The following is a 40,769-nucleotide window of genomic DNA, read 5'->3' on the forward strand; positions in this document are numbered from 1 at the left end:
AGGAAGCAAACCTCTTTTATGAGGAAATGCAACAAAAAGTGACGGATCCCGATTTGAAAAACATCCAACGGCAGGCCTATGCCGGAATGATGTGGAACAAACAGTTTTATTATTACAATGTGGATCAATGGATTAAAGGGGACCCCGTGCAGCCCAAAATGCCCAAATCCAGAAAACACGGGCGAAATAGCCGTTGGCGGCATTTGGTCAACCACAACATCATCAGCATGCCTGACAAATGGGAGTATCCCTGGTATGCCGCCTGGGACTTGGCTTTTCACTGTGTCACCTTAGCCAAAATAGATCCCGAATTTGCCAAAAGACAGCTTCTGTTGCTTTTGCGCGAATACTATATGCATCCCAATGGGCAAATTCCGGCTTATGAGTGGAGTTTTAGCGATGTAAACCCTCCCGTACATGCCTGGGGCGCCTGGAAAGTGTATACCATTGACAAGGCGATGAACGATGGGGTGGGAGATACGGACTTTTTGGCCAAAGTCTTTGTCAAGTTACTGATGAACTTTACTTGGTGGGTCAATCAAAAAGACAGTGATGAAAATAACTTGTTTGAAGGGGGCTTTCTTGGCTTGGATAACATCGGGGTATTTGACCGGAATACTCCGGTAATTCTGGGGGCTTCCATTGAACAAGCCGATGCCACGGGATGGATGGCAATGTATTCTTTGAATATGTTGAGAATTTCTGCGGAATTGTCAAAAGACAAGGGCTATTACCAGGAAACGGCTTCCAAGTTTTTTGAACACTTCCTGATGATTGCACAGGCCTTGACCTCTGTGGACGAGAAGGGTGATTCGCTATGGGATGAAGAAGATGAATTTTATTACGATAAAGTACACCTCCCACACCAGGCAGGGAAGCTATTGAAAGTCCGTTCTTTGGTAGGGTTGCTGCCTCTGTTTGCCGTAGAAGTATTCTCCCATGGACTATTGCAGAAGAATCCGGAGTTTACCCGGAGACTGGAGTTTGCCTTGAAAAACCGTCCGGATTTAGCCAACCTGATTTCACGATGGATCGAACATGGAAAAGACGAATCACGTATGTTGGCATTGGTCCGGAAGCACCGGATGAAATGCCTCTTGCAAAAGATGCTGGATGAAAAGGAATTTTTATCGGATTTTGGCGTACGGGCATTGTCCAAATTTCACGAAGAAAATCCTTACGAATTCGTACTCAAAGACCAAGTCTATTCCATTAATTATATTCCGGGTGAGTCGGACTCCAGTATGTTCGGAGGCAATTCGAATTGGCGGGGGCCTATTTGGTTTCCGGTCAATTTTATGTTGCTAGAGTCCCTGTATAAATTTTATGAATTTTACGGAGATGCCTTGAAATTTGAATACCCTACCGGATCGGGACAGATGAAAAACTTAAAGGAAATCGCCCGGGCATTGACAGAGCGTTTGGTGAATATTTTCCGGAAAGGAAAGGATGGGAAAAGGGTAGTGTTTGGCGACAATGAAAAATTTCAAAAAGATCCTCATTTTAAAGATTATATTCTCTTTTACGAATATTTTCATGGGGATTCGGGACAAGGCCTGGGAGCTTCCCATCAAACGGGTTGGACAGGCCTGGTGGCCAATTTGATTGATGACCTATATGAAAAATAATTCGGCAACCGTCCAGGCTTTTACAACCTGGACGGTTGCTACTTTGCGTTCTAAGCTTCTTTAAAAGCCACTCTGAAGGTGGCCCCTTCTCCTTCTTTACTATGGCAAGTTACTTCACCCTGCATGGCTTTTACATATTTTTTTACAATCGAAAGACCCAAGCCAATAGATTGCTCTCCTCCGGTAGGTTGGGCCGATAATTTTTGAAATTTCTTGAATAAGTACTTCTGCTCTTCCGGCTTGATCCCTGGGCCTTCGTCTTTGATTTCAACAATGATTTTAGATGATTGATGGAAAATACGGAGGTAAATATTTTTACCATAAGGTGAAAATTTAATGGCATTAGAGAGTAAATTTTCAAAGACCTGATAGGTGTATTGATTGTCTAACCGGGCTATAAACCGGCCGGGTTCCAGGTTTGCAGTCTGCCATTGCAACTGTTTTTGTCGAACGTTGGACGTTAAGTTGTGAATACATTCCTGTAATATCCTTGCCAAGTCCACTTCGGTCCGTTGCAGGTTGGGTTGTTGCGATTCAATGGCTTCCAAGTCCAGAATTTTGGAAATCATCGAATCAATATAATTCACGGCATTTGTAATGATCCCGAAATCTTTTTTTCCCTCCTCATAGTCTTTTTGGAGTACAGCCGTAATCATTTTGATCTGGTGCAAGGGGTTGCGCATGTCGTGAGCCAAAATGCCAATCAAATGGTTTTTTTCTTGGTTGAGGGCCAGGAGTTTTGCATTTTGTTCTGTAATGCTCTCCTTTTGAGTTTCGATCTCCTTCTTTTGTTCCAGTACTTTGGAGGTACGTTCTTTCACCAGAGATTCCAACTTAATTTTTTCCTTTAAATGCTTGCGGATTCTCCATTGAATAATCGCCCAGAGGCAGAAAGCGGATAAGAGAAAATACAGAAGCATAGCCAGTTTGGTCAGGTACCAGGGGGGAAGTATGGAAAACGAAAAGCTGGCGGTCTTACCAATGGTACCTACACTGTTTTTGGCTTGTACATGAAATGTATATTTCCCGGGGGATAGATTGACAAATTCCCGCTCGGTTTGTTGAGTCCAATTCGACCAGCCTTGGTCCAAGCCATCCAAACGGTATTGATAAAGTATATCTTTGGGCTTTTCATACCAAGTAGCTGCTACTTCCAAATGCAAGCGGTTTTGTGAATAGGGCAAGCGCAGTTTTTTAGTACCGGGGGGATGCCCGGTGAGTTTTCCCTCGGGAGAAAGCGTGGTGCCGGCAAAAAGGACCGAGTCATTGTCTGCCAAACGGATTTTCCGGATAAAGGTATTAAAGGCCGGTTTGACATATAAATTTTGGGTTTCACCCACCATCGGATCATAATGAATCAAGCCTTTGGCCGAAGCAAAAAATACATTCCGGTTATCTATCGGGTAAATGGAAAAAAGCTCTATTCCTTGTATTTTATTAAAGATCTGACTCTTCACTTGATAGGTCCCGTCCTCTTGCAAATATGCCGTTTTGATTTCATTGCCATTCTGAAACCAATAATTGCCATAGGGGTCTTTGGCTAAGTGCTTTACGGGTTGTGTAAAATCAACAAAACCGGAAAAACCCGAATGAGGCTCAAAACCATTCAAGTCGGCATTATATTGATAAATGCCTTTGTTGGTACCAAAGACAACTTCATTGCCCAAGTCAAATACATAATTCCCCAAGTGGGAGGGGAGGCCATATGTCGTATCGTAAAAATCAACCGTCCGGGCTTGGCTGAGACTGCTATCGAGTTGTACTTTGTAAATTCCTTTAAAAGGGTGTGTAACCCATATTTGATTCTGAGTGTCTATGGCAACGTATTTCCCACACACATTCAGGCTTTCGATCATTTGGGTAAGTTGCCATTCTCCGTTTTCCAGGCTCAATACCCCTATTCCATGGTGATGTGTGCAAGCTAGTAGTTTGGTAGAATCATTTTTAAAGGGAATAATATTGCGCACCTCTTCGGAGGTGATTTTCCGGATTTTACCATTTCTGAGAGCATATAACCCTTCAGTATGTGCAAATAGCATATGCCGGTTAAATTCCCCGGTAAACCAACATTGTTCCTTGGAAGAAGGCAGTAATTGAAATTGCGAATGAAGTTTGACCGGGTTTTGATAATGTTGCCAAGGAATGGAGTAAATTCCTTGAGTCGTGCCTGTATACAGGGTGTCGTTGGAATGAGAGATACTCAAGGGAAGACCTACCGTTTGGAAAACCGAAAAGGGCGAGCTGATGGTGGCAATGACTATGCCGTTGTCCAGTCCCAACCATAAGTTCCCTGTTTCGTCCATCTCCATTGCCAGCACCTGATTGGTAGGCAAGCCTTTGGAGTGATTGATATGCTGAATGGGCTTACCGGTACGGTCTACAATCAAGAGGCCCTTGCGTTGGGTACCGATGGCGTAAAATGTATTGTTGAAAAAAGGAGAGGTAATCTTTTTTGCACAGGTGATCCGGGTGTTTTTCAATAAGTTGTCCACCCCGGTGATAAAAACTTGCCTCTGCCCGGTTTGCGTGTCGAGCAAATAAAAACCCTCTTCTTTTATATATATCAGGATTTGTGTGTGTCCTTCAAAGGGTAAAAGCGCTTCTACATGTTTGTCGGCAAAGAATTCGCCTCCGGGTACTTTGCATATTTTGCCCGTTTGATATTTCATCAGGCCCTTCCCCCTTTCTATAAGGTAATAAACCCCTTCAATCAAAGCACTTTGGGTATATTCGGTCTTGCTGTTGAAAATAGTAAAAGTGGCATTTTGATACACAAATAGTTGTCGTCTGCTCAGAAAAAACACCTGATCTTTTAAGGTATTCGTAGCCACAATACTCTCAAAGCCCTGTTGTTCGATAGGAAGTTTGTCGATCAATGAATGGAAGAGGAGTTGGCCGGATGAGTCCGGAGCTAAAAAGCCTAATTCAGCCTGGGCCCCTACATATATATAACCGGAAGAGTCGATGCCCAAAGAGCTCACTGGTGCTTTGTTAGCGATTTCAATCAGTTGCCATTGGTTGCCATCAAACTCCAAAACCCCTTCACCGTTGGCAAAATACATAAGCCCCCTGTGGTCTTGAAGGATGTCTCTGTTTTGAGCACTGGCCGCATATTCCTGACTGGTATATACCTCTAATAAGGGAATACCTTTGTTTTTAATTTGACCGGTTACGGAAAGATAACTTAAGAGGAAGAGTAGAAAAATCCAAGCTTTTAAGTTCACGTTATTCGCCCCTTTTGATTGATTAATTGTTTGGTTTAGTTTACTTTAAATCATCCGGCATCAATACTTAAGGTTGCCTGATTTTAGATTGATTACACAAATTTAAGGAATTGAACGCTAGAATGCTATGGGTAAGGAACCGCCATTTGAGATTATCTTTTGAGAGAAGCTGGCGGAACCCGCTATTCCGCTAAAAACCCATAGGCCAGACAAGGCAAGAGACAGGGCTTGGACCGGGGAAAAGTAAAAGAACAACTCTAGCGAAAATCCGCTCGGAAATGCAGCTGAAAAAGGATCTTTTTCAAAGGAAAAAAGCCACAAAAGAATAAAGGGAAAAACATTAAAAATGCCTGATAATTCCCTATATTTGACCGAAATTATTTTACAAATAAACGAAAAATTCCACATGAGTTTTATTCAAAACATTCACGCCAGACAAATACTGGATTCCAGAGGGAACCCCACTGTAGAAGTGGAAGTACTCACTGACAACGGAATAATTGGAAGAGCTGCTGTTCCTTCAGGAGCTTCTACCGGAGCACATGAAGCGGTGGAGTTGAGAGACAAAGATGCCTCTGTTTTTATGGGGAAAGGAGTGTTGAAAGCCGTAGAAAATGTGAATGTAGCTATTGCTGAAGAGTTGATCGGATTTTCTGTTTTTGAGCAAAACCTGATCGACCGTACCATGATTGAATTGGATGGTACGCCTAACAAAGGAAAATTAGGCGCTAATGCTATATTAGGCGTTTCGCTGGCCGTAGCTAAAGCTGCCGCAGTGGAAGCCGGTTTGCCTTTATATCGATATGTGGGGGGTGTAAATGCAAACACGTTGCCGGTACCTATGATGAACATCATCAACGGTGGTAGCCATGCAGATAACTCTATCGACTTCCAGGAGTTTATGATTATGCCTACCAATGCGGAGTCTTTCTCCCAATCATTGAAAATGGGAGTGGAGATCTTCCATCATTTGAAAAAAGTATTGGGGGACAAAGGAATGTCAACCAACGTTGGAGACGAAGGTGGTTTTGCTCCTAACTTGGGTAGCAATGACGAGGCGATTGAGGTGATCTTACAAGCGATTGAAAAAGCAGGGTACCGTCCGGCTGAGGATGTACAAATTGCTTTGGATGTAGCAAGTTCTGAGTTCTATTTGAAAGATGAAAATGTTTACCATTTCCATAAATCCAGCGGTGAAAAACTGACTCCTTCCGAAATGGCAAACTACCTGAAAGATATGGCGGAAAAATATCCGATCCGTTCTATCGAAGACGGTATGTACGAAGATGATTGGGACGGTTGGTTGGAATTAACCAATTTGGTTGGAAATAAAGTACAATTGGTAGGGGATGACTTGTTTGTGACCAATGTGGATCGCTTGAAGAAAGGGATTGACATGGGAGCTGCTAACTCTATCTTGATCAAAGTAAACCAAATCGGTACTTTGACCGAAACTATCAATGCGATCAACCTGGCAAAACGCAATAAGTACACCAATGTAATGTCTCATCGCTCTGGTGAAACGGAAGATGCTACTATTGCGGACTTGGCGGTAGCCTTGAACACCGGACAAATCAAAACCGGTTCGGCTTCCAGAACCGACCGTATGGCAAAATACAATCAGTTACTTCGCATCGAGGAAGAATTAGGCGAAATCGCTTACTTCCCCGGAGCTAATTTCTAGTTTTTCTGATATACTTCTTACAAAATCCGGCAATAGTATTAAATATTGCCGGATTTTTTTATGGATAATTTTTTGAAGATGAGATCTTTGTATTGCTAATTTGCTGAGGCTGTGAGCCAAGGATGTTGGTAAAATTTGTTTTGTGAAATACTCAAATTAACTTTTTGAAAAAAAATTACGTGATCAATCCTGCCTTTATTGTTTCTTGTATATGTTTGTTCTCGATAGCCCTGTGGGGTTGCCAAAAAGAACAACAAGCCAATGATGTGAAAGTTACCGAAACCGAGACGGTAACAACCTCCAAGGCTGAAAAAGAAAGCCAAAAAGCCAGTCCCCCGGCGGAATTAACGGGAGAAGTAGGAGGGGTGCCTATCCACTTAACCTATAGTCAACCTGCCGTACGGAATAGGGAAATATGGGGGCAGTTGGTGCCCTATGGCGAAGTATGGAGAACCGGAGCCAACGAAGCCAATATCATCCGTTTTGAAAAAGATGTATGGATTGAAGGCCAAAAACTGGGAGCCGGCACCTATACCTTGTTCACCCTTCCTGATGAAAAACAGTGGACCGTGATTTTCAACAAGGAAACTGAAGACCAGTGGGGGGCTTACAACTATCAACCGGAAAGTGATGCCTTACGGGTGACTGTTACCCCTCAAAGACAAGACAAAATCACGGAACGCCTTACCTTTTCCATAGACACGACAAACAAACTTATATTTCAGTGGGAAAAGCTGCGCTTTGACCTTACCCTCGAAGAGGCCCGGTAGGGAAGAAGTATGTAAGCCGGATCTGTTTCCCCTTGTTACGTTTATTTTATTATACGTTGTACACTATATTCTTAAATTATTCAATAATGAACAGGTTTTTTAGACTTTTAATGATTCCGGTTTTCGCGGGAGCATTGATGTCGCAAATGAGCTGCGAGCAACAATGTGCCACTACAGGAAATCAGGAAAATGTTTACCATGTCATTCCGGCTCCGGCGAATATGAAGCCCTTACAAGGGCGCTTCCCTATTTGTGAGCAAACGCAAATTTTGTATCAGGAAGGCGATGAACAATTGGCATTGGTTGCCGATTACCTGGCGGGGATGTTTACCGTACCGGCAGGGTTTACGCCTAAAGTACAAACAGGTACCGCCACGGGAAAAAATAATGTCCTGATCCAACTTGATGATAACATCAGCGAAAAAGAAGGCTATCACTTGCAAATAAGCCCGGAGCAAATAACCATCACGGCCAAAAATCCGGTAGGGGCTTTTTATGCGGTACAAACGATTCGGCAATTGTTACCGAGTGCAATTGAAAGCGGTGCACAGATGGCCGTAGCCGAATGGTCATTACCCTGTGTGGAAATTGAAGACGCCCCCCGTTTTGTATACCGTGGCTTGCACCTGGATGTAGGGCGGCATTTCTTCCCGGTAGAGTTCATCAAAAAATACATCGATATGTTGGCGATGTATAAAATGAATACCTTTCACTGGCATTTAACCGAAGACCAAGGTTGGAGAATCGAAATCAAAAAATATCCAAAACTCACCGAAATAGGAGGGTTTAGAAAAGAAACCTTAGTAGGACACGGGGGAGAAACTCCTTTTGAATATGATGGTAAACGCTATGGTGGTTTCTATACCCAGGAAGAAATTAAAGAAGTTGTAAACTATGCACAAGAAAAATTTGTGACCATCATTCCTGAGATAGAATTACCAGGACATGCCCAAGCTGCATTAACAGCTTATCCGCAATTTTCTTGTACCGGAGGGCCCATCGAAGTGGTGACCCGTTGGGGAGTGTTTCAAGAGGTGTTTTGCCCGAAAGAAGAGACCTTTCAATTTTTAGAGGATGTCTTAAGCGAAGTGATTGAATTGTTCCCAAGTAAATATATCCATATAGGGGGAGATGAATGTCCTAAAGACCGTTGGAAAACCTGCGATCACTGCCAGGCTTTGATCAAGCAAGAAGGTTTGAAAGACGAGCATGAATTACAAAGTTATTTTATCCGGAGAATTGAAAAATTCCTCAATTCCAAAGACCGTAACCTGATTGGTTGGGATGAGATTCTGGAAGGAGGGCTGGCTCCGAATGCTACGGTTATGTCATGGAGAGGTGAAGCTGGCGGGATTGAAGCCGCTAAGCAGGGACACGATGTGATCATGTCGCCCAACGGTCCTTTGTATTTGGATCATTATCAATCCAAAGCGGACGATGAACCGTTGGCTATCGGTGGCTTTACCGATATCAAAGAAGTGTATGAGTACGATCCTATGCCGGAGGAGCTTCAGGGAGAAGCGGCCAAGCATATCCTGGGAGCTCAAGGAAATGTATGGACAGAGTATATGCAAACCAGTGAACATGTGGAGTACATGGTGTATCCGAGAATGATCGCCTTGGCTGAAGTAAACTGGTCGCCTAAAGCCAAACGCAATTGGGAAGAGTTTACGGGCCGCTTAGGAACGCAGTTTGACCGTCTGAAACATCTGGAAATCAATTATGCACCGCATTTCTTTGATGTGACCTATGAAGCTTCGGTGGCCGATGGCAAGTTGACGCTGGAAATGCACTCATTGGCCAAAAAGGCCGAAATCTATTATACCTTGGATGGTAGTGAACCCAATGCCAATGCTGCAAAATACGAAAGCAGTATCGTATTGGAAGCCGGAAAAGTAATTGAAGTGAAAGCGGCTACTTTTAAAGAAGGTGCAGCGCTGGGGAAAGTTACTTCCAAAACGTTGTACACTCACCTGGGAGTAGGGAAAGAAATCAACCTGGATGGATACGAACGTGAGAAGCCCGCACCGGCAATATTGATGGATGGGCAGAGAGGTGCTTATAACCACCGCTGGGAAGGTAGTTGGATTGGCTTTAGAAAGGACCTGACCGCTACGGTTGACTTGCAGGAAGAAAAGTCTTTAAGCAAAGTAGTAGTAGCTACTCAAAGCCGGGTCAAAAGCGGTATTTACCCTCCTTCTCAGGTGGAAGTATTGGTATCGGCAGATGGAAAAAGCTTTAGCCCGGCAGGACAAACAACTGTAGATATTCAAGAAACCGGCAAATGCCAAATAGAAGTTTCTTTGGAAGCTGTAAAAGCCAAAGTCGTGAAAGTGATTTTGAGAAATCCGGGAATCATTGAAGAAGGCAAGGCCGGAGCCGGAAAACCTGCTCTTGTCATGTTAGATGAAATCGTGATTTTATAAATAGAAAATACTTCAAACACAAAGTCCCATCGAGCTTCATTGTAGTTACTCGATGGGACTTTTTATCTACAGCGTTTGGCTAAGACCTTAGCTTTTCATCTCCATCGGTTGCCCGGTAGCTTCCAGTACGTTCCACCAAAGTTCTCCTTGCAAATCAATTTTCATCCGCTCTTTTACCGCTACCGGAATCGGTAAGTGGATAAACTGATTGTTCCACCTGCCTACGACAAAGCCCGTTTTTCCGGCCATGGCTCCGTGCACTGCATTCAAGGCCAGTTTTCCACAGAATACACTGTCACTGGCATTTGCCGGAGCACTGCGGATAATATAACTGGGGTCGATGTATTTGACAGTGGCAGGCATATTTTGCTTTTTAAAATGCTCCACAATTTTATCTTTCAAGAAGATCCCGATATCATGATATTTGATATTTCCCGAAGCATCCGTGCCCAACTCATTGTTAAACAAAAACTGCCCGGCTCCTTCGGCTACCACTACCAAGGCGTGTTTGGTTTTGGCAAGCCTTCGTTGGATGGCCGCCAATAGTCCGTTTTCCCCTTCCAGTTCAAAGTCCATTTCCGGAATGATGACAAAATTGACATCGGGCATGGAGAGGGCCGCATTTACCGCGATGAACCCCGAATCCCTTCCCATCAATTTTACGATGGCGATACCGTTGTAAGCGCCTTTGGCTTCATTATGCGCATCCCGGATGATAGGGTTCGCAGTCGTAAAGGCCGTTTCAAACCCGAAAGACTTTTCGATAAAGTTGATATCGTTATCAATGGTTTTGGGAATCCCGGCCACGGCAATTTTCAAGCCTCTCCGTTCAATCTCCTCCACAATGGCTTGAACACCCCGTAAGGTTCCGTCTCCCCCAATGGCAAACAAGATATTGATATTATGGCGGTCCAGTGTATCTACTACTTCCGATACATTTTGTTTCCCCCGGGACGAGCCCAGGATGGTTCCTCCTGACTTATGAATATCTGCAACATTGCGTGGCGTAAGCTCTACAAAAGGGTGACCGAAAGAAGGAATAAAGCCTTCATAGCCATATTTAATCCCAATGGTATTGTTGACTCCATAGCGGTAATACAAACCCATTACCAAACCCCGGATGACATTGTTGATCCCCGGGCACAAACCTCCGCAAGTCACAATGGCGGCTTTGGTTTTGGAAGGGTCAAAGTAGATTTTTTCGCGAGGGCCGGCTTTTTCAAAGGCCAAAGGGGCTTCTCCTTTGGCCAGGCAAGCTTCAAAGTTCTTTAAAGAAGTATCATATAAAATCTTTTGGGTATCATCACTATAGTTGAATGTAGAAATTCCTTTCTGTTTGGAAAGCTTCAAGGGAGAATCCACATGACAGGGTCCTAAGGAAGGAATAGTTAGATCAAGTTTCATTTTTGTAAGATGTTCTGATTTACGTTGCATAACCCAAAAATACAGAATAGACGACTCTTATCCGTTCCGGAAGCGATTAATTATTAGTTCAATTCCCATCAACTTTTTGTGCAGTAATACGAAGCTTCTCTGACGGGGTACAAATCCCTTGTCAATACACTGGAATAAGTGAGAAATCATCTTTTTTGTTTTGAGGCTTTCATCTATGTCTTTTTACCTTTGGCAAGGTGAAAAAGTACAGGAAACATTTTGAGTATACTTTCATTGTCAGAAAATTTCAACAATGTAAAAATGCTCTGAATAGTACAATGAAAATAAGTTGTGTCGGTCTGAAAAAAGAATTGTCTGAAGGCGCTTATGAAGTGTCATTTGATCACAAACCTTTGCCCATTCGTACCAATTATGCATTCTATGTTTTTTTTTGACAAAAGTCCGTGTTGCTTTGCATTCTCTTGGAAAAGGACAATTTGGTATTTCTGTAAAGAAATACATTTACCCCCGAACGGGGGGTGAAATTTCCTTTGCTATGGCGAATGGTCAACACTTGAAATATACGTTGATATTTGGAGCGTAAAACGTTTATCCGCTTCAACTGCCACTAAAATACTTTAATGTTGAATTCATCAAATTCTTTAAACAAGGAGTTATCCATACGCGTAATAACCGTAGGTTTAACCACATACACATTCACACATCAATCAGCTTTTTTAAATTTTTTTAATTTTTAACCATTCATGATACCCAGTATTCGAGTTATTACAAGTCTGTTAATCTTAGGACTGTTTATTCAAATCCCTGTGCATGCCCAGGAAAAAGTTACTCTCAGCGGTTACGTTCGCGATAAAGATACCGGAGAAGAATTGATAGGGGCCAGTGTGCTTATCAAGGAACTTTCCACCGGTAACATCACCAATGTATATGGCTTTTATTCGGTTTCCATTCCCGCCGGTTCCTATACCGTACAGTACAGTTATGTAGGCTATTTGCCAGTTGTTCAAAATATGGATCTAACCACTGACAAACAGTTGAATATCGAGTTGGCTGCGGTACAAGAAGAACTGGAAGAAGTGGTGGTAATGGGCGAAAAAGAAGACGCTAATATCAGTAGTGTGGAGATGAGCGCCAACAAACTGGAAATGAAAACGATCCAGAAAATGCCGCCTTTGTTGGGAGAAGTAGATTTGATCAGAAGTATTCAATTATTACCAGGAGTCACTACCGTAGGTGAAGGAGCCAGTGGCTTTAATGTACGAGGCGGTGGTGTAGGCGAAAACCTGGTATTGCTGGACGAAGCTCCGGTATATAATTCCTCACATATGTTTGGCTTCTTTTCCGTGTTTAACCCGGATGCTGTCAAAGATATGAAATTATTAAAAGGAGGTATTCCTGCTCAATTTGGCGGTAGAACCTCATCTATCCTGGATGTGCGCATGAAGGAAGGTAACAGTAAGCAATTTACCGGTTCCGGAGGAGTGGGTTTGATTTTCAGTCGCTTGACCTTGGAAGCGCCTATCGTTAAAGACAAAGGGTCCTTTATCATTTCCGGAAGAAGGTCTTATGCCGATATTTTAGCCAAGCCTTTTTTGAACGAGGACTTGGAAAATAGTATCTTTTATTTCTATGACCTTACGGTAAAAGCCAATTACCGTTTTGGTCAGAAAGACCGTTTGTTCCTTTCAGGGTACTTTGGCAAAGACAAGTTTGATGCGGACGATATCTTTAAGTCCAACTGGGGGAACAAAACGGGTACCTTACGTTGGAACCACCTGTTTAACGATCAACTCTTTTTTAACCTCTCTTTGTTTTATAGCGACTACGATTACAACTTGAATTTTGGAAAGCAAGAAGATTCCTTTGAATGGGCGTCACGAATTGTGAACTATAATGTCAAACCGGAATTTATCTTTTATCCTAACACCAAAAATGAAATTACTTTTGGTGGCCAGTTGACATTTTATGACTTCAAACCGGGAGAGGCCACGGGAACCAGTGCCGGAGATGAGATAGATATCAGTCTGGATAATAAATATGCCATGGAAGGGGCCGTTTATGCCGGTAATGAGCAAACCTTGAGTGACCGGTTGACTTTGCAATATGGACTCCGCTATTCTTTCTTTAATTACCTGGGGAAAGGAACCTCCTATGAGTACGATCAGAATGGAGAAAAAGGAGAACAAAAAGAAGTGATTGGCTCCAAAGAATGGGGCAAAGGGGAAGTAATCGAAACCTATCATAACCTGGAACCCCGTTTGGCGTTGAAATATGAGCTGAATCCATCCAGTTCTTTAAAAGCCAGCTACAACCGCATGGTACAATACATCCATTTGGTATCCAATACCACGGCTTCTACTCCATTGGATGTGTGGACCCCGAGTACGAATAACATCAAACCGATGAAGGTAGACCAAGTGGCTTTGGGGTATTTCAAAAACTTCAAAGATAATGTGTATGAAACCTCGGTAGAAGTGTATTACAAAGACTTTCACGATGTGGTGGAATACATTGACGGGGCCGACCTATTGTTAAATGAATACCTGGAAGGAGAACTGTTAGCCGGAGTTGGCCGGGCTTACGGAGTGGAATTATACGCCAAAAAGAATAAGGGCAAACTGAACGGTTGGGTGAGTTATACCCTTTCCAGAAGTGAACGAAAAGTGGAAGGAGTCAATAAGGATAAGTGGTTTCCGAACCGCTTTGATCAAACCCACAATTTGAGTGTAGTGGCTTTTTACGAATTGAATAAACGCTGGAGCGTTTCCGGAAATTTTAGCATGATTTCAGGAACGCCAACTACTTTCCCGACGAATCGTTTGGAGTACCAGGGGTACATCATCCCTCATAACTACAACGATACCCGCAATAATTACCGGATTCCCTTGTATCACCGTCTGGATTTATCGGCAACTTTACACGGGAAGAAAAAAGAAGGACGTAAATGGGAAAGCTTCTGGGTATTTTCCTTGTACAATGTTTATAACCAGAAAAATCCGTTTTCTATCGCCTTCCGTCAACAAACTGACCGGATAGCTGCCGGTAATAATATTCCAACCGAGGCGGTGAAGTTGTCGGTATTCGGAAGTATCATTCCTTCGGTTTCATACAATTTTAAATTCTAAATCATCCCTGATACAGAGAATTAATAGCGTGAAGTATTTATCAATTCACTTAAAAGCATTAATCGGAATAAAAATGAAACATATCAATCCTATCTATAAAGTTCTTTGTTTGCTGTGGGCCGTTGTCGGGCTGACAGCTTGTGAAGATGTCATTGATGTCGATTTGGATAAAGGAGAACCTCAACTAGTGGTCGATGCCTGGGTGACCAACCAACCGGGTGCGCAAACCATCAGGCTGACCTGGAGCGCTCCTTATTTTGACAGTGCCCCGGCCAAAGGCGTTGAGGATGCGGAAGTAAGTATCAAAGATAGTGAGGGCAATGTGTATACGTTTGAAAACCAAAACAACGGGGATTACACTTGGGCACCGGCAAACCCTGATGAACCTTTAGGAAAAATTGGCAATAAGTATACCCTGACAATCCGGCAAGGAGGCGAAACCTTTCAAGCGACTTCAAGCCTCAATGATGTTCCGGCCATCGACTCGATCGCGATTGAGTACAAAGAAAAATCATTGGAAGGGCCGGAAGGGCATTATGCACAGTTTTATGCCCGCGACTTGGAAGGCCTGGGCGATTGCTATTGGATCAAAGCCTACAAAAACGGAGTGTTTTTAAACAAACCTTCCGAAATTAATTTGGCTTACGATGCCGGTTTTAATAAAGGAAGCAAAGTAGATAACCTGGTGTTTTTAGAACCTATCCGGGAAGGGATTAATCCGTTTCCGGATGAACAAGAAGAAGACGATGAAGTGCCGCCTTATGCGATAGGGGATTCTATTTATGTGGAAATTTTTTCTTTAACGGAAGAAACCTTTGATTTTATGGTTTTTATCAGAGAGCAAATGCAGAACGGGGGCTTTTTTGCCACACCTCCTGCCAACTCTCCTACCAATATTGTTAACTTGGATGATAAATCCACCGTACAGGCCCTTGGTTTTTTCAATACCAGTGCGGTGTCAAGTTTAGGTACCAAAGTGACAGATAAGGAGTAATACCCTGGGGGTAATAATCCGAAGTGTAAAAAGAGGGAACGTATCTCCATGGATACGTTCCCTCTTTTACGATGAACGGTCCTCAAGGAGAGCTCAAAGGCCCTTGAGCCTTTAAGGCGTGTGTACAACTTTCAACAATTCTTTTTACCTTTGGCTTAGAAAATTTTTCCTCAAATGTATTTTATGTCTGAGATTGTGTAAAGCCCCTTTCGGAAAGAAAGGGTGGTATCAAGTCCTCAACCACTGAGGCAATGTTTTACTTTCCTGCAAAGGTCAAAGCACCTGAAGGGGAGAGGTATATCTTATTTACTAATCAGACATAACAATGCCCATTTATCAATTAAAAGATTTAGGCTGGAATACCTTTTTTGAATCATATTTCGAACATTTTTCTCAACGAGGATTTCAAGCCGGAAGAATAGCCGTAGAGCATAAAAATCAATATTTGTTATTTTCGGAACAGGGAGAATTAAAAGGAGAAGTGGCCGGTAAGTTGCTTTATACTGCCAATGCCGAGGATTTGCCTAAGGTAGGTGATTGGGTGGTGCTTACTGTATTTGAAGAGGAGCAAAAAGCTATTATCCACGAAGTACTGCCACGACAAACCAAAATCTCCCGGAAGGTAGCCGGTGAAAAGACCCGTGAACAGGTGATTGCATCCAATATCGACCGGGTGTTTATCGTGCAAAGCCTGGATCAAAATTTTAACTTGAATCGCTTGGAGCGCTATCTGGTGATGGTCTATGAAAGCGGAGCCCAACCTGTTATCATTTTAAACAAAGCCGACTTATGTAATGACCTGGCCGGGAAAGAGGCTGAAGTGGCGCAAGTAGCCATAGAAGTGCCTATTTTAATAATCAGTGTAACGGGTAACCGAGGGTTGGATCAAATCCGGAAGTTCCTCTCTCCGGGAGAGACCATTGCAGTCGTAGGTTCTTCGGGGGTAGGGAAATCCAGCTTGATCAACGCTCTTTTAAGTGAGGAGAAACAGGAGGTAAAGTCAATCAGTACGGCCAACACCAAAGGCAGGCATACCACCGTTCACCGAGAATTAATATTCTTGAAAGAAGGAGGAGTATTGGTAGACACTCCGGGTATGCGTGAGCTGCAACTTTGGGAGTCGGAAGCAGGAAGTCAAGAGATGTTTTCCGGGATCGAAGCCTTGGCCGGAAATTGTCATTATTCCAACTGCTCGCACACACAAGAACCGGGCTGTGCAGTACTGGAAGCATTACAGCAAGGAAAGATCAGTTCCCAGCACTACCGGAACTATTTGAAATTGGAAAAGGAACAGGCATATCTGAAAAGCAGGGAAGGAGAGCAGCACAAATACCAATACCGGAATAAAGAGAAAAAGCTCCATCAAGAGTACCAACGCATCCAAAAGTACAACCGGAGATTGAAAGACAAATAGGGAAGTTTACGTGATGTGTGCTTCCTACAAAGCCTGGGCAATATTGCCCAGGCTTTGTTAATTGTAGAAAAGTTTATAAATTCTAAGTTTAAAAGTAAAATTCATACATCCTTAATACTTCTTAGTTTTTTATCCATGGTGCTTTGGCTAATTTTCCACTTCATTAACAATTCGTGGATTTCGATAGATTTCGGATGTATTACCCCCGTAAGGGTTTGATTAAAGAATGAATACGTTTTATGCTTACAACTGAACAAGAAATTCAATTAGCCAACGACTTGAAAAAAGGGAATCAGGAAGCTTTGGGATGCCTGTTTGAGTTATTGCATAAAGAGGTGTTCACCTTTGTATTACCCTATACCCGTAACGCTACGGTGGCTGAAGAAATCGTACAGGAGGTGTTTATCAAACTGTGGGACAAACGCCATCAACTGAAACCGGAGCATTCCCTGAAAAACTTCCTGTTTAAAATGGCCCGTAACCACACGCTGGATCATTTGCGGAAAACGAAATTCGAAGTGGAATATAAAAATGAATTGAAACACACCAAAGCCACTGCTCACTCCCAAACGGAAAACGAATTAATTTATAGAGACCTTCAGGCTTTTGCCGAAAAAGCCATTAGCCAACTTCCTCCCAAACGCAAGCAAATTTTTGAACTCAGCAGGAAACAACATATGTCCTATACGGAGATTTCGGAATACTTAGGCATCTCCAAAAATGTAGTGGAAAATCAAATGGTCAAAGCCTTGAAAACACTCCGAGAATCATTGGGAAAATCGTTCTCCGTTTAAACATGCTCTTACCGGATATTTGTGATCCAAGCTTCTGGATGAATACGGTCAAGGGCAGAAGTGATAACTGTTAAATAGAGTTATTTGCCGCATTATAACGGGATGGCTGTCGAACCGTATTCGCCAATATATTAAACACTGACTTTGTTCTCAAGTTGACCGTATTGGGCATTCCACTGCTCCGGTTATCAAAATGTCCGGTGGTACGGTCTTTTGTCCAACTCAATCCTATGTTTTTTTATAGATACTTGAACAATTGCTTTGCTAAAAAAAGGTGAGTATCTACCGGTTTCCGGCTTATTCCTTCCAAACATCTAAAACCTCCTTCAAACCCCTGTTCTCTCCTTTATTATTACGGCAGAAGTTAACCCAATTCTTTGAATCGATAACTATTTTGCCATGTATACCTTTCATTACACTTCCCCGGATAAAAGAAGAGAAACAAGCCACAGAGCTTTGAAACTTCTCATAGGTTTGTTGTTGAGTTTTTTTTCTTACTTTTCCGTGGTTGCTCAATCCACTATTTGGGTAGAAGACTTTTCCGGACTTGCGGATGGGACAACACAGGACAATGGTGCTACCGCATGGTCATCCTTGAACTTAAATGCTTCCAGTAGTAAATATTGGGAAGTACGTAATAACCGCTTTGAAGGAGTCGATTTAGATATTGAAGCTAGCTGGAGCTCTGAACTTGTAGATATTTCTAATTATCAGGACGTATCGTTTTCAATTGACTTATCAGAAAATGGAAGTTTGGAAAGTTCGGATTATATCCGTGTAGCCTACAAGTTAGATGGAGGATCAGAGGTACAAGTTGCCGAATATACGAATGATTTTGGAAGTGCCACGGTAAACGCTACAGGGTTAAATGGTAATACCCTACAAATAATTATCCGGGCCAAGTGTAGTTCCAGTAGTGAAAAATACCGTTTTGACAATGTGTTGTTGGAAGGTACTTTGAATGTAGATATGAGTTATGTGTCAAGCACCGCTACCCAAAATACCAATCAGATACTGCCGGGAAGTACAGAGGAGCATATCATCGGCATACAGGTGGAGACCAACGGCACGAATAATCCTCTTGCAGTGACTTCTTTTTCCCTCAGTACCGATGGTAGTACAAATCCCGCTTCAGATATTAATAAGGCAACGCTATATTATACCAGTACCAATAGTTCGTATGCCACCGGTAGCCAGTTTGGAAGTACGGTGGATACACCCAATGGCACTTTCACCTTTAACGGAAGTCAAACACTGGCTCAAGGAATCAATTATTTTTGGTTGGCCTATGATATTGCTGGCGGAGCCAACTTGAACAATGTGGTGGATGCAATCCTCAACAATATGACCATAGATGGAATGGTATATGTCCCATCCGATACTAATCCGACAGGCAACCGGAAAATCAGTAATATTGATTGTGGGGCATATCCTGTAGTAAGTGAATATCCTTATACCGAAAGTTTTGAGAGCGGTTTGGGGAGCTGGACACAAGGAACAGGGGATGATTTCGATTGGACTCACAAATCCGGCAGTACGTCTACGGACAATACAGGGCCTTCTTCAGCTGCCAATGAGAGCTATTACCTGTATACGGAAGCCAGTAATCCCAATAACCCGTCTAAGACGGCGAATTTAGTAAGCCCTTGTTTTAACCTTACAGGTATGCATGATCCCAAATTGTATTTTAGCTATCATCTTTACGGTTCGGAAATGGGAACCTTGTACATTGAGGTGCAAGACAAGCCCGGAGTAGGCAGTTGGGTGGCCTTGGATTCTATTTCGGGCAACCAAGGCAACCAATGGGACTATTATACAGTGGACCTTGCTGCCTATATTGACCAAACGGTAAAAGTCCGCTTCCGGGGACTTACCGGGAATGGTACTCGGAGTGATATGGCCATTGACGAAGTCGTTTTGGCAGATAAACTGCTGACTATTACACAAGGTGTTACAGAAGCCGAATTTACCCAAAGCATTACCGGAACGGGAGTCTCGATCCAAAACCTGACCTTTTCCTCTGCCCATGTCAATTCTTATGGTTTATTTGATTTAAAAGAAGGAACCCAAATCGGAGAAGCCCAAGGGATTGTAATGTCTACGGGAGATATCAGGGATATTGATCAACCTAACCGCAGTAATAAATTGACTACGGAGTTCGGTACTTCCGGCAATAGCGACCTGAATGCGGTCTCCGGTAAAACCACCTACGATGCCAGTTTTATTGAGTTTGATGTGGTCCCCTCCGGAGATACCCTGAGTTTCAATTATACTTTTCTTTCCGAAGAATACACCGAGTATGAAAACTCCAATTATAATGATGCCTTTGCCTTTTTGATCAGTGGGCCGGGTATCAGTGGAGAACAAAATATTGCCTTGATTCCGGGCACGAGTACACCTGTATCCATCAATACGGTAAATTCCTCAAGTAATTTGGAGTACTTTGTAAACAATGATATTCACAATGATAATAGTATGGAAGATGTGGCAGGGTTTTATTCCATAGAATTTGACGGATATACGGTGAATTTGGTGGCAAAAGTTGCCGTGCAAAGTTGTGAAACTTATCATATCAAATGGATTATCGGAGACGGAACGGACCGCAAATGGGATTCCGGAGTATTTGTGGAAGGACTGTCCAGCAACGATATCGGAGGTACTGCATCCGTTACGGAGGTCTATAGCGAATGCGTGGAGGACCCGGTGACAGTCACCTTTGAAAGGACCGGAAATTCATCCAAAATGTTAACACTGAATGTGAATTACGGTGGTTCGATGATCAAAAATATAGACTACGTGACAGACAACCTTCTGAACCAAGTGACCTTCCTGCCTGGAGAAACGACAAAAACGATTACCTTAACCCCAACAGTGACTTATGAAATTCCCAATCAGACAGATAGTGTCACTGTAAGTTTGTCCTCTTGTTCGGGAAGTGAATTTGCCAACGTAGTGGTGTACTATAAACCAAAACCGGATGTAAGCGAATATGACATCGTTGAAATTTGTCAGGATGGGCAAGCGCTTGTTGACGGAGGAACCTACTTGAGTTACCAATGGAAAAATAACCTGGGACAGGTAGTTTCTACCGAACAGGTTTTAGAAACCAGTATGGCAGGCAATTATACCCTGACAGTGACCAACGAAGCTGGTTGCTCGGCAACTTCTGATACAATTACCATTGTCAAACTGGCGGCTTTGGAAGTGTTTGCCTCAGCGGATTGCCAACCGGTAAGTACTAACCAGACACAAGTGTACTTGAATGCCAGTGGTGGTGGCGGAGAGTATCAGTATAAGTTGAGCAGCGAAGGAGAGGGAAGCTATACCAATAACCCTGTGTTTTTGGTGGACAACGGTACAACGGTTTCATTTGATATAAAAACAGCAAAGGGTTGTTTTAAAAGTGTGACGGTGACCACCCCTAATGGAAATGCCACTGCCATTTCCAATGCTGAGAAAACGGGACAGTGTATATTGAGTGGCTTTAATAGTTTTTATGATATTCTGGATGATGAAGGTAACCTGATTGCCAGTATCAGTGACCTGGGGAATGATTTGGGAGTGATTACGGCATCAGTCTATATTGATGGGAGTGTACAGAGTTATAATGGAGAACCTTATTTACAACGTCATTATAAAATTACCCCACAGTTTAACGGGCAGAGTGCCCGGGTCAGGTTGTACTTTACTGAAGCCGAATTTCAAGCCCTTGCTACGGCCAATCCTGAAATCCCTTTGCCCTTGATCAATGGCACCGACCTACTGGGGGTTAGTAAGTACGATGGGGATGTGCCCGGTTCCGGAAATGAGATGTACATCGGAGGAGAAGTAGTGGTGGATGGTTTTGCTTCCGAACGGCATTACATTGAGTTTACGGTTCCTAGCTTCTCTTCGATCTATATTCACAGTGCCATGGGCTCCATGCCCTTACCGGTACGATTGCTGTCCTTTACTGCCGAAACACACAGTAATCATGAAGTAGCTCTGAATTGGGAAACCGTCAATGAATCAAATAATAAAGGATTTGAAATTGAACGCAGTGAGGACGGGAAAGCGTTTACCACAGTGGGGTTTGTCGAAGGTAAAAATAACAACGAGGAATCAGAATACATTTTTGTTGACCGGGAGGTACAAGGCACGGTATACTACCGCTTGAAACAAATTGATTACAACGGTGATAGTGAATACAGTGATGTGGAAAGCGTATCCTTGGAAACCGTCTCCCGCTTTGCCGTACAGGCTTATCCCAATCCTTTTACACAGTCTATGAAATTGCAAATTACCAATCCGGAACAAGTACCTGTACAAGTTCAAGCTTTTGATAGTTCCGGAAGGCCAGTGTTTCAATTGTACTTGTCAGAAGATTTTTATCAATCTCAGGATATTGGAGCATATTTTCAACAACTGAGTAGAGGAATTTACTTACTGAAAGTCACTACTACCCATCAAACAGTAACGTTGAAAGTTCAGAAACAATAAATCGCTACTTTGGCCCTTCAGGTTTTCTTTACCTGAGGGGTTTTTCTTGTGTAAGGCTTTGAGTTGTGCCTGGAATAAGTTGTTCGGTTTTGATCCTTTGCAAATGCTTTTTGAACCAGGCCTTTGGCGCTGAGGTTTGAAAAGTATTTTTTTTGGGGGTAAACTATTGAGAAGAGTATGTTTAAAATTCTTTGCGGGAGGTTCTACTTTGGGAGGCTGCCCCTTTAGTGGTGAATTTGAATTTCAGTTTAGGGTTCTCAAAATGTTGCGATGAAGTTCCTTAAGTGGGAGTTTTTGACCCAAAGGATGAAATTTAAACATGAAGTGGTTTACACGTATCGTTTTGACCGAACATGAAATCAAAATCGGCTCATCAAGGCATATTTTGAAGAGAATAGCCAAAGCTATTGTTGAAAAAAGTAACACGGAGGAGGCGTTTTTGAAACATTTTTTAGGAAAAAGAAAAAGGTTAATTCACTTCCATATTCCAAATGCCTGTTGTGTCATTCAAAAGCTTTTTTTAGAAATTTTTTTGAAGAAGGGGGTGGTGGCCCCCTGTTTCATTCGTAGTAAGAGTGAGTTTAAAAAAATAACAATGCAATTACATTGAACAATAATCTGTCTGATAATACAGAAAGGAGAAAGAACCTTCAATGCAATGAGAAACGAAGGCTGATTCAAGTGTATGAGTTGCAAACCGTATTGGTGAAAAATAACTCCCAAGGGAGTTTTGGTGCTTAACTATGGAAGAGAGAATATCAGATCAACAGTGGGCGAAGTTCTTTAATAATAATTGTACTGAAGAAGAACACCGTGCAATTATGGAATGGATGAGTACTGCCTCTGATCAGGAGGTAGAACGCATCATGGAGCAGCATAGCGAATTGGTGATGCATCAACAAGTTCCATCTGTTGACCTTGAATCTCTGGATTTTTCCAAAGTACAAAAAGCTCTACATCCAAAATCCGTAAAATCTTATTCCCTGAAGAGAAAGCCACTCTGGAAAGGAATTGCGGCTGCGGTGACCGTTATTTTGATTTCGGTGTATGGATTTTGGCAATTTAAACGGACAGAGGTACCGGAACCGGTGGCTTGGGAAGAGGTTGTAACGCAATCCGGACAAAAGAAAGTAGTAAAATTACCGGACGGAACAAAGATTACATTGAATGCGGAAAGTCAGCTTTCTTATCCGAATGTATTTAGCGATACGCTCCGGGAAGTTCGTTTGGTGGGAGAGGCTTATTTTGAGGTACAAAAGGATACCGGGAAGCCTTTTATTGTCCATACGGGGGATTTGGATACCAAGGTACTGGGGACTTCTTTTAATGTACGGGCCTTTCCGGCCGATCAGGAAGTGGAAGTGGCCTTGGAAGAAGGAAAAGTGCAAGTATCGGCGACCACGGGGGTGGCATTTACACCGGTAATTTTGGAGCCCAATCAGCAATTAATATTTGAAAAGCAGCGACATACGGGACGTGTAGAGGGCTTTGACCCACTACAGACTACGGGATGGAGACAAAACGCTTTTGTGTTTGAAAATGCGCCCTTGAAGGAGGTCTTGAAAATATTAGAACGGCAATATGGAGTGTCTTTTATTGTAGATGTTGCTCTGATCCGGGCCTGTCAGGTGAATGCCCGGTTTGAAGAAGACTCTTTTATCACCATACTGCAAGTGTTGACTACCGCAGCAGAATTAAATTATCAAATAAAAGGAAAAACAATACAGCTTACCGGGAAAGGATGTTGAGGGATTGACAATTATTTTTTCAACCGTAAAATGCCTATGATTTAACCATTCGAACAAAAAAAGAGCGCCTGCTCGCGCCCTTTTTTGAAGAATCTTTGAGGGCTAATGACCGATCGGGGGATGGTCATAGTCCCTGGAATCCTATTGTCTTAACAAAAAATCATTTTCGCTAAAACATTTCAAATCTATGAAAATTCACTTACTAAACCTAATCGTGAATATGTGTAGGTATACCCTTTGCGTATGGGCGGTTCAGACCATTTGTGCAACAGTATTATTCGCAAGCCATCCGGTGGAAGGGCAAAAGCTCAAAGATATCCGGGTGCAAGTGGCACAGTCCACAATGAGCCTGGCACAAGCGCTGAAAACGATCGAATCTCAGACCCAATTTAAGTTTACGTACCTTTCCGGTGAGTTAGCCATGCAGAAACGCATTTCACTGGTTTCTCAATCTCAAAGTTTGGAATTGATACTACAAAGCTTGTCGGATCAGGCACAGGTGAATTTTACCCGGATCAACGATCAGATTGTGGTGAAGAAGTATCACAAAGGGAAGGGCCAAAACGCAGCCGTGCAGGAAAAGCGGCAAGTTTCGGGAACCGTATCCGATGCCGATACGGGGGAACCGGTCACCGGAGCAAGTGTATATGTTTCAGGAACTACTCTGGGAACCATCACGGACGTGGATGGAAAGTACAAAATTACCCTTCCGGAAGAAGCGGAAGCATTGGTGTTTTCCTTTGTGGGCTACCAAAAGAAGGTAGTGACCATAGGCGAACAGACAATAATCAACGTGGCCTTGGAACAGGATGCTACGGAGTTGGAAGAGTTGATTGTGGTAGGATATGGTACCCAGAAAAAAGTCCATTTGACAGGAGCCGTGAGTCAGATAGATGCCAAAGCCATTGAAAATAGGCCCATCAGTAACTTGACACAAGCCTTGCAAGGGGCTGTGCCTAACTTGAACATCACCTTTGCGGACGGACGACCGGGAAGCACCGGAAATTTGAACGTGCGGGGAAACAATTCCATTACCGGTGGCAGCCCTTTGGTGTTAATTGATGGGGTTCCCGGTTCGTTGGACATGATTAACCCCCGGGACATTGCTTCCGTTTCGGTCTTGAAGGATGCGGCCTCCGCGGCCATTTACGGAGCAAGAGGGGCTTTCGGGGTGATCTTGGTGACTACCAAAAATGCCGAAAACGGGAAAATGAAAGTAAATTATAGCAATAACTTCAGTTGGTCAAGGTCCACAGTTAGTACGGATTTTATTGATAATGGCTATGATGCGGCCCGGATGATTGATGAGGCATTTCTCCGCTCTACTGGAAAAACGTATACGGGATATTCGGATGCCGATTATGAAGAGCTTTTAAAAAGAAAAACAGACCCTTCTTTACCTTCCGTAGTGGTGGATAACCGCAAGGGCAAAGACATGTATGTGTACTATGGCAATACCGATTGGTGGAGTACCATGTTTCGCGATGTACAACCCTCTATGGAGCATTCTTTAAGTGTTTCCGGGAAGAGTGATAAAATCGACTATTACCTCTCCGGAAGGTATTATGAGAAAAAGGGTTTGATGCAAATCAACCAGGATAAATACAGTAGCTATAATTTCCGGGCAAAGATCAACGCCAAAGTCAATCCTTGGTTAAACTTATCCAGTAATACGCAATTTAATTCCTCTAAATATACCTATCCGGGCTGGGGGGTGAATAGCAACTTCGTATATGTAACCGTGCATGCGCTTCCTTCCTACCTTCCGGTAAATCCGGACGGTACTGCCACCTACCGGACAGAACTGAATAATTACACGATTGGAGATGGGATCTATGCAGATTTGTTGCATGGCAAATCCAAAGGAGGAGAAAATGATTTTGAGTTTATCAATACCTTGAGTGCTACGGCCGATATTGCCAAAGGACTTTCCTTGGTAGGAAATTATACCTATCACCTCAACCCTCGCTCTACGTTTAGCCGGAGAACGGAAGCACCCTGGTCTATTTATCCCGGAGAAATTCAGTTTTTGGGTAAAGATGTGCTTTCTGAAGCCATGTACCGCGACCAATACCATGTATTCAACGCCTATGCGACCTATGTCAAAACCATGGGAAAGCATTCTTTCAGTGTGATGGGTGGCTTTAACCAGGAAATGAAAAAGTATAAAAAAATCAACGGTACGCGCAACGAACTTTTGTCCGAGGATTTAAATGCATTTGACTTGGGTTCCGGTGATCAGGTAATTCAAGGAGGGGATAGCGAATGGGCCGTACGAGGAATTTTTTACCGGGTAAATTATGATTTTGAAGGAAAGTACCTTTTGGAATTGAACGGCCGCTATGACGGAACTTCCCGCTTTCCCAAAGACAGGCGTTTCGGCTTCTTTCCCTCGGTCTCTGTAGGGTGGAGAGTAAGTGAAGAAGCCTTTTTCGAACCGGTTCAAAAGTTCGTTTCCGACTTGAAATTAAGAGCTTCATATGGAGAATTGGGAAATCAACAAGTAGCTACCTATTCCTATATTCCCGTCTTAAGCAATGGTACTTTAAGTTATATAAACAATGGGGCCAAAATGCAATACCTGAGTTTGCCCTCTCCGGTCTCCACCAACCTGACTTGGGAAACGATCTCTTCAACCAATGTGGGTGTTGATTTCGGTTTTTTCCAAAACCGCTTAACAGGTTCCTTCGATTGGTACCAACGGGATACCAAAGATATGTTGACCAAGGGGAAAACATTACCGGCTGTGTTTGGAGCAGGAGAGCCTAAAGAGAATGCCGCAGACTTACGGACCAAAGGATGGGAATTGGTGTTGCGTTGGGAGAATGATGGACAATTGGCCGGAAAGGCATTTTCATACAGTACGGGTTTTGTTCTGTCGGATTATACGGCTGAAATCACCAAATTCGATAATCCCAGCAGGCTTTTGTCGGATTATTACGTAGGGCAAACCTTGGGTGAAATTTGGGGCTATAGTGTGGACGGTTATTTTAAAAGCGATCAGGAAGCGGCAGAATACCAAGTGGATCAAAGCAGAGTCAACAAAATGATCAACAGCTCTCCGGGCGAATGGGGGCAACTCAGAGCCGGGGATATGAAATTCATGGATTTGGATGGAGACGGTGCGGTAAATAACGGTAAAAACACCGTGGATGATCCGGGAGATTTACAAGTGATTGGAAATAGCCAGCCTCGGTATGCCTTTGGGATTACCGGTAGTGCCAGCTGGAATGGGTTTGATCTTTCCGTATTTTTTCAAGGAATTGGCCGTCAGCACTGGTATCCGGGAACGAATGCCGATAAATTTTGGGGACCTTATTCCCGCCCTTACTTTTCCTTTATCCCGGAAGATTTCAACGATAAAATATGGAGTCCGGAAAATCCGGACGCTTATTTCCCAAGGTTACGCGGGTATACGGCATTGGGTAGCGATAGGGAATTGGGGGTGAAAAATGACCGCTATTTGCAAGACTTAGCATATATCCGTTTGAAAAACCTCACGATTGGTTACTCATTGCCCGAAACGGTACTGAATAAGATTAAGTTGAGTCGTTGCCGGATTTATTTCAGTGGCGAAAACCTGTTTACCCTTACAAAATTAGATACCAAATACATTGACCCGGAACAGGCCGCGGCAGAAAGCAATGGCCGGGTGTATCCGTTTAGCAAAACGCTTTCGGTAGGCTTGGATCTTTCTTTTTAAACATGCGCTGGGAAAGCTCAGGTTTTCCACCCGGTAATGTGCCATTATCCTTGGTAATTGTACTCGTATCTGAGGGTAATCGCATTGCTGTACAAGTCGTATCAGCTTGCCCGGAAACTTACGCCTCCGGGTAGGCCTTGTTTCCGGTTTCTCTAACTTAAGACTACAATTCACAATGAATAAATTTAAAATCATTCTCTCTTTGTTGTTGCTCATTACGGTTTCTGCTTGTAATGATGAATTTCTGGAGCGCTATCCGCTTTCCGAGTTGTCTCCCCAAACGTTTTTCAGAAATGAAAAAGACCTGAGGCTGTATTTGAACTCCATGTATAGTATGGTTCCTTCGGCTACGGGTATTTATAATGAAGATGTGGATAATATTATCAAAACCTCCTTGTCCAGTGAGCTGACAGGCAACCGGACAGTCCCTACCAGCGGAGGAGGATGGAGTTGGGGAGATTTGCGGAAAATCAATTATTTTTTAGAAAATTATGACAAAACCTTAAAGGCCGAAGAGGTAAAGCCGTATGCGGCAGAAGCCCGCTTTTTCAGAGCCTGGTTTTATTTTAAAAAGGTGAAACGCTTTGGCGATGTGCCATGGTATGGCAAAGTGATCGAATCGGATGATCTCGAAAACCTTACCAAAGCCAGAGACCCTCGCACCTTGGTCATGGACTCGGTGTTGGCAGATATTGATTTTGCCGTGGAGCATTTAGCCGATGTACGCAATAGTGAAAAAGTAAATAAATGGACGGCTTTGGCTTTGAAATCAAGGCTTTGTCTTTTTGAAGGCACCTTCCGCAAGTATCATACGGAGTTTAATTTACCGGATGCGGATAAGTTTTTAGAAGAGAGTGCCAAGGCTGCGGAAGAACTGATTAACAACGGACCGTATTCCCTGTATACCAGCGAACCGGAGAAAGCATACCTGGAACTTTTTGCCGCTACGGATGCAGTCGAATCGGAAGTGATTCTGGCCCGGAAATATAGTGCTGAACTTCAATTGTATCACAACTTAAATTACTATACCATCACGGCATCCTACGGGAGACCGGGACTGGAAAAAAGCCTGGTCAATAGTTATCTGATGAAAGACGGGTCTCGCTTTACCGATATCCCGGAGTATGATAAAATGCAGTTTTATGAGGAGGTGCAAAACCGCGATCCCCGCTTGGCACAAACCGTACGCACACCGGGGTATACCCGTATTGGGAACAATGTAACGGAGGTGCCGGATTTTGGAGCCAGCGTTACCGGGTACCAATTGATCAAATTTGTGACCGAACCTTCTAATGATTCCAATAACAGATCGCATAACGATATGCCTGTATTCCGCCTGGGCGAGATGATGCTGAACTTTGCCGAAGCCAAAGCGGAACTGGGAACGCTTACGCAAAGTGATTTGGATATTTCTATCAATCAATTGAGAGCGAGAGTAGGTATGCCTGCTTTGCAACTTGCGGAGGCTAATGCCAATCCGGATGCTTATATGAGCGAACAATACCAACAGGTGACCGGAGCAAATCAAGGAGTGATTTTGGAAATCCGCCGGGAAAGACGCATTGAGTTGGTGATGGAGATGTTTCGTTGGGATGACCTGATGCGTTGGAAAGAAGGCCATTTGTTAACTCGCCAGTACAAAGGGATGTACTTTCCGGGGCCGGGGCAGTACGATTTGGACCAGAACGGAACGGTTGACTTGGTGATCTATGAAGGCGAAAAGCCTACAGTACCCGGTGCGCAATTATTGAAATTAGGTAGCGAAATCGATTTGGAAAATGCTTCCGGTGGCGGCCTGATTTTGATCAATCCACATATTTCCAAGAGCTTTAACGAGTCCAGGGATTATCTCTTCCCGATTCCATATCAGGAACTTCAATTAAACGGGAACCTGACCCAAAATCCGGGCTGGCCGGAATAAGCAACCTTATATCCCACGGTTTTAACCGTGGGATATATCGTATTTTATTTTTAGATAATTGAAAATCAATACATGAAGATGAAAAATACATTTATATTTTGGCTGATAGGCTTGGCGTTGAGTGCGTTGTCGTGTAATGAGGCAAATACATCAGAGGGAGAGCAACCGGAAAAAGATCCCGTTACCGAAGAAAGTATTCAGGTGATGGCCTTTAATATTCACCATGCAAACCCTCCCTCAAAACCCAATGATTTTATTGACTTGGATGCCGTAGTTCAAGTGATCCGGGAGCAAGCTCCGGATCTGGTCGCCTTACAAGAAGTGGATGTGCTGACCAAGCGTTCCGGAAATGTGAACCAAGCGAAGGAAATTGCCGGACAACTCGGGATGCATTACTTTTTTGGAAAAGCCATTGATTACCAAGGAGGAGAATACGGAGTGGCTATTTTATCCAAATACCCCTTATCTGATTCAAGAGTAGACCGCCTTCCGACAAAAGAAGGGACCAATGGCGAACCCCGGATTCTGGCTTCTGCCAAAGTATTGCTACCCAATGGAAAAAGTATTCGCTTTGGCAGTACACACTTGGATGCTCAGTCCAACGCTACCAACCGGATTTTACAGGTGAAAGAACTCAACCGGATTGCCTCAGAGGAAACTTTGCCCTTGGTGATAGCCGGTGATCTGAACGCTACTCCTGAAAAAGAAGAAATTCAACTCTTGGATGCTACGTATACCCGCACTTGTCAGGACTGCCCAGCCACCTACCCTGCCAGCGGTGGAACCAAAGTGATCGATTACATTGCCTTTGACCCTGCCGGACAATTTGAAACATTGGAACATAAAGTGGTGGAAGAACGCTATGCCTCTGACCACCTTCCGGTAATGGCCTCTTTGCGTTTATTGGCTGATTAATAGTAACTTAACAGAAAGGTAATAGTCCCCGTTTGCTGAACTATATCAGCCAAACGGGGATTTTTTATGCCTGAAAAGAGAGTATTTGAAAGTATATTACTATATAAATAGTAATAAAATTATTTGAATAGTTGTATTATTATAAATATAGTTATATGTTTGAGCTATGAAAGAGTTAACCAAAGCAGAAGAACAGATCATGCAATACCTATGGAAGCTCGAAAAAGCGTTTTTAAAGGATATTGTAGAGGCCTATCCCGAACCGAAACCGGCCTATACCACGGTATCTACGGTGATCCGGGTGTTGGTCAAAAAGAAGTTTATTGGGTTCAATACCTATGGGAAAGTCCATGAATACTTTCCTTTGGTCAAAAAGAAGGAATACTTTCAAACCCACTTTAAAGGAATAGTAGGCCGTTTTTTTAACGGTTCCTTATCCGGTTTTGCCTCCTATTTTACGGATGATGACAATTTGAATATCTCGGAGCTTCAAGAGATCAAAAAAATCGTAGACACCAAAATCCAACAACTCAAAGACCAGAATCCCAATGACTGACTTTTTTGTGTACTTATGCAAAGTCAGTATGTGCCTGACCTTGTTGTATGGTATTTACTTTTTGTTTTTAAGAAAAGAGACATTTCTCATTGCCAATCGGCTGTACTTGTTGGGTACGGTACTGCTTTCATGGACAATTCCTTTGTTGAATTTGACTAAGCCTGTAGGCTGGTCCGGTATTCAAGAAGAGTGGATGGATTTGGGAGAGTTACCGGCAGGCCCTTTTTCAGAAGAACAATTGCAAATAGACGAAGTAAGTGCTTTTGACTGGGGAAGTGCCTTGATGCTTATATACCTGCTTGGAATGGTGGTTATGTGGTTGCGTTTTGTGATGCAGGGCCGGCTCTTGTACCGGGTGGTACATTCCGGGGAAATACAAAAAAAGGAAGGGGTACGCTTAGTGGTGTCTCAAAAGATCGCCCAGCCTTTGTCTTTTTTCCGTTGGGTAGTACTGCCCGAAAAGTATGTAAACCCAATACAGGGCTCTTATGTTTTTGCTCATGAAAAGGCCCATGTCAACCAATGGCATTCCTTTGACCTTTTGGTAGTGGAGGTGGTGCAAGTATTCTTATGGTTCAACCCTTTTATTTATTTCTTAAAAAAATCGCTGAAACAAACCCATGAATATTTGGCCGACAGGGAAGTACTACATCGTGGGTTTTGCAAAATTACCTATATGCAGGCCTTATACGAAGAAGTATTACATCGGAATATATCCTCTTTGGCCCATTCATTTTATTCTTCCACTAAAAACCGGATTACCATGATGACCAAATCAAAATCAGCTACTTGGAGCCTCGTGAAATATACCCTGATGACGCCTGTTCTAGGGTTTTTATTGATGGCTTTCTCATATCAAAATACGGCTAACAGTGTAGCGCTGCCGTTTATGGAAACAGAGGTGTTATTTGAAGGGAGAAATATTCCCTCGATTTTACCCATCAAAGAAGGGGAATGTAATAAAATGACTTCCGGCTTTGGGATGAGGAAACATCCGATTACCAAAAAGCAAAAAATGCACAAAGGCATGGATTTTAGTGCTGAAGTGGGGGTAAAGGTGATGGCTACGGCCGATGGCGTAGTTGCCAAAGTGGATACGACTCACAAAGGCTATGGTCAGCATATCATTGTCAAGCATGGTGAACAGTATTCAACGGTATATGCCCAGTTGTCTTCGATAGAAGTAAAAGAAGGACAACAAGTAAGACGGGGTGAAGTGATTGGCTTGGTTGGCAGTTCGGGAATGTCCACAGGGCCACACTTACACTATGAAGTCCTTAAGAATGGAATTCATGTAAATCCGGCTGATTATCTGGGAAAGTAAAGGTATTTGTATCTGATAATTGAGCTTGATGAAAAAGATTAGGCAGGTACAATGGCCCGGACAGTTTTGTCCGGGCATTTTTTTTTAGATAAAAGGAAAGAAACTATTTTACCACTGAGTAAGTAAAGGATGACAATTGTATGAATAGAGGATAGCCAATTATATTTAACTATTATTTTTTGATGAATACAATGAATATTGAGCAGCAATTCACAATTGCATTTGGTATTTTTGGCAATTCATTGCTATTCTGGAATTAAATAAAAGAACGATTATGACTAAGAGGATTCTCCTTGTCGGAATGATTTTTTCCTTGTTGTGGGGCTGTCAGGCACCGGTGCAACAAGCCGAAGAAAAACAAACACCCAAACGACCAAAAAATGTCATCTTTTTGATCGGAGACGGTATGGGACTCTCCCAGGTATCGTCCAGTTTTTTTTATAATGACAACAAACCCAATTTTGAGCGCTTTAACAATATTGGCTTTGTCAAGACATCGTCCAGCAGTCATAAAATTACGGACTCTGCTGCTGGTGCTACGGCATATTCGGCTGGAGTAAAGTCGTATAACGGTGCTATGGGAGTAGGAGCGGACACGGCGGCAGTGACGACCATATTGGAAATTGCTTCGGAACAAGGTTTGAGCAGTGGTTTGGTGGCGACTTCTTCCATCACGCACGCTACTCCAGGGTCTTTCTTTTCGCATGTGAAGTCGCGGCAATTGCACGAAGAAATTGCGGCTTACTTACCCACTTCTGCCGTAGACTTTTTTGCAGCGGGCGGATTAGAGTTTTTCAGCAAACGTAAAGACGGGTTGAATTACTATGACAGTTTGATAGAAAATGGGTTTATTATGGACTCTACGAAGCTGGAGCGCCCTGCAGAGCTGTTATTAGACAAAAAATACGGCTATTTATTAGCGGATGACGGGATGCCTAAAATGCAAGAGGGAAGAGGCGACTTTTTGCCTAATGCTACGCAAATGGCTTTGGATTATCTCTCTCAAGATGAGAAAGGTTTCTTCTTGATGGTAGAAGGTTCTCAGATTGACTGGGGGGGGCATGCCAATGATGCCGAATACATCATTCACGAGGTGATTGACTTTGACAAAACCATTGGAAAAGTATTGGACTTTGCCGAAAAAGATGGCAATACCTTAGTGGTCGTGACAGCCGACCACGAAACCGGTGGGTTTACCTTGGCCGGAAAGAAAAAGGTGAAACCCTTCGGATTGAAATACGATGACTATGATGATATCGATCCTTCTTTCTCTACTGGAGGGCACTCCGCTACACTGATTCCGGTGTTTGCTTTCGGACCCGGTTCAGATGATTTCAGAGGGATTTATGAAAATACCGAAGTCTTCCACAAAGCACTGAAAGCGGCTCAATGGAGTAAGGCAGCAAATTAAGAAGGCAAACGCTTGTTTGGAAAGCCTGGATTTTTCCAGGCTTTTTTTATTGCATGAACACCTGTAGGAAATGTATTTTCACGTAAAAACGTACATGCTAACAACTCTTCCCTGAAAAAATCCGGTAATCTGTCTTAGATGTCTTAAAAATTGCGATTAGAACCATTTGCAGGCAAAAATAAATATTCCCTCTTCCTTTTCTCACTTTGAAAGATACATTTCAGTATTTTATTAATACCTGAATGAAGGTAAAAATATTGAATATTATTTCGGAAAGTACTTGTTTTTATAACAATGTGGAAAACAGATTGCCCTTTATCTGATTTTCCTAATTGTAGTGGTTCATTGGTGTATATCATACCACTCATGTATTGTTAAACTTATTTTCTGTTGATAATGGTTTTTAAACTTATTTCCTGGTTCAAAGGGACAATTCAAGGTAAAATGGTGGGAGCTTTTTCTATCATTGGTTTGGTAATTCTGATATTGGTCATGATTACACAGATCAGTGTGCGCTCCATTCAGAGTTTGCAACAACAAATTGTAAAGACCCGGATGCCCACGTCCAATGCCAGTTTGGCGTTGATGAATGGGATTAATCATTCGTTGGCGGCTTTAAGAGGCTGGGTGATTTTAGGCGATGCAAAGTTTAAAGAAGAAAGAAGGAAAGCTTGGGAAAATGAGATTGACTTACCCATAGCCCAACTGAACGAAGCTTCGGTCCATTGGACCGATCCGGACAACATTACTCGCTTAGGATTGATTTGGGACGAAGTAGAGCGCTTCAGAGGGTATCAACAGGAAATTGAAGAAATTGCCTTTTCGGAAGAAAACTATCCGGCGGTGAAGATCATGAAGCAGGAGATCAAACCTTTGGTCAATACATTTTATACAAATATTACCGCATTGATTGATTTGGAAGGGGAGTTGAAAGCCAGCCGGGAAAGAAAATATATCTTGGGGATTATGGCCAATGTCCGGGGGACTTTTGGGATTTCTGCCGCCAATTTACAAACCTATTTGCTGAGTGGAGATGAGAATTATTTAAATGCATTCCATGAGTTTTGGGAGAAAAACCAACAAAACTTCAACATTCTAAATGAAAATACAGACCTACTGACTTCTGCACAATCCGAGCATTTTTATCAACTCCGGGAGAGCCGGAACCAACTGGCCGGTTTGTATCCTGACGCCATTCAAATGCGGCAAAGTAAAGAATGGAACCATGCAGAATATTGGTTGCGAACGAAAGCTGCTCCTGCTGCTGCCGGTATTCTACAGAAATTGGATTTGATGGTCAAAGAACAAAATGCCTTGTTGACAGAAGATGCTTCAACGATGAATCGCAATATTACTTCCTTGATTCATACCGAATGGACTTTATTGTTGGCCGGTTTATTGCTTTGTATCGTGGTAGGGATGTTGATTACGAACCATCTGATCAAACCGATCAACAAAATGAACTTGGATTTGAATATACTGGCCGAGGGGCAACATCCGGATGTGGTAATCGAGCGGACTGACGAAATAGGCAAGATGGCCCAGTCACTAAACAGGGTGACCGAAGGCTTGAAACAAACGGCTTCTTTTGCTTCGGAAATTGGAAAGGGGAATTTTGGGGTGGAATTTATCCCGCTGAGTGATCAGGATATTTTAGGGAAAGCTTTGGTACAAATGAGAGACAACCTGAAAAGGGTGGATAATGAAGAGCAAATGCGCAAATGGGTGACCGAAGGTTTGGCGATGTTTGGCAATTTGCAAAGGCAGTACCAGGGAGAGCTGGTAGAATTGACCCAACATATTATCAGCGAACTGGTCAAATACATCAAAGCCAATCAGGGAGCGATCTTTTTGGTGGAGGGTGAGCGGTTAGAACTAGCAGCTTGCTATGCCTGGGGCAAACAAAAACACATGAAAAAGTCCATTGAGAAAGGAGAGGGGCTGATCGGGCAAACCTGGAAAGAGCAAAGTGCTACATATTTGACGGAGATCCCTGAACATTTTGTCAATATTTCCTCCGGACTGGGCGAGGCCAATCCCAGGAGTATTTATATCTCTCCCATGATCGTCAACGAAGAAGTATTCGGCGTGATTGAAATTGCTTCCTTTGAGAAATATCATAAGTTCGAATTAGAGTTTATTGACAAAGTTGCGGAAAATATTGGAGCTGTGATTTACTCTGAAAAGACCACTGAAAAAACCAAAATGCTTTTGGAAGACTCACAGCAACAAGCCGAAGAGATGCGGGCCCAGGAAGAAGAAATGCGGCAAAATACGGAAGAGTTGATTGCTACACAGGAAGAAATGAACCGGCAGAAAAATGAATTGGAGCGCGAAATTTACTCATTGAAACAGATAATTATCGAACACAATATTGAAATACCTGAAAACAAAGAAGGCTAACTTTGTACAATCATTGATTTGCTAATCATCTCACAACTAGTAAAATCCGGTGGCTTATGGCTCCGGACTTTTTTTGTTTTAGTATTTTGAGTTGAAAGATACAACTGACATTTCCCCCTTTGGTGGTGAGGAATCAAATAATCACCCGGTCAAATTGCGAAAGGTTGTTTCACTGTTTCGTGAAGTATTGGCAACTAAAAATATACCCACTTTAATCTCTAAAAACATTATACCTGGGTTTATTCAGCATTGCACGAATACTCCAAACTTGATTTAAGAAAGAGTCCGAGATATATTAATTTTGGGCTTTTTACATATAAAACCGTTTATGGAAATTCGAACAGGCCGTTTTTGGGCCTTATTACCTTTGCTTATATTTATACTGACCTATCTGGTAACTTCCCTGATTCTGGATGATTTTTACAAGATGCCCGTATTGGTTGCTTTTATGGTGGCCTTGGTGGTAGGTTTTTTACAATACCCTCGGGTGCTATTTGCTAAAAAAGTAGAAGAGTTCTCCAAAGGAGCGGGCAACCCGGGCATTATGCTGATGTGCCTGATCTTTCTATTGGCAGGGGCATTTGCCTCCTTGAGCAAGGCGATAGGGGCAGTAGAGTCTACCATTCACTTTGGCTTGTCTTACCTTTCACCAAGCCTGTTTGTCATCGGTTTGTTTTTGATTAGTTGTTTTATTTCCATCTCATTGGGAACTTCTGTCGGCACCATAGTGGCTATCGCACCGATTGCCGTAGGCATGCACGAATCAATTGGAGGGTCCTTGGGTTTGAGCCTGGGAGCTGTGGTGGGCGGAGCAATGTTTGGGGATAATTTGTCCATCATTTCGGATACGACAATTGCCGCTACCCGGACACAAGGCATTAAAATGCGGGATAAATTTAAAGTCAATATTAAAATAGCTTTGCCCGCTGCCTTAATCACCCTTTTACTATATCTATTTCTCAATCCTTCTGAGAATGTTGCTGTTCAGGCATCTTATTCGTATTCCCTGATCAAAATTTCACCCTATATCTTTATTTTTATAGCTGCTCTTTTAGGAATGCATGTGATTTGGGTTTTGGTCTTGGGAATCGTATTTGCGTTGGGAATCGGCCTCATCGAGGGAGGGGTGGATATTTGGCAGGCTGTAAATGCCATTAATCAAGGGATGGCATCTATGTTTGAGTTAAGCATTACTTGTATCTTGATCGGGGGGATTGTCGGGTTAATAAGAATGAATGGTGGAGTAGCTTATGTACTTACTCAAATTTCCAAACGAATCCGGAGTAAGAGCGGGGCGGAATTTGGCATTGCCGTATTGACAGGTTTGGTAAATGCTTGTATTGCCAACAATACGATTACGATCATCATCACCGGACCCATTGCCAAAGAGATTGCCGATGCGCATGAAGTGGATCGGAAAAGAAGTGCCAGTATATTGGATACGATTTCTTGTTTTGTACAAGGTTGTTTGCCCTATGGAGCACAATTATTGGCAGCCCTTGCCGTAGCGGCACAGGCCGTTACACCCTTGGAAATTATGCAATACTTATATTATCCTTATATATTAGGAATAGCCACCTTGGGCTTTATGTTTTTTAGGAAAAAACAGGAACCCGTTTAGAAATTTGTCAAAATACAGCTAAAAAAACAGGCGCTGAGTGGTATCTGCCCACCCAGCGCCTTTTCTATTCAGCGGTTTACAAAAAACAGCTTAAACCAATTCGTTTTTGACCAGGTACTCTGCAATTTGCACAGTGTTGGTCGCAGCTCCTTTTCTCAAGTTGTCCGCTACGATCCACATATTCAGTGTATTTGGTTGGGTTTCGTCTCTGCGCAACCTTCCTACAAAGGTCTCATCGCGATTGTGCGCATTGATAGGCATTGGATATTTCAAGTTTTGAATATCATCTTCTACAATGATTCCTTCGGAAGCCGCTAAAATCTGACGGACCTCATCCAGGTCAAAGTCCTTTTCAAACTCTACGTTTACAGATTCGGCATGTCCGCCCATTACCGGGATTCTCACCGCAGTAGCCGTCACTCTTACCGTGTCGTCTCCGAGGATTTTCTTGGTTTCATTGACCATTTTCATCTCCTCTTTGGTATAGCCATTGTCAAAAAAGACATCGATATGAGGCAGTACGTTTAAGTCGATTTTATACGGATACGCCATTTCTCCTTCAATTCCCTGACGTTCGTTCATCAATTGATCTACCGCAGCTTTCCCGGTTCCGGTTACCGATTGATACGTGGACACAACCACACGTTTCACCGTGTATTTCCGGTGCAAAGGAGCCAGAGCCAATACCATTTGAATGGTGGAACAGTTAGGGTTGGCAATCACCTTGTCCTCTTTGGTCAGCTCACTTGCATTGATTTCCGGTACCACTAATTTATTGTTAGGGTTCATCCGCCAGGCAGAAGAGTTGTCAATGACAGTGGTGCCTGCTTCGGCAAACTTTGGCGCATATTCCAGGGAGGTGCTTCCTCCGGCTGAAAAGATAGCGATATCCGGCCGGGCAGCAATGGCATCTTCCATACTGATAACCGTATACGTCTTTCCGGCAAATTCCACCTCTTTGCCCACAGAACGCTGTGAAGCCACTAACATCAATTCGTCAAAGTGGAAACCTCTCTCTTGAATTACTTTAAGGACCTGGTTCCCTACGAGCCCTGTAGCACCTACTACTGCGAGTTTCATTTTCGTTTGTTTTAAAATTTGAATATATAAAAATAATACAGATTTGCTTACGCAACTTATTTTTTTGCCTGAATAGGCGATAGTTTTTTGTTTGGATCGTGTTGGCTCACAAAAAAAGAGCTATCCCGGCCCTTTGCCAGAATAGCTCTTTTTTACTGGAATCCTTTAGGATTAAACGAGTATTCTGACAGGGTCTTCCAGCAACTGTTTAAGTGTATGTAAGAATGCAGAACCTACTACGCCATCCACTACGCGGTGGTCGCAAGATAAGGTTACCTTCATTACATTACCAGGCACAATTTGCCCGTCTTTCACCACTGGGGTTTGCTTGATACCGCCTACAGCCAGGATACATGCATCCGGTGGGTTTACAATTGCTGTAAACTCTTCGATACCGAACATTCCCAAGTTTGAAATGGTAAAGGTGTTGCCTTCCCAATCAGAGGGTTGTAATTTTTTCTCTTTTGCCTTTTGTCCGAGTTCTTTCACCTCACCGGAAATTTGTGAGAGGGACTTGCTGTCGGCAAAACGTACCACCGGTACCAACAGGCCTTCTTCCACCGCTACGGCTACACCGATATGGATGTGATGGTTGATACGGATGGTATCTCCCAACCAAGAAGAATTTACCTGAGGATGCGATTTCAAGGCAGCGGCTACGGCTTTGATCACCATATCGTTGAAAGAAATCTTCACCGGAGAAATTTCATTTAAACTCTTCCGGGCTTCGATCGCCTTGTCCATGTTAATTTCCATGGTCAAGTAGAAATGCGGAGCCGTAAATTTGCTTTCGGACAAGCGCTTGGCAATGACTTTCCGCATTTGCGAAACCGGAACTTCCTCATAGCTTTCCTGGCCTGCGGCAGTGGCAGGGGCCACCCCGGTAGCCGGAGTTTCGACTTGAGGAACGTAGTTTTCAACATCGCGTTTTACTACCCGGCCGTTGTCACCGGTACCGGGGATTTTAGCGATGTCATAGCCTTTTTCTTCTGCGATCTTTTTCGCTAATGGGGAGGCAAATACTCTTCCGCCTGTAGCTTGTGAAGTAGTAGCCGTTTGAGCGGGCTTAGTTGCCTCTTGTTTCTCCTTTTTGCCTTGTGGAGTGGCTACTTGCACTGTTTCTTTTTGAGGCGCTTCTTTTTTGGGAGCCGTTTTTGGGGCTGCCCCTTTATTTTTATCTGCGTCCAGTAAAGGCTGATAGTCTGTGCCTTTTTCTCCAATGATGGCGATGATACCGTCAATGGCTACCGAGCCACCGTCTTCTACACCGATATATAATACAGTGCCATCTTCGTAGTTTTCCAACTCCATGGTCGCTTTGTCCGTTTCCACTTCTGCCAGAATATCTCCGGACTCTACTTCATCCCCTACTTTTACCAACCAAGAGGAAATCACCCCTTCTTTCATGGTATCACTCATCTTCGGCATGCGGATGACCGTAGCAGGAATGGACGAAAGATCTACATCACTGGCAGTGCTCGCTTCTTCAACGGGAGCTTCTTCAGTGGCCGGCTCTTCAGAAGTAGCAGTTTGGCTTCCCTCTTCTCCATTGTCATTTAACAAATGTTCGAATGCTTCCCCTTCTTCTCCAATCACTGCGATCACGCTGTTGATCGGAACTGCTTCTTTCTCTTTAGGACCGATATATAAGATGGTTCCGTCTTCATAGTTTTCCAGCTCCATGGTAGCTTTATCTGTTTCTACCTCTGCCAGAATATCCCCGGATTCCACAGTATCTCCGACTTTTACCAGCCACGAAGCGATTACCCCTTCCGTCATGGTATCGCTCATCTTGGGCATTCTTATTACTTCAGCCATATTTTTGTATTATCAGATGTATTTTATTTTCCGTTTTCCAGCTCAAAAATAGTAGTTAAAACTTATTGTACCAACTTGTTTGTCAAGCCATTAAATTTTTCAGGCTTTCGAAGAGCTGAAAACAAGGCCGAATGGTACTTTTTGCAAGGGGTTAAATAATTGATTATTAATGGGTTGGTTTCTTTTGGAATCATTGGGAACCTTAAAAGAAAAAATGATTATCCGTAAAGCTGCCACCCCGTAAATAAGATACGGTCAGTTGATTGATATTAGTCTAAAAAAACCAGACTGATATGGATAGCATTACAGCATTTATGGAGAATTACCATAGTGAGC

General features: G+C 43.1%; 24 protein-coding genes (1 of these 24 running past the window's edge). 19 read left to right on the forward strand and 5 right to left on the reverse strand.

Annotation, left to right across the window (positions count from 1 at the left end; all coding sequences use genetic code 11):
• Positions 1-1,628, forward strand: partial view of an MGH1-like glycoside hydrolase domain-containing protein gene (locus tag AAG747_RS03385; protein WP_346819709.1) — the 3' portion only. The gene continues 1,003 nt to the left of window position 1, outside the view; 1,628 of the gene's 2,631 nt are visible here — the last part of the coding sequence; its start codon lies beyond the left edge, outside the window; it ends in the stop codon at positions 1,626-1,628.
• A 50-nt stretch (positions 1,629-1,678) separates the two neighbouring features.
• On the opposite strand, the gene AAG747_RS03390 is transcribed toward AAG747_RS03385, so the two are convergent.
• The gene (locus AAG747_RS03390) at positions 1,679-4,852 is read right to left on the reverse strand and encodes a sensor histidine kinase (RefSeq protein WP_346819710.1); all 3,174 of its coding nucleotides are present in this window, start codon (positions 4,850-4,852) and stop codon (positions 1,679-1,681) included.
• Positions 4,853-5,258: 406 nt separating this feature from the next.
• On the opposite strand from AAG747_RS03390, the gene eno reads away from it, so the two are divergent.
• The 3 genes from eno (at position 5,259) to AAG747_RS03405 (ending at position 9,732) form a co-directional block, all read left to right on the forward strand.
• Positions 5,259-6,536 (forward strand): phosphopyruvate hydratase, encoded by a 1,278-nt coding sequence (eno, locus tag AAG747_RS03395; protein ID WP_346819711.1) that lies wholly within the window; start codon positions 5,259-5,261, stop codon positions 6,534-6,536.
• A 164-nt stretch (positions 6,537-6,700) separates the two neighbouring features.
• Positions 6,701-7,306, forward strand: a complete 606-nt coding sequence (locus tag AAG747_RS03400; protein WP_346819712.1) for a DUF2911 domain-containing protein — start codon at positions 6,701-6,703, stop codon at positions 7,304-7,306.
• Positions 7,307-7,392: 86 nt separating this feature from the next.
• On the forward strand, positions 7,393-9,732 hold the full coding sequence (locus AAG747_RS03405; protein WP_346819713.1) for a beta-N-acetylhexosaminidase: 2,340 nt from the start codon (positions 7,393-7,395) through the stop codon (positions 9,730-9,732).
• A gap of 87 nt (positions 9,733-9,819) precedes the next feature.
• On the opposite strand, the gene AAG747_RS03410 is transcribed toward AAG747_RS03405, so the two are convergent.
• Positions 9,820-11,136, reverse strand: a complete 1,317-nt coding sequence (locus AAG747_RS03410; protein WP_346819714.1) for an ATP-dependent 6-phosphofructokinase — start codon at positions 11,134-11,136, stop codon at positions 9,820-9,822.
• A gap of 734 nt (positions 11,137-11,870) precedes the next feature.
• Between AAG747_RS03410 and AAG747_RS03415 the strand changes: the two genes are divergently transcribed.
• From AAG747_RS03415 to AAG747_RS03430, 4 genes are all read left to right on the forward strand, one after another.
• Entirely contained in the window at positions 11,871-14,252 is a 2,382-nt protein-coding gene (locus AAG747_RS03415; RefSeq protein WP_346819715.1) for a TonB-dependent receptor, read from the forward strand.
• Positions 14,253-14,325: 73 nt separating this feature from the next.
• A complete protein-coding gene (locus AAG747_RS03420) occupies positions 14,326-15,246 on the forward strand; it encodes a DUF4249 domain-containing protein (protein WP_346819716.1) in 921 nt (306 codons plus the stop codon).
• Between the two features lie 325 nt (positions 15,247-15,571).
• Entirely contained in the window at positions 15,572-16,660 is a 1,089-nt protein-coding gene (gene rsgA / locus AAG747_RS03425) for a ribosome small subunit-dependent GTPase A (protein ID WP_346819717.1), read from the forward strand.
• 239 nt (positions 16,661-16,899) lie between these two features.
• Complete coding sequence (locus tag AAG747_RS03430) at positions 16,900-17,454, forward strand: RNA polymerase sigma factor (RefSeq protein WP_346819718.1); 555 nt, start codon at positions 16,900-16,902, stop codon at positions 17,452-17,454.
• Positions 17,455-17,524: 70 nt separating this feature from the next.
• On the opposite strand, the gene AAG747_RS03435 is transcribed toward AAG747_RS03430, so the two are convergent.
• Positions 17,525-17,680 (reverse strand): hypothetical protein, encoded by a 156-nt coding sequence (locus AAG747_RS03435; RefSeq protein ID WP_346819719.1) that lies wholly within the window; start codon positions 17,678-17,680, stop codon positions 17,525-17,527.
• 230 nt (positions 17,681-17,910) lie between these two features.
• On the opposite strand from AAG747_RS03435, the gene AAG747_RS03440 reads away from it, so the two are divergent.
• The 11 genes from AAG747_RS03440 (at position 17,911) to AAG747_RS03490 (ending at position 37,535) form a co-directional block, all read left to right on the forward strand.
• Positions 17,911-21,933, forward strand: coding sequence for a choice-of-anchor L domain-containing protein (locus AAG747_RS03440; RefSeq protein WP_346819720.1), 4,023 nt, complete (start codon positions 17,911-17,913; stop codon positions 21,931-21,933).
• A 319-nt stretch (positions 21,934-22,252) separates the two neighbouring features.
• A complete protein-coding gene (locus AAG747_RS03445; protein WP_346819721.1) occupies positions 22,253-22,543 on the forward strand; it encodes a hypothetical protein in 291 nt (96 codons plus the stop codon).
• Positions 22,544-22,676: 133 nt separating this feature from the next.
• Positions 22,677-23,681 carry a FecR family protein gene (locus AAG747_RS03450; protein WP_346819722.1) on the forward strand — a complete coding sequence of 335 codons (1,005 nt, stop codon included), beginning with the start codon at positions 22,677-22,679 and terminating at the stop codon, positions 23,679-23,681.
• Between the two features lie 187 nt (positions 23,682-23,868).
• Positions 23,869-27,384, forward strand: a complete 3,516-nt coding sequence (locus AAG747_RS03455; protein ID WP_346819723.1) for a SusC/RagA family TonB-linked outer membrane protein — start codon at positions 23,869-23,871, stop codon at positions 27,382-27,384.
• A gap of 175 nt (positions 27,385-27,559) precedes the next feature.
• Positions 27,560-29,305 carry a RagB/SusD family nutrient uptake outer membrane protein gene (locus AAG747_RS03460; RefSeq protein WP_346819724.1) on the forward strand — a complete coding sequence of 582 codons (1,746 nt, stop codon included), beginning with the start codon at positions 27,560-27,562 and terminating at the stop codon, positions 29,303-29,305.
• Between the two features lie 78 nt (positions 29,306-29,383).
• Positions 29,384-30,220: an endonuclease/exonuclease/phosphatase family protein gene (locus tag AAG747_RS03465; protein ID WP_346819725.1), complete on the forward strand. Its 837-nt coding sequence runs from the start codon at positions 29,384-29,386 to the stop codon at positions 30,218-30,220.
• Between the two features lie 166 nt (positions 30,221-30,386).
• Complete coding sequence (locus AAG747_RS03470; protein WP_346819726.1) at positions 30,387-30,776, forward strand: BlaI/MecI/CopY family transcriptional regulator; 390 nt, start codon at positions 30,387-30,389, stop codon at positions 30,774-30,776.
• Complete coding sequence (locus AAG747_RS03475) at positions 30,769-32,100, forward strand: peptidoglycan DD-metalloendopeptidase family protein (protein ID WP_346819727.1); 1,332 nt, start codon at positions 30,769-30,771, stop codon at positions 32,098-32,100. The genes AAG747_RS03470 and AAG747_RS03475 overlap by 8 nt, the downstream gene beginning before the upstream one ends.
• Positions 32,101-32,374: 274 nt before the next feature.
• A complete protein-coding gene (locus AAG747_RS03480; RefSeq protein WP_346819728.1) occupies positions 32,375-33,511 on the forward strand; it encodes an alkaline phosphatase in 1,137 nt (378 codons plus the stop codon).
• A gap of 396 nt (positions 33,512-33,907) precedes the next feature.
• Positions 33,908-35,914, forward strand: coding sequence for a GAF domain-containing protein (locus AAG747_RS03485; protein ID WP_346819729.1), 2,007 nt, complete (start codon positions 33,908-33,910; stop codon positions 35,912-35,914).
• A gap of 328 nt (positions 35,915-36,242) precedes the next feature.
• Complete coding sequence (locus AAG747_RS03490) at positions 36,243-37,535, forward strand: Na+/H+ antiporter NhaC family protein (RefSeq protein WP_346819730.1); 1,293 nt, start codon at positions 36,243-36,245, stop codon at positions 37,533-37,535.
• 90 nt (positions 37,536-37,625) lie between these two features.
• On the opposite strand, the gene AAG747_RS03495 is transcribed toward AAG747_RS03490, so the two are convergent.
• Together AAG747_RS03495 and AAG747_RS03500 are read right to left on the reverse strand one after the other, a co-directional pair.
• On the reverse strand, positions 37,626-38,615 hold the full coding sequence (locus tag AAG747_RS03495; RefSeq protein WP_346819731.1) for an aspartate-semialdehyde dehydrogenase: 990 nt from the start codon (positions 38,613-38,615) through the stop codon (positions 37,626-37,628).
• Positions 38,616-38,786: 171 nt separating this feature from the next.
• The gene (locus tag AAG747_RS03500) at positions 38,787-40,433 is read right to left on the reverse strand and encodes a pyruvate dehydrogenase complex dihydrolipoamide acetyltransferase (protein WP_346819732.1); all 1,647 of its coding nucleotides are present in this window, start codon (positions 40,431-40,433) and stop codon (positions 38,787-38,789) included.
• Between the last annotated feature and the right edge of the window lie 336 nt (positions 40,434-40,769).

The sequence above is a fragment of the Rapidithrix thailandica genome (assembly GCF_039710355.1).
In the GTDB taxonomy this organism is placed as follows: domain Bacteria; phylum Bacteroidota; class Bacteroidia; order Cytophagales; family Flammeovirgaceae; genus Rapidithrix; species Rapidithrix thailandica.

Bases quoted from the DNA above. Each gene is read 5' to 3' on its own strand.
- AAG747_RS03465 (WP_346819725.1), top strand. From the start codon at position 29,384: ATGAAAAATACATTTATATTTTGGCTGATAGGCTTGGCGTTGAGTGCG.
- AAG747_RS03405 (WP_346819713.1), top strand. From the start codon at position 7,393: ATGAACAGGTTTTTTAGACTTTTAATGATTCCGGTTTTCGCGGGAGCA.
- AAG747_RS03455 (WP_346819723.1), top strand. From the start codon at position 23,869: ATGAAAATTCACTTACTAAACCTAATCGTGAATATGTGTAGGTATACC.
- AAG747_RS03430 (WP_346819718.1), top strand. From the start codon at position 16,900: ATGCTTACAACTGAACAAGAAATTCAATTAGCCAACGACTTGAAAAAA.
- AAG747_RS03485 (WP_346819729.1), top strand. From the start codon at position 33,908: ATGGTTTTTAAACTTATTTCCTGGTTCAAAGGGACAATTCAAGGTAAA.
- AAG747_RS03495 (WP_346819731.1), bottom strand. From the start codon at position 38,615: ATGAAACTCGCAGTAGTAGGTGCTACAGGGCTCGTAGGGAACCAGGTC.
- AAG747_RS03450 (WP_346819722.1), top strand. From the start codon at position 22,677: ATGGAAGAGAGAATATCAGATCAACAGTGGGCGAAGTTCTTTAATAAT.
- AAG747_RS03410 (WP_346819714.1), bottom strand. From the start codon at position 11,136: ATGAAACTTGATCTAACTATTCCTTCCTTAGGACCCTGTCATGTGGAT.
- AAG747_RS03475 (WP_346819727.1), top strand. From the start codon at position 30,769: ATGACTGACTTTTTTGTGTACTTATGCAAAGTCAGTATGTGCCTGACC.
- AAG747_RS03490 (WP_346819730.1), top strand. From the start codon at position 36,243: ATGGAAATTCGAACAGGCCGTTTTTGGGCCTTATTACCTTTGCTTATA.
- eno (WP_346819711.1), top strand. From the start codon at position 5,259: ATGAGTTTTATTCAAAACATTCACGCCAGACAAATACTGGATTCCAGA.
- AAG747_RS03415 (WP_346819715.1), top strand. From the start codon at position 11,871: ATGATACCCAGTATTCGAGTTATTACAAGTCTGTTAATCTTAGGACTG.
- AAG747_RS03460 (WP_346819724.1), top strand. From the start codon at position 27,560: ATGAATAAATTTAAAATCATTCTCTCTTTGTTGTTGCTCATTACGGTT.
- AAG747_RS03500 (WP_346819732.1), bottom strand. From the start codon at position 40,433: ATGGCTGAAGTAATAAGAATGCCCAAGATGAGCGATACCATGACGGAA.
- AAG747_RS03445 (WP_346819721.1), top strand. From the start codon at position 22,253: ATGAAGTGGTTTACACGTATCGTTTTGACCGAACATGAAATCAAAATC.
- AAG747_RS03480 (WP_346819728.1), top strand. From the start codon at position 32,375: ATGACTAAGAGGATTCTCCTTGTCGGAATGATTTTTTCCTTGTTGTGG.
- AAG747_RS03470 (WP_346819726.1), top strand. From the start codon at position 30,387: ATGAAAGAGTTAACCAAAGCAGAAGAACAGATCATGCAATACCTATGG.
- AAG747_RS03420 (WP_346819716.1), top strand. From the start codon at position 14,326: ATGAAACATATCAATCCTATCTATAAAGTTCTTTGTTTGCTGTGGGCC.
- rsgA (WP_346819717.1), top strand. From the start codon at position 15,572: ATGCCCATTTATCAATTAAAAGATTTAGGCTGGAATACCTTTTTTGAA.